At 71.4% G+C, this 41,988-nt stretch carries 41 protein-coding genes and 1 pseudogene (1 of these 42 cut by a window edge); 21 read left to right on the top strand and 21 right to left on the bottom strand.

What is annotated here, in order from left to right:
- Nucleotides 1-1,414, bottom strand: a 1,414-nt coding sequence (locus tag ACZ4NT_RS07330; RefSeq protein ID WP_467724070.1) for an MFS transporter, incomplete at its 3' end; no start/stop codon positions are given.
- Between the two features lie 156 nt (nucleotides 1,415-1,570).
- Between ACZ4NT_RS07330 and ACZ4NT_RS07325 the strand changes: the two genes are divergently transcribed.
- From ACZ4NT_RS07325 to ACZ4NT_RS07315, 3 genes are all read left to right on the top strand, one after another.
- Nucleotides 1,571-2,560, top strand: a complete 990-nt coding sequence (locus ACZ4NT_RS07325) for a GlxA family transcriptional regulator (protein ID WP_467724069.1) — start codon at nucleotides 1,571-1,573, stop codon at nucleotides 2,558-2,560.
- Between the two features lie 256 nt (nucleotides 2,561-2,816).
- On the top strand, nucleotides 2,817-3,581 hold the full coding sequence (locus ACZ4NT_RS07320; protein ID WP_467724068.1) for an SDR family oxidoreductase: 765 nt from the start codon (nucleotides 2,817-2,819) through the stop codon (nucleotides 3,579-3,581).
- Nucleotides 3,582-3,607: 26 nt separating this feature from the next.
- Nucleotides 3,608-4,438, top strand: coding sequence for an enoyl-CoA hydratase/isomerase family protein (locus ACZ4NT_RS07315; RefSeq protein WP_467724066.1), 831 nt, complete (start codon nucleotides 3,608-3,610; stop codon nucleotides 4,436-4,438).
- Nucleotides 4,439-4,508: 70 nt separating this feature from the next.
- Here the strand turns inward: ACZ4NT_RS07315 and ACZ4NT_RS07310 are convergent, their stop codons facing one another.
- Both ACZ4NT_RS07310 and ACZ4NT_RS07305 read right to left on the bottom strand, forming a co-directional pair.
- Nucleotides 4,509-5,750: a serine hydrolase domain-containing protein gene (locus ACZ4NT_RS07310; RefSeq protein WP_467724064.1), complete on the bottom strand. Its 1,242-nt coding sequence runs from the start codon at nucleotides 5,748-5,750 to the stop codon at nucleotides 4,509-4,511.
- 234 nt (nucleotides 5,751-5,984) lie between these two features.
- Nucleotides 5,985-6,863 carry a class I SAM-dependent methyltransferase gene (locus ACZ4NT_RS07305; RefSeq protein WP_467724062.1) on the bottom strand — a complete coding sequence of 293 codons (879 nt, stop codon included), beginning with the start codon at nucleotides 6,861-6,863 and terminating at the stop codon, nucleotides 5,985-5,987.
- A gap of 559 nt (nucleotides 6,864-7,422) precedes the next feature.
- Here ACZ4NT_RS07305 and ACZ4NT_RS07300 point away from each other — a divergent pair.
- Nucleotides 7,423-8,067, top strand: coding sequence for an MBL fold metallo-hydrolase (locus ACZ4NT_RS07300; protein ID WP_467724060.1), 645 nt, complete (start codon nucleotides 7,423-7,425; stop codon nucleotides 8,065-8,067).
- Nucleotides 8,068-8,093: 26 nt separating this feature from the next.
- Here ACZ4NT_RS07300 and ACZ4NT_RS07295 read toward each other — a convergent pair whose 3' ends face one another.
- Nucleotides 8,094-8,627: a hypothetical protein gene (locus ACZ4NT_RS07295; protein ID WP_467724058.1), complete on the bottom strand. Its 534-nt coding sequence runs from the start codon at nucleotides 8,625-8,627 to the stop codon at nucleotides 8,094-8,096.
- Nucleotides 8,628-8,729: 102 nt separating this feature from the next.
- On the opposite strand from ACZ4NT_RS07295, the gene ACZ4NT_RS07290 reads away from it, so the two are divergent.
- Nucleotides 8,730-9,422: a response regulator transcription factor gene (locus ACZ4NT_RS07290; RefSeq protein ID WP_467724056.1), complete on the top strand. Its 693-nt coding sequence runs from the start codon at nucleotides 8,730-8,732 to the stop codon at nucleotides 9,420-9,422.
- A complete protein-coding gene (locus ACZ4NT_RS07285; RefSeq protein WP_467724053.1) occupies nucleotides 9,419-10,711 on the top strand; it encodes a HAMP domain-containing sensor histidine kinase in 1,293 nt (430 codons plus the stop codon). Before ACZ4NT_RS07290 ends, ACZ4NT_RS07285 begins: the two co-directional genes overlap by 4 nt.
- Before the next feature lie 80 nt (nucleotides 10,712-10,791).
- Here ACZ4NT_RS07285 and ACZ4NT_RS07280 read toward each other — a convergent pair whose 3' ends face one another.
- Nucleotides 10,792-11,568 (bottom strand): alpha/beta fold hydrolase, encoded by a 777-nt coding sequence (locus ACZ4NT_RS07280; RefSeq protein WP_121407903.1) that lies wholly within the window; start codon nucleotides 11,566-11,568, stop codon nucleotides 10,792-10,794.
- Nucleotides 11,569-11,660: 92 nt separating this feature from the next.
- Here ACZ4NT_RS07280 and ACZ4NT_RS07275 point away from each other — a divergent pair, with 92 nt between their 5' ends.
- Both ACZ4NT_RS07275 and ACZ4NT_RS07270 read left to right on the top strand, forming a co-directional pair.
- The gene (locus ACZ4NT_RS07275; RefSeq protein ID WP_467724181.1) at nucleotides 11,661-12,506 is read left to right on the top strand and encodes a helix-turn-helix domain-containing protein; all 846 of its coding nucleotides are present in this window, start codon (nucleotides 11,661-11,663) and stop codon (nucleotides 12,504-12,506) included.
- 290 nt (nucleotides 12,507-12,796) lie between these two features.
- Nucleotides 12,797-13,408, top strand: a complete 612-nt coding sequence (locus ACZ4NT_RS07270) for a PepSY domain-containing protein (protein ID WP_467724051.1) — start codon at nucleotides 12,797-12,799, stop codon at nucleotides 13,406-13,408.
- Nucleotides 13,409-13,498: 90 nt separating this feature from the next.
- Here the strand turns inward: ACZ4NT_RS07270 and ACZ4NT_RS07265 are convergent, their stop codons facing one another.
- The 3 genes from ACZ4NT_RS07265 to ACZ4NT_RS07255 all read right to left on the bottom strand — a co-directional run bounded on the left by ACZ4NT_RS07265 (nucleotide 13,499) and on the right by ACZ4NT_RS07255 (nucleotide 15,867).
- The gene (locus ACZ4NT_RS07265; protein WP_467724049.1) at nucleotides 13,499-13,924 is read right to left on the bottom strand and encodes a MarR family winged helix-turn-helix transcriptional regulator; all 426 of its coding nucleotides are present in this window, start codon (nucleotides 13,922-13,924) and stop codon (nucleotides 13,499-13,501) included.
- Between the two features lie 74 nt (nucleotides 13,925-13,998).
- On the bottom strand, nucleotides 13,999-14,634 hold the full coding sequence (locus ACZ4NT_RS07260; protein ID WP_121407906.1) for a response regulator transcription factor: 636 nt from the start codon (nucleotides 14,632-14,634) through the stop codon (nucleotides 13,999-14,001).
- 15 nt (nucleotides 14,635-14,649) lie between these two features.
- Nucleotides 14,650-15,867: a sensor histidine kinase gene (locus tag ACZ4NT_RS07255; RefSeq protein ID WP_467724046.1), complete on the bottom strand. Its 1,218-nt coding sequence runs from the start codon at nucleotides 15,865-15,867 to the stop codon at nucleotides 14,650-14,652.
- Between the two features lie 208 nt (nucleotides 15,868-16,075).
- Here ACZ4NT_RS07255 and ACZ4NT_RS07250 point away from each other — a divergent pair, with 208 nt between their 5' ends.
- The 3 genes from ACZ4NT_RS07250 to ACZ4NT_RS07240 all read left to right on the top strand — a co-directional run bounded on the left by ACZ4NT_RS07250 (nucleotide 16,076) and on the right by ACZ4NT_RS07240 (nucleotide 18,501).
- Nucleotides 16,076-17,158: an ABC transporter permease gene (locus tag ACZ4NT_RS07250; RefSeq protein WP_467724180.1), complete on the top strand. Its 1,083-nt coding sequence runs from the start codon at nucleotides 16,076-16,078 to the stop codon at nucleotides 17,156-17,158.
- Nucleotides 17,155-17,826: an ABC transporter ATP-binding protein gene (locus ACZ4NT_RS07245; protein ID WP_467724044.1), complete on the top strand. Its 672-nt coding sequence runs from the start codon at nucleotides 17,155-17,157 to the stop codon at nucleotides 17,824-17,826. Before ACZ4NT_RS07250 ends, ACZ4NT_RS07245 begins: the two co-directional genes overlap by 4 nt.
- Nucleotides 17,827-17,931: 105 nt before the next feature.
- A complete protein-coding gene (locus tag ACZ4NT_RS07240; RefSeq protein WP_467724042.1) occupies nucleotides 17,932-18,501 on the top strand; it encodes an SMI1/KNR4 family protein in 570 nt (189 codons plus the stop codon).
- A 182-nt stretch (nucleotides 18,502-18,683) separates the two neighbouring features.
- Here the strand turns inward: ACZ4NT_RS07240 and ACZ4NT_RS07235 are convergent, their stop codons facing one another.
- A complete protein-coding gene (locus tag ACZ4NT_RS07235; protein WP_121407909.1) occupies nucleotides 18,684-18,863 on the bottom strand; it encodes a hypothetical protein in 180 nt (59 codons plus the stop codon).
- Between the two features lie 608 nt (nucleotides 18,864-19,471).
- Here ACZ4NT_RS07235 and ACZ4NT_RS07230 point away from each other — a divergent pair.
- Nucleotides 19,472-22,234, top strand: coding sequence for a hypothetical protein (locus ACZ4NT_RS07230; protein WP_467724040.1), 2,763 nt, complete (start codon nucleotides 19,472-19,474; stop codon nucleotides 22,232-22,234).
- Between the two features lie 230 nt (nucleotides 22,235-22,464).
- Nucleotides 22,465-23,067 carry a DUF998 domain-containing protein gene (locus tag ACZ4NT_RS07225; protein WP_467724038.1) on the top strand — a complete coding sequence of 201 codons (603 nt, stop codon included), beginning with the start codon at nucleotides 22,465-22,467 and terminating at the stop codon, nucleotides 23,065-23,067.
- Nucleotides 23,068-23,189: 122 nt separating this feature from the next.
- Here the strand turns inward: ACZ4NT_RS07225 and ACZ4NT_RS07220 are convergent, their stop codons facing one another.
- A complete protein-coding gene (locus ACZ4NT_RS07220) occupies nucleotides 23,190-23,681 on the bottom strand; it encodes a DUF5949 family protein (protein WP_121407912.1) in 492 nt (163 codons plus the stop codon).
- A gap of 858 nt (nucleotides 23,682-24,539) precedes the next feature.
- Here ACZ4NT_RS07220 and ACZ4NT_RS07215 point away from each other — a divergent pair.
- The 4 genes from ACZ4NT_RS07215 to ACZ4NT_RS07200 all read left to right on the top strand — a co-directional run bounded on the left by ACZ4NT_RS07215 (nucleotide 24,540) and on the right by ACZ4NT_RS07200 (nucleotide 26,818).
- Nucleotides 24,540-25,175 carry a DUF1345 domain-containing protein gene (locus ACZ4NT_RS07215; RefSeq protein WP_121407913.1) on the top strand — a complete coding sequence of 212 codons (636 nt, stop codon included), beginning with the start codon at nucleotides 24,540-24,542 and terminating at the stop codon, nucleotides 25,173-25,175.
- Nucleotides 25,176-25,634: 459 nt separating this feature from the next.
- On the top strand, nucleotides 25,635-25,913 hold the full coding sequence (locus ACZ4NT_RS07210; protein ID WP_121407914.1) for a hypothetical protein: 279 nt from the start codon (nucleotides 25,635-25,637) through the stop codon (nucleotides 25,911-25,913).
- A gap of 191 nt (nucleotides 25,914-26,104) precedes the next feature.
- On the top strand, nucleotides 26,105-26,182 hold the full coding sequence (locus ACZ4NT_RS07205; RefSeq protein ID WP_373287922.1) for a 50S ribosomal protein bL37: 78 nt from the start codon (nucleotides 26,105-26,107) through the stop codon (nucleotides 26,180-26,182).
- Between the two features lie 117 nt (nucleotides 26,183-26,299).
- Nucleotides 26,300-26,818 (top strand): GNAT family N-acetyltransferase, encoded by a 519-nt coding sequence (locus ACZ4NT_RS07200; RefSeq protein ID WP_467724035.1) that lies wholly within the window; start codon nucleotides 26,300-26,302, stop codon nucleotides 26,816-26,818.
- Between the two features lie 52 nt (nucleotides 26,819-26,870).
- Here ACZ4NT_RS07200 and ACZ4NT_RS07195 read toward each other — a convergent pair whose 3' ends face one another.
- The 6 genes from ACZ4NT_RS07195 to ACZ4NT_RS07170 all read right to left on the bottom strand — a co-directional run bounded on the left by ACZ4NT_RS07195 (nucleotide 26,871) and on the right by ACZ4NT_RS07170 (nucleotide 31,769).
- The gene (locus ACZ4NT_RS07195) at nucleotides 26,871-27,599 is read right to left on the bottom strand and encodes an HdeD family acid-resistance protein (RefSeq protein ID WP_467724033.1); all 729 of its coding nucleotides are present in this window, start codon (nucleotides 27,597-27,599) and stop codon (nucleotides 26,871-26,873) included.
- A 458-nt stretch (nucleotides 27,600-28,057) separates the two neighbouring features.
- Nucleotides 28,058-28,498: a GNAT family N-acetyltransferase gene (locus tag ACZ4NT_RS07190; RefSeq protein WP_467724032.1), complete on the bottom strand. Its 441-nt coding sequence runs from the start codon at nucleotides 28,496-28,498 to the stop codon at nucleotides 28,058-28,060.
- A gap of 241 nt (nucleotides 28,499-28,739) precedes the next feature.
- The gene (locus ACZ4NT_RS07185) at nucleotides 28,740-29,759 is read right to left on the bottom strand and encodes a hypothetical protein (protein WP_467724030.1); all 1,020 of its coding nucleotides are present in this window, start codon (nucleotides 29,757-29,759) and stop codon (nucleotides 28,740-28,742) included.
- A complete protein-coding gene (locus ACZ4NT_RS07180; protein ID WP_467724028.1) occupies nucleotides 29,756-30,337 on the bottom strand; it encodes an RNA polymerase sigma factor in 582 nt (193 codons plus the stop codon). The genes ACZ4NT_RS07185 and ACZ4NT_RS07180 overlap by 4 nt, the downstream gene beginning before the upstream one ends.
- A 147-nt stretch (nucleotides 30,338-30,484) precedes the next feature.
- Nucleotides 30,485-30,859 carry a VOC family protein gene (locus tag ACZ4NT_RS07175; RefSeq protein WP_121408640.1) on the bottom strand — a complete coding sequence of 125 codons (375 nt, stop codon included), beginning with the start codon at nucleotides 30,857-30,859 and terminating at the stop codon, nucleotides 30,485-30,487.
- 430 nt (nucleotides 30,860-31,289) lie between these two features.
- Nucleotides 31,290-31,769 (bottom strand): MarR family winged helix-turn-helix transcriptional regulator, encoded by a 480-nt coding sequence (locus ACZ4NT_RS07170; protein ID WP_467724026.1) that lies wholly within the window; start codon nucleotides 31,767-31,769, stop codon nucleotides 31,290-31,292.
- A 145-nt stretch (nucleotides 31,770-31,914) separates the two neighbouring features.
- Here ACZ4NT_RS07170 and ACZ4NT_RS07165 point away from each other — a divergent pair, with 145 nt between their 5' ends.
- Nucleotides 31,915-33,108, top strand: a complete 1,194-nt coding sequence (locus tag ACZ4NT_RS07165; protein WP_467724024.1) for a PP2C family protein-serine/threonine phosphatase — start codon at nucleotides 31,915-31,917, stop codon at nucleotides 33,106-33,108.
- 265 nt (nucleotides 33,109-33,373) lie between these two features.
- Nucleotides 33,374-33,805 (top strand): ATP-binding protein, encoded by a 432-nt coding sequence (locus ACZ4NT_RS07160; RefSeq protein WP_121407921.1) that lies wholly within the window; start codon nucleotides 33,374-33,376, stop codon nucleotides 33,803-33,805.
- 188 nt (nucleotides 33,806-33,993) lie between these two features.
- Here ACZ4NT_RS07160 and ACZ4NT_RS07155 read toward each other — a convergent pair whose 3' ends face one another.
- Both ACZ4NT_RS07155 and ACZ4NT_RS07150 read right to left on the bottom strand, forming a co-directional pair.
- The gene (locus ACZ4NT_RS07155) at nucleotides 33,994-34,467 is read right to left on the bottom strand and encodes an ATP-binding protein (protein ID WP_121407922.1); all 474 of its coding nucleotides are present in this window, start codon (nucleotides 34,465-34,467) and stop codon (nucleotides 33,994-33,996) included.
- Between the two features lie 483 nt (nucleotides 34,468-34,950).
- Nucleotides 34,951-35,995, bottom strand: a pseudogene (locus ACZ4NT_RS07150) (saccharopine dehydrogenase family protein).
- Nucleotides 35,996-36,123: 128 nt separating this feature from the next.
- On the opposite strand from ACZ4NT_RS07150, the gene ACZ4NT_RS07145 reads away from it, so the two are divergent.
- Together ACZ4NT_RS07145 and ACZ4NT_RS07140 are read left to right on the top strand one after the other, a co-directional pair.
- The gene (locus ACZ4NT_RS07145; RefSeq protein ID WP_467724022.1) at nucleotides 36,124-37,059 is read left to right on the top strand and encodes a helix-turn-helix domain-containing protein; all 936 of its coding nucleotides are present in this window, start codon (nucleotides 36,124-36,126) and stop codon (nucleotides 37,057-37,059) included.
- Between the two features lie 139 nt (nucleotides 37,060-37,198).
- The gene (locus ACZ4NT_RS07140; protein WP_121407925.1) at nucleotides 37,199-37,618 is read left to right on the top strand and encodes an FKBP-type peptidyl-prolyl cis-trans isomerase; all 420 of its coding nucleotides are present in this window, start codon (nucleotides 37,199-37,201) and stop codon (nucleotides 37,616-37,618) included.
- Between the two features lie 100 nt (nucleotides 37,619-37,718).
- On the opposite strand, the gene ACZ4NT_RS07135 is transcribed toward ACZ4NT_RS07140, so the two are convergent.
- The 3 genes from ACZ4NT_RS07135 to ACZ4NT_RS07125 all read right to left on the bottom strand — a co-directional run.
- Nucleotides 37,719-38,117 (bottom strand): hypothetical protein, encoded by a 399-nt coding sequence (locus ACZ4NT_RS07135; RefSeq protein WP_467724020.1) that lies wholly within the window; start codon nucleotides 38,115-38,117, stop codon nucleotides 37,719-37,721.
- Nucleotides 38,118-38,721: 604 nt separating this feature from the next.
- A complete protein-coding gene (locus tag ACZ4NT_RS07130) occupies nucleotides 38,722-40,893 on the bottom strand; it encodes a TerD family protein (RefSeq protein WP_467724018.1) in 2,172 nt (723 codons plus the stop codon).
- A 174-nt stretch (nucleotides 40,894-41,067) separates the two neighbouring features.
- Nucleotides 41,068-41,988: the 3' portion of an acyl-CoA carboxylase subunit beta gene (locus ACZ4NT_RS07125; protein WP_467724177.1), read on the bottom strand. It continues 633 nt past the right edge of the window; the window shows 921 of its 1,554 coding nt (coding positions 634-1,554); its start codon lies off the right edge, out of view; the stop codon is at nucleotides 41,068-41,070.

Below are 41,988 nucleotides of genomic sequence, written 5' to 3'. Positions count from 1 at the left end.
TCTGGGTGAGCTTGCCGTCGACGAACTCCATCTCGACGAGGTGCAGCCACCCCACCCCACCCCCCCCCCCTCCCTCCCCCCCCCCCCTCTCCCCCCCCCCTCCCCCCCCCCCCCCCCCCCCCCCCCCCCCCCCCCCCCCCAGGCCGCGGATCGCCGGCGTGGCGAACAGCGCCACGCACCCGGCCAGGCAGACGCCCGTCGAGACCAGCAGCAGTCGGGCCGGTGACGCCAGCGCGGTGGCCGGCCCGGCCAGTATCTGACCGAGCGCGATCCCGGAGACCGAGCCGGCCAGCTCGTACGCGGTGACCCGGTTGAGCACGGCGGGCGGGGTGTGGGTCTGCACGCTCGTCGCCCACATCACCGACCAGAACGCCCAGGCACCGCCGCCCAGGACGTGACCCGCGAGCAGCACGGGCAGGCCGGCGCCCAGTGCAACGCAGAGGGGCAGTGCGGCGAACAGCGCCATCGCCATCGCACCGGCGGCCAGCGGCCTGGCGGGACGCAGCCGAAGTGCCAGCAGGCCGCCGAGCACGGTCCCGACACCGAGGAAGGACACCGCCACGCCGTAGGCGTTCGGGCCGAGCCGGGCGCCGATGAGCGCCGAACTCAGCGGCACCAGCGGCCCGAAGAGCAGCACCCCGTAGCCGACCCAGATCAGGATCACCGCCCACATCCAGGTGCGTGCACGGAACTCCTGCCAGCCCTGGCGCAGGTCGTGCCGGAGCGAACGTCCCTGGTGCGCCGCGGAGTCGGGGCCGGTGGCGTGGTCCGTCTGGGCGGAGGGCGGGTCCAGCCTGATGAGCGCCAGGCACAGGGCGCTGAGCAGGAACGTGCCGCCGTCGATGGCGTACACGGTTCCGGCACCCGTCAGCGCGATCAGGAGCCCCGCCAGGGCCGGACCGAGCAACTGGGCCAGCGCATCGGCCACTTTGAGGGTCGCGTTGGCCCGCTGGGGCTCGCGAGCGACCAGCGGCACCATCCCGTTGACGCCCGGCTGGAACATCGCGGTGGCCGAACCCGCCAGCGCCGCCATGGTCACCAGCAGCCAGAGGGGCGGCGGCCCGGCGAAGAACGCCACGGCGAGCACGCCCTGCGTGACGACCCGGGCGACATCCGCGCCGACCATCATGCGCCGCGCACCGATCCGGTCGGCGAAGACCCCGCCGAAGAGGACCAGGAGAACGAAGGTCCCCGTCCAGACGCCCAGAACGAAGCCCACCCCGGAGATCCCGTACAGGGCGCCGACCGCGAGCGCGGCGGCTACCGGCATCATCGCGTCGCCGACCAGCGAAACGGCGCGGGCGATGAAGTAGAGCGTGAAGCGCCGGTCCCACAACGGGGTTCGGGCGGGCGGCCGGACAGTCGCCGGACCGGGCCGGGCGATCTGTCCGGGACGGGTCCGCCGCAGGGGCACGGGCCGCTCCCGATTCCGGGGAGACGCCGAGGTCTGCGCCTGTGTATGAGTCTGTGTCTGCGTACGGGTTCGCGGGGTGGTCACAGGCCCCATATTGGACTGGACCAATCGGTCGAACCCAGTGTCCTGAACGACATGATGAGGTACTTTCGCGCCATGCCGCCCAACTCGCTGCCGAAGTCCCGGGCGCTGCACCGGGTCGTGGCCCTGCTGCAACCCCCGCAGTCGACCTTCCCCCTGGCCTGCGCGACCGAGGTCTTCGGCGACCACGGCCCGGCGATCCCCGCCCGCTACGCGTTCGAGGTGTGCACCGAGCATCCCGGGCCGGTACGCACTCAGGTCGGCTACGACGTGCTGGTCCCTACGGGACTGGAGGCGTTGGAGCGCGCGGACACCGTGCTGGTCCCCGGCTGGCAGCAGCCGGCCGGCACCGAGGTGCCGTCAGCGGTGGTCACCGCGGTCCGTCGGGCCCACCGGCGCGGCGCGCGGATCGTCGGTCTGTGCTCGGGCGCCTTCGTGCTCGCCTCCGCCGGCCTGCTGGACGGCCGCCGGGCCGCCACCCACTGGACCCAGGCGGCCGAGCTGGCCTCCCGGTTCCCGGACGTCCGGGTCGACCCGGCGGTGCTGTACGTCGACCACGGCGACGTCGCCACCAGCGCCGGGTCGGCGGCCGGGGTGGACCTCTGTCTCCACCTCGTCAGGGCCGACCAGGGCGCCGCGTACGCGATGCGGATCGCCCGGCAGCTGGTGATGCCGCCGCACCGTGAGGGCTGCCAGCTGCAGTACGCCGAACTGCCCACGTCCGGGCCGGTCACCGATTCTTTGGCGCCCCTGCTGGAGTGGCTGGGCGGTCGGCTCGACCGGCCGGTCAGCGTCGCCGAGATGGCGGCCCACTCGCAGGTCTCCGCGCGCACGCTGACCCGGCGCTTCACCGAGCAGCTGGGCATCAGCCCCGGACGCTGGCTGCTGGACCGGCGGATCGCCGCCACCCGTGCCCTGCTGGAGGACACCGACCTGCCCGTCGAGACGATCGCGCGCCGGGTCGGTCTGTCCTCGGCGGTCAACCTGCGCCGGCGCTTCCACGAGGCCCTGCGCACCACGCCCGCCGCGTACCGGCGTGCCTTCCGGGCGGACACGGCCGGGTAGGCAAGCGCCGCAAGGACGGTGCCGGGTGCCTTGCGCCGGGGCGCTTCAGTCGGCGCCCGCGTGGCTGTCGATCCGGTCCCCCGGACGGCACACCTCCGGTCGTGGCGCTGCGGCAAAACGTGGGACATGGTGCGTACGGTCTCTCCTGACGTGCTCAGGGAGGCCCGGTGAACACGACAGTCGTCCGAAGTGAGTGCCCGTACGTCAGCACGGGCTCCGGCACCACCGCGAGGCCGGCCGAGGCGGAGGTCCCGGCATGACCGCCGACCCCCGCGCCTCCGCCGGCTCCCACTCGCGCCCACCCGAGCTGCCCGGCCAGACCGTCGTCGTGATCGGCGGCAGTGCGGGAATCGGCTTCGAGACGGCCAGACGCGCCCAGGCCGAAGGTGCCGAGGTCGTGCTCGTCGGCCGCAATCAGGGGCGGCTGGACGAAGCGGCGGCCGAACTCGGGGTGCAGCGCACCGCCGCCTTCGACGCGACCGATCCCGCGGCCCTGGCGGAGTTCTTCCGGAACCTGGCGACGCCGATCGACCATGTGATGGTGACGGCGGGCCGCCCGAGCTACGGACCGCTGCTCGAGATGACCTCCGCCGAGGTGCGTGACGCGATCAGTGACCACGCGGTGCTGGAACTCGAGGTCGCGCGCAACTCCGTCGGCCGCGTGAGGCCCGGTGGCAGTCTGGTGTTCATGGGCGGCACCGGCGCCCGGCGCGTCACTCGCGGTCTCGGGGTCGTCTCGGCCGCCACCAACGCACTGCCTCCCTTCACCGCCGCCCTCGCGCTCGAACTCGCGCCCGTGCGGGTCAATCTGATCGCGGCGGGCTTCGTCGACACCCCGCTGTCGGCCTCGCTGCTGGGCGAGCGGCTGGAGGAACGCCGTGCGGAACTGCGCGCGAAGCTGCCGATCGGCCGCGTCGTGGGGCCCGCGGACGTCGCGGCGCTGGCCGTGCATCTGATGGTCAACACGGCACTGACCGGGGCGACGTACGACATCGACGGCGGGCAGCAGTTCGTCTCCTGACCCACACGTGAGCATCGGAGGGCGACATGTCCGCGGAGCAGTTCCACGTCACCGAAGTCACGCCGTCCTACTGGCGGGTGATCTTCGACAACGGCCCCGTCAATCTGCTGGACCCGGACACTCTCGAACAGCTCGGTGCGCTGGTCGCGCGGATCGAGTCGGATCCGCACCTCACCGTCGTCGTGTTCGGCAGCGACACCCCCGGCTACTTCATGGCCCACTGGGACTTCGCGGCCGACAACTCCCGTGTCGCGAGCATGCGTCCGGGACCGACCGGGCTGCACCCGTACCTGGACAATTTCGTACGGCTCAGCAAGGTGCCGGCCGCGACGATCTCGGAGATCCGGGGCCGTACCCGCGGCGCGGGGAGCGAGTTCGTGCTGGCCACGGATATCCGCTTCGCATCCGAGAAGGCGGTCCTCGGCCAGTTCGAGGTCGGTGTCGGCGCCATCCCCGGCGGAGGACCCATGGCACGGCTCGGACGTCTCGTCGGCCGCGGGCGCGCCCTGGAGATCCTGCTCGGTGGCGACGACATCCCCGGCGAGCTGGCCGCCCGGTACGGCTACGTCAACCGCTGCGTCCCCGACGCCGAGATCGGGGACTTCACGGACGCGTTCGCGCGCCGCATCGCGGCCTTCGACAAGGTGGCCGTCAGCGGTATCAAGAAGCTGGTCGACGTGGCCACCCTGCCGGAGGATGCCGAGTTCGCACCGGGACTCCAGGGGTACTTCGCCACTGCAGGCCGCCCGGAACACCGGCCCTTCGTGCAACGCCTGCTGGAGAAGGGTCTTCAGCAACCCGACGGCATCGAGAACGACCTCGGTACCGCGATCGGCCGGTTGCGCCAGGAACCGTGACCCTGGTTCGACCATCTGGCAACCGGCTTCGGTGCCCGCGGCCGTCCACCGGCCTGCCGTCATCGCCGCCTCAGCGGACTTCACCGCACAGGGCGCGGTCCACGAGCCCCCGTACGGCTCGTTCGGCCGCGAGCAACTGCGCTTGTCCGCCCGTGCCGTTGGCGACGACGACAACCGACCGATGCCCGTCCCCGGTGAAGGCGGCGCGCACGGTGAAGCCCTCCAAATCCCCTCCGTGGCCCCAGGTGTCACCGCCGCAGGTCAACGGCTGCCTCATCAGCCCCAAGCCGTATCGCAGGCCGGGGAACCCCGCCTCGAATGCCTCGCCGACGGCCACGGTCCGGCGCATTTCGGCCAGTTGGGCGGGCGGGAGCAGACGTCCGCCGAAAAGGGCGGCGAAGAAGCGGTCGATGTCGCGTTCGGTACCGACGAGGGAAGCCGCGGCGCCTGCCCAGGAGACGTTCCTGACCGTGGTGTCCGTCAAGGAGCCGGAACCGGGAAACAGGTGATAGGTGTGCGCGTACGGCGACTTGAGGTAGGGATCGTCGCCCGGGGCATAGGTGCCGGTCAGGCCGAGCGGGCGGATGATGCGCTCGCGCACCTCGTCTGCCCACGGCCGCCCGGTCGCCCTCTCGATGATCATCCCGGCGAGTACGTAGTTGGGGTTCGAGTAGTTCCAGTCGGGCGCGGGGGCATCCGCCGGAGCGGGCGGGAAGTCCGGCCGGTGGCGCACCGCGCCGGCGACCACCCGCTCGGCGTCGACGTGATCGAACCTCGTCCGCTCGAAATCGGCCGCGGTGCTCCCGGTGTCCTCCTCGGGACCGTAGTTGTACACGCCGCTGGTGTGCTGGAGGAGGTTTCGCAGGGTGATGCGGCGGCCGTCGTTGCCGTTCTCCGCGACCGCGCCGGGCAGCCAGTGCTCGACGGTGTCGTCCAGGGACAGGCGGCCCTCGGCGACGAGTTGCAGCGCCACGGTGGCGAGGAACGTCTTGGTGACGCTGCCCATTCTGAACTCCGCCCCGCGCGGCAGCGGACGGCCGGTGTGCAACTCGGCCTCGCCCGCCCGGGACCGGACGACGTGGGCGCCGTCGCGCACCTGCACCGAGATGCCGACGAACCCGCCCTCCGCCAGGACGCGTGCCGTCTCGCGTTGGAGGTGCCGGGGCGTGAGCCGGCCGTCCGCGGAGGCCGAAGCCGTGGAAGCCGGGTGGGGTGCGGCCGCAGCGCCGGGCACGAAGGCCGTGGACGCGACGGCGGCGGCGAGGGCGGCGGCGGCGAGCCGGTTCCGCGAGGTCATCGTTGTTGCCTTCATGCGCCCACACTCTGCCGTGACGGACGAGAGGTGCCCATGACGGCAGCCTCCGGACCGAGCCTGGGGGCAGCTCCACCGCCGGGGTGGGGCCGACCGGCCGGTCGGGGGCGCAGGGACAGCGGGGCGTGACGCGTACGTGTGCGCGCAACCGGGCACGGAATCGGTGACCGGGTACCCGAACCGCTCCGACCACCAGAGTGGCCGCGAGTCGTCGCCGCACTCGGGCCCCGCCGCTCACTCGTGCGCTCCCTCCCCCGGCGCACCCGGGGCGGACCCCCGGGCGCGGATCATCCAGCACGCGGCGGTGAAGCGTACGTCGGGACCGTGCACGAAGGGATCGAAGGCGGCGCGGACCGTGTCGACGACCCGTGCGCGTGTCTCCTCGTCCGTCTCGCGCAGCTTCAGGCCGACCGGACCCAGCCGGGTGAAGTAGCCGACCAGCTCACGTTCGGGCAGGACGCAGGTCACGTCGACCGGTCTGATGTCGACGTCGGCCCACCCGCTCTCCCGCAGGACACGGCCCACCCGGTCGGGATCGGCGAAGGCGAACTGGCCCGGCTCGCCCGGCCGGCGAACCGGGAGATCCGGCATGAGCGGTGCCGCCGCCCGCTCGGCCGTCGTCATGAACGGGTTGTCCTCGGGACCCCGCCATACGATGCAGCGGAGAACGCCGTCGTCCCGGGCGGCCCGTCGCAGATTCGTGAAAGCCCGTACGGGGTCCGGGAAGAACATGACTCCGAAGCGGGACACCACCGCGTCGAAGGCGCCCGGCTCGAACGCGTGCTCCTGCGCGTCGTCGTGGACGAAGGCGACCGCAGACTGCTCCCGCTCGGCGCGCTCGCGGGCAGCCAGGACGACCGGCTCGGAGATGTCGATGCCGACGCAGCGACTGTGGCGACCGAGCCCCCGCGCGATGGCCAGCGTCGTGCCCCCCGTGCCGCAGCCGACGTCGAGTACACGCCCCCCGGGGGCCGCGGCCACCTCGTCGACAAGCAGGTCCTCGAAGGGCCGGAACATGCCGTCGAGTACTTCCTGCGCGGCGACCCAGGCGTTGCCGACCGCTCCGTTCCAGCGAGCCGCCTGGTCCGATTCGTTGCGGCGCGGGTCTCCCACGGTCGTCTCCTCAGCGCTCGTCCGTCGCAGCGAAGTGGCGCCGTGCCGCTTCGAGTCGACTTGAGATACAGCCCATGATGGACCCGGACGTCAGCACGGTGGAGCGCCGCGCCGTCTCCCCGGGTCCCGGTGCGAGCGGTTCAGTGGCTCGGCCGACCTCAAGAGCCCGTGGTGAGGCGGACGATGACGAGGCGGGCGGGGGTCGGCCCGCCTCTGACAGAGCCCACGCCCGCTGCGCCGACCTGGCCGGGGGCGAGTGTGCCAATGAGGGGCAGGAAGCCGCCCGGTACCGACTTCGCGACAGGCCTCAGGAGAAAGCCGTCCGAGGCGGGAATCTCCAGGACGGGCTGCAGAACGATCACTCAGGGAGTCCGCGTCGGTCGCAGCCGGGCCGCACGCCAGTTGATGCGCGACATCCTCCTCACCCCCGCGTCGAGCCTGTCTCGGGGGTGCTGCCGGAATGTCGTAGGGACTCCCCGCTCCCATGGCCGACATATCTACAGCCTAGGTGTACAGTTTAGCTGTAGATAATGTTCCGTCCCGGCTGGAAGGCCTAGCCATGAAGCTCACGAAGCATGCCCACGCCTGCGTCACACTGGAGAAGGACGGCACGCGTGTGGTCATCGACCCAGGAACCTTCACCCCGGACGCCACGGCGGCCGTCGGCGGCGCCCATGCCGTCCTCATCACTCATGAACACTTCGACCACTTCGACGAAGAACTCGTCACGGCGGCTCTGGGAGCGCAGCCCGAGCTGCTGGTCTACGGCACGGCTGCCGTCGCAGCAGCGCTCGGCGACCACGGGGGCCGCGTACGCGTCGTCGCCGCCGGCGACGCCTTCACCGTCGGCTCCTTCACCGTCTCGGTGCACGGCCACCTGCACGCACAGATCCACGCCGACATCCCCTGCCCCGACAACGTCGGCTACCTCATCGACGACGGCGCGCTCTACCACCCCGGAGACGCCTACTTCGCGCCCGACGCCTCCGTTCAGACCCTCCTGCTGCCGATCAGCGGTCCGTGGACCAAACTCGGTGAAGCCGCCGACTACGTCCGCACGGTGAAGCCCGAGCGCGTCATCCAGATCCACGAGCTCATGCTCAGCGACCTCGGCAGGCAGTCGGCCGCCAACCTCCTCGGCGAGAACGGCCTCACCGGCATCCCCCTCACCGGACTGGCGCCCGGCAGCACCGTCCAGGTGTAGCGCCCGCCCTCCCCGAACCAGTTTCCCTAGTCGTCCTGCTTCCACGAGCCGACCGGCCTGCCGTCCACGCAGCGCACACGGAGTTCCACCTTTCCCGCGGTGCCCTCGAACCTCACCTCGGCATGTTCGTCGTCGGGACCCGGGTCGGCACTCTTCACTCCGAACCCCTGGGCCGGCGCCCACGACAACAGCCGTACCGTCGCCGCATCGCAAGCGGCGATGGCAGTCCCGCCAGGAGTGCTGAGTGTCCTTCTCGCGGCGGCCTCCGCGGCCGTGGAAGCAGACGAAGGAGTGGGCGTGGCCGTGGGGCCGGGAGTGGGCGTACCGGTGTCCGCGCTCACGCTCGGCGTCGGGGTGCTCGTCCCCCGTTCGCGAGTGGCCGCCGCCGAGGCCTCGGCGGCGTCGAGCTGCCGCCCGACCTGTTCCGAGGTGAGCGCCGTGCCGTCGGGGGTGTCGGTGATCCCGGCGCCGATGAGATCGACGGCGCCCAACCCGGTGAGCGTGGCGGCCGCGGCGGCGGCCGTCCAGCCGGCCAGGGCGAGGAACGTACGGGAAGGCATGCGTACGACTATGCCCTTGCTGTCGCTAAGGACAGCACCGGGGAACGCTAAAGGACGGTTAACCCAGCCGACCGGCCGGACCGCTCGGATAGCGTGCCTGCTGTGGTGCACCTGCTGATAGTCGAAGACGACCCCACCATACGCACGCCGCTCATCCGTGCCCTGCGCGAGCGCGGCCACGCCGTCGCCGCCGCGCACACCGCGATGAGCGGGTTGCAGACCGCCCTGGACGAACGCCCGGATCTCGTGGTCCTCGACCTCGGGCTGCCCGACCTCGACGGTCTCGAACTGCTGCGCATGCTGCGGGCGGTCAGTACGGTACCGGTGATCATCGCCACCGCACGGGACGACGAGCCGGACATCGTCCGGGGCCTCGACGCCGGCGCGGACGACTACGTGGTCAAACCGTTCACCGCCGCCCAACTGGAGGCACGGGTCAGGGCGGTGCTGCGGCGCGGCGCCAACGCCCCCGACCGGGCGGCGGCCACGGTCGTCGGCGACCTGCGCATCGACCCGGGCACCCGCGAGGCGAGTCTCGCCGGTGCCGCCCTCGACCTCACACCCCGCGAGTTCGACCTCCTGCACCACCTCGCGAGTCGGGCGGGACAGGTCGTCACCAAACGGGAACTGCTCACCGAGGTGTGGCGGGTGCCCTACGGAAGTGCCGACAAGACCGTGGACGTGCATCTCTCCTGGTTGCGCCGCAAGCTCGGCGAGAGCGCGCAGGAACCCCGCTATCTGCACACCGTGCGGGGCGTCGGCGTCCGGCTCAGCGCTCCCGCGGACCGCGCGTGAGGCGCCGTCTGACCCTGCTCGTCGCGGCCACCATGTGCCTGGCTCTCCTGGCCTTCGTGGTGCCGCTGGCGCTGTTGCTGCGCACCGTGGCGGAGGACCGTGCCGTCGCGACCGCCGGAGCCGACGCGCAGAGCCTTGTCTCCCTGGTGGGCACCGCGGACGCGGACACGCTGCGGTTCAGCGTCGAGCACATGGCCGCCGGGGCTCGGGGACCGCTCACCGTCTACCTCGCCGACGGGGCGGTCCTGGGCACACCGGCACCGCGTACCGAGGCCGTACGGCTCGCGGCCCTGGCGGGAGTCAGCCGGACGGTGGAGCGGCGCGACGGACGCGAGATCGTGGTGGCCGTGCAGGGGCGGACGGAAGGCACCGCCGTCATCCGTGCCTTCGTACCCGCAGCCGAACTGACACGCGGGGTCACTCGGGCCTGGCTCGTCCTCGCCGGCCTCGGTGCCGCGCTCCTGCTGCTGGGCCTGTTGGTCGCCGACCGCCTCAGCCGTGCGCTGGTGAGCCCCATCGCGAGCCTGTCCGCCGTATCGCACCGGCTCGCACGAGCCGACCTCACGGCGCGCGCCCGTCCGGAGGGGCCGCCGGAACTGCGCGAGGTCGCCGGTGCCCTCAACCACCTCGCGGACCGGATCCGGGAACTGCTGCGCGAGGAGCGCGAGCAGGTCGCGGACCTGTCCCACCGGCTGCGGGCGCCGCTGACCTCCCTCCGGCTGGAAGCCGAGTCGCTCTCCGGCACCGACGCCACCCGGATCTCCGCGCGCGTGGACGCGATGGAGCGGGCGGTCACCGGCCTGATCACGCAGGCCCGCCATCGCGGGGAGGCGGACACGTACGCGGAGTGCGAGGCGGCCTCCGCGGTCCGCGAACGGGTCGCGTTCTGGGCGGTGCTGGCCGAGGACACCGGCCGGACCGTCACCCTGGACGTCACGGCGGGCCCCCTGCCGGTCGGCGTCCCCGCGGACGAACTCGCCGCTGCCGTCGACGCGTTGCTGGGCAATGTGTTCGCCCACACCCCCGACGGAACCGCCTTCTCGATCACTCTGACGTCCCGCACCGGCGGCGGAGCCGTGCTGACGGTGGCGGACGAGGGCCCCGGCCTGTCGACGGACCTGATCCGTCGGGGCGTCAGCCTCGGCGGGTCGACCGGGCTCGGGCTGGACATCGCCCGCCGGGTCGCCCTGGCCGGCGGAGGCCGCATCGACCTGTCGAGCGGCCCGGCGGGTGGCGCCCGCGTGACGCTGGAGCTGGGACCTCCCGACTCCGCGCCCAGCGAGTCGTGAGCGCCCGGAGGTTCTGCCAGAAACCGTTGATCACGAGGCTGTCGGCCTGGTTGCCCGACGGGCGTGCGGTGATGTACGGGTCAGTCAACTGGTGCGAAGGCGGTGATCGCGTCGACGAGGTCGGCCGGGGACTCCAGCGGGATCAGGTGACCGGTGTTCGGGATCACCATGAAGTCGGCTTCGGAGAGGTAGGGCACCAGGTTGTCGCGGAGCACGCCGACGGGCTCGACGTGGTCGTTCTCTCCGGCGACGACGAGTGCGGGGACGCTGATCATGCGGGTGTGCCAGGTGATGTCCTCCGCGATGCCGCGCAGCGGCCATTCCGTGCGGGCGGCATCGGCACTGGAACGCGAGTCGGTCACGATCTGCGACTTGACCGGTTCGGGCAGCTCGATGGCGGTGAGGACGATGTCCCGCGCGTCGGCGGCGGACTCATCGGAGTCGTAGGCGTGGGAGAGGGCTTCCCGGTACTCGGGAGTGATCTCCGCGGGAGGCTTCGCCGGGCCGGAACCGACAAGGACGATCCGTCGAAGGCCGCTGGGCCGGGTCGCTGCGATCAGCTGCGCGACCTTGCCCCCCATGGAGTGACCGACGAGGACGTAGTCGGTGACGCCCGCGTCGGCGATCACGGCGAGCGTGTCGTCCGCGAGCCGGCGGAGCGTGTAGGGGCCGGACAGGCTGCTTGAGCGGCTCCACCCGCGAAAGTCGAACGTGAGGACGTCGCGCCCCGCCAGGCGGTCGACGACGAGGTCCCAGGTGCGGGCGGAACCACCCCAGTAGTGCAGGAAGACCAGGGTCGGCCCCGCTCCCGACCGATGGTCGTAAGTGGGCAGTAGCGGTTGTTGTGCCGGGCTCATCGCAAGTCCTCGATCAGTGGTCTGAGACGGATGTTCTGCATTCATTGGATCTCGGCACCCCCTTGCGCAGCATCGGCGCGACTGGTCGCCCGATGGTGGAAACTGGACACGTGACCGCGATCCGGCAGATGACCTACCAGCCCGTCGGGCGCGGCGCCGCCGCTGTCGAGACGATGACGTTCGGCCGCCTTCGCGAGCTGAACGACGGCGGCACGCAACGCGCCGACTTCCACGTCCTCGCCGTCGTCGATGCCGGGCCCGGATCCATGACCGTGGACTTCTCGGCACACCCGCTCCGGGAGCGGTCTGCGGTGTGGATTGCTCCTGGCGCGGTGCACCGGTGGGACGACATCGCCGACGTGTCAGGCCACGTCGTGCTGTTCGTCTCGACCGCGCCGGTCACCCACGCCACCCGAGCGCTCGTCGCGTCCCCGGACGTGGTCGCGCAATGGAACATCCCCGGCGCCGACTGGCCGTACGTCGACGCCGCGCGCCACCACCTGCTGCTCGAAGCATCCGCACCGCCCGAAGACACATCGCCGGGGTTGCCCGAGATCCTGGTTTCCGCGCTCATCGCCCGGCTCCGCCCGCCGCACGGCGAAGCGTGGCCGACGAATCCGGTGTTTCGACGGTTCAGGGCCAGCGTCGAAGCGCACTTCCGGCAACATCACGACGCCGGCTACTACGCCCGGGCTCTGGGATACGCGCCCCGCACCCTCTCACGAGCGGTGCAGCAGGCCACCGGCCGCACCGCGAAGGCGTACATCGTCGATCGGGTCGTCCTGGAAGCCAAACGCCTCCTCGCGCACGAGCGCCTCACTGCGGCCGGCTGTGCCGGCAGGCTCGGCTTTCCCGACGCGTCGAACTTCTCGGTGTTTTTCCGAAGGGCGACAGGCATGCGGCCGGGCGCGTGGCAGACAACGGTGTCCGAAGAGTGAGGTCGCATACGCCGATCACCGTGCCGGAACGATGGCGTCGGACGTGGCGGTGTGTGTGCGAGCAGACGGCGAGTCCGGGGTGTGCTTCATGGTCCCTTGCGGTGGTGGGCCGGCGGTCGCCGTGCCTGACGTTTCGCCACGACCGAACCCGACGAGCAGGCACGCCAACGGCCAGATGATCAAAGGCTCTTGTCTGAACACTTAGCCCGCTCTTAGCACCGCCGCAGCGCGGCCCTATCCCCCGACGCGCGAGCCTCGGTCCATCACCGGACACCAACAGGAGGTTCACCATGAAGCGCACATCGGTCGTGCTGCTCACCTCGGGAGCACTCGTCGCCGCGATCACCGGCACCGCGCTCGCGGGCGGGAGCGACGACCCCTCCCCCACGCGCAGCGCGTCGCCGAGCTCGGCCTCGTCCACCGCGACACCCGGCCCCGGAACCAAGTCCCCGGTGGAGACGCCGTCCGACGCGCCGACGACGGCCCCGACAGCCGACGACACCGCCCTGGCCGCGACCGCTCCCGGGCAGGGGTCGGTGAGCTCCCGGCGAGCCGCGGAGATCGCGCTCTCCCACGTGGGCGGCGGGACCGTCACCGAGGTCGAGTCCGAGTGGGAGCACGGCCGCACGGTCTGGAGCGTGAAGATCGTCAAGAACGGCGGGCGTTACGAGGTGCACGTGGACCGGGCCGACGGCGAGATCACTCGGTCGCGGGTGAAGGCGGACGACGGCCGCGCTGACGACCGAGGCGACGGCCGGGACGACGTGTCCGGCGGGGACGACCACGGCGGGGAGCACGACGACGATACGACCGACGACCACCACCGGGGCGGCCGTGGGGACGACAGTGGCCGCCGCGGCGGCGACGAGGACGGCGGGCACGGCGGCCGGCACCACGACTGAACCGACGCGCGGGGAACGCGACCGGGCGGCGTGGGGGTCGCGGTCGTCGACATCGGCCGCCGCCTGCGGGAGAGGGCGGCTCCGCGACCGCTACCCGCCCCGCAGGCGCTCGGTCAGCCGGGCCAACAAGCCGACGGCGTCGTGCAGTTGCCGCCGTTCCTCGGCACTGAGCGCCTCACTGATGGCGGCGTTGAGCCGGCCCGATCGCAGGCCCCGTTCGGCATTCAGGCGGGTCCGTCCGGCGTCGGTGATGTGGATGAGGAGTTTGCGCTTGTCGGTGGGGTGGGGCTCGGCGCGGACGAGGCCGTTGGCCAGAAGCTCCTTGACCGCCTTGGCGACGGATTGGTGCGTCACTCCGCGCCGGTGCGCCAGCTCGGCAGTGGTCTGGGGACCGCTCCGGTCGAGGTGCCCCAGGGCGGCGGCCTCTCCGGACGGCATGGTGTCCACCGTGCGTACGACTCGGACCAGTTCCCCGATCGTGTGGCGCAGCTCCTCGGCCAGGGCTTCGTCGTCCATGACCGCACTCTACCTACAGAACCGAACTGTACAGTCCGGCTGCGCAGTGCGGCCGTGCGCCGCGGCGTTTGCCGTCACCGCCGGATGTAGCCGAGTTCGGCCGCCGTGGCCACGGCGGCGGTGCGGGAGTCCACTCCGAGTTTGACGTACACGCGGGCCAGGTGGGACTTCACCGTTCCCTCGGTGAGGTGAAGTCGCTTGCCGATCGCCTGGTTGGACAGCCCCTCGGCCACCAGCACGAGGACCTCCGTCTCCCGCCTGGTCGGAGCGGTCCCGGGGGTCCGCAGCCGGTTCATCAGCCGGTCCGCGACCGCGGGCGCCAATGCGGTGCGGCCTGCTGCCGCGGTGCGGACGGCGGCCGCCAGGTCCTCCGGGGGCGCGTCCTTGAGGAGGTAGCCGGTGGCGCCGGCCTCGATGGCGCGAAGCGTGTCCGCGTCGGTGTCGTAGGTGGTGACGATCAGTACCCGCGGGGCTCGGGACCGGGCCGTGATGGCGGCGGTCGCGTCGGCGCCGTTCATCCCCCTGCCGAACTGGAGATCCATGAGGACGACGTCGATGTCGCCCCGCGCTGCGCGGGCGACGGCGTCCTCGGCGGTGGGCGCCTCGGCCACCACCTCGATACCGTCCTCGGTCTCCAGCACGGCACGCAGTCCTGCCCGTACGACGGGATGGTCGTCGGCGAGGAGCAGGCGGATCGGGGTGCGGGTCACGGGCGGGCCTCGGGTTCAGTCATGGCGGCGGGAAAGCGGGTCGGGGGTGGGGGGTCGGTCTCCACCGGGGAGGTCTGGGCCCTCGGCGGGAGCCAGGGGGAGCCGAGCGGTGAGCGCGGCGCCGTGGCCCGGCCTGGACTCGACGGTCAGGGTGCCGCCCAGGGCGTGGACACGGGCGCGCATCGCGGCCAGTCCGAACCCGCCTGCTTCGCCCTCGGGGTCGGGTGGACGGCGGGCCTCGAAGCCGCGCCCGTCGTCGACGATGCTGAGGACCACCTCGTCCTCCGGAAAGCCGAGGGCGACGTCGACCAGGGTCGCTTCGGAGTGGCGAACGGTGTTGGCGAGGGCGGACTGCGTGATGCGGAGCAGGGCGACCTCGTTCGCGGTCGGCAGCGGCCGCGTGTCGCCGGCCAGGTGGAAGCGCGCGGTGACCTCGTGGCGGGCGTCGGTGGTGGCGCAGAGACGCTCCAGGGCATCGGCCAGGGTGGTGCCTTCCAGCGCCGGCGGTGACAGCGCCACGACGAAGCGCCGGGCCTCGGCGAGGTTGTCCACGGCAGCCTGGCGGGCCTGGCCGATGTGGCGGACGGCGCTGTCCGGGGTGCCCGGCAGGGCACGCTCGGCGGCACGCAGCAGCAGCTGGATGCTGGACAGCCCCTGCGCGAGGGTGTCGTGGATCTCGCGGGCGAGGCGTGCGCGCTCGCCCAGTACGCCTGCGGTGTGCTGCGCGGCGGCCAGATCGGCGCGCGTCGCGGTCAGCTCCTCGATGAGACGGCGTCGCTGTTCGCTCTCCAGGTACAGGGCTTGATACCCCCACACCACGGCCACCGCCACGGCCGCGCCGAGCGCCGGGCCGATCACCATGGCCGCGCCGAAGGTGCCCTGATGTGCGGCGAAGCCCGCGACGGCGGCCAGCGCGGTGACGGTGACCGCACCCAGCGCGGTGTGGCGGCCCAGCAGGTGCAGTTCGAGGAAGTACAACGGGAAGGCCACCCACACCCCGTCCGCGGACACGGTCAGCAGAGCCGCCCAGACGACGCCGACGGCGGAGAGCCACAAGGCGGCCGCCCGCCGCGACCGGCTCACGCGGGGCAGCAGCGGGCCGGCCGCGTAGACCAGGCCGCAGGCCCCGGCCACGGCGACCACCCACCCGGCCTCCGGGCGGCCGGCGGCAACGGCACGGACGGCGGCCAGCACGAGCAGCCCGGCGACCAACAGGTGCAGGGACCAGGCCATGGCTCTGGTGGTGGGGGTCAAGGCGGGCGCGGCGTTCACAGTCCTTCCAGCCTAAGGAGGATTCCGAGGCGCGGCCTCCATCGAAAGTTACAAGCGGCCCGCCGCCTTTCGATCCGACACCTGCTGTCCTGCGCCCGATGCCTGCGCAGTGGACCGGCGGCCAGAGTGGGCGTACCCGCCTCCCCTCATGAAAGTGCAGGCCGAAGACGTGTTCGTCGCCTGGAGAGACCTGAGATTCGCCAGAGGGCGCTTCGCCCTGATGGCCGTCGTCATCGTGCTGATCACCTTGCTGGTGGGTCTGCTGTCCGGTCTGACCGCCGGTCTGAGCCGGCAGAACACCTCCGCAATCACGTCGCTGCCCGCCGACCGGATCGCCTTCGGCGCGCAGGGCGAGGATGTGTCGTTCGCCGACTCGACCGTCACCGAGAGGCAGTGGCAGCGGTGGGCCGAGGCGCCCGGCGTCGTCCACAGCGAACCACTCGGCATCACGACCACGAAGGCGACCTCCGGGGACCGGAGCGCAGGCGTCGCCGCCTTCGGTGTGCAGTCCGGCTCCACGCTCGCCCCCTCCGGCGACAGGATCGACGCCCACGCGGTGGTTCTCTCCACCGGCGCCGCCGACGACCTGGGCGTCACGGCGGGCGGCACCATCACACTGGCGGGGCAGGAGCTGACCGTCGCCGCGGTGAGCGGTGACGCCTCCTTCAGCCACACCCCCGTCGTGTGGACCAGCCTCGGAACCTGGCAGAGGACCGCACCCCGCGGGGACCGACCGCACGGGCCCGGCGCCACCGTCATCGTCGTGGCGGCCGACTCCGGAGCCGACCTCGCCTCGGTCGACGCGGCGGCGGGTACCAGGACGGTGTCCAAGGACGACTCCCTGTCCGCGATCGGCTCCCATGCCTCCGAGAACGGCTCGCTGCAGCTGATGCGAGCCTTTCTGTTCGTCATCTCCGCCCTGGTCGTCGGCGCCTTCTTCTCCGTCTGGACCATCCAGCGCAGCGGTGACGTCGCCGTCCTCAAGGCGCTGGGCGCCTCCACCACCCATCTGCTCAAGGACGCGCTCGGCCAGGCCGTCGTCCTGTTGGCCGGCGGCACTCTGATCGGCACCGCGCTCGCCGCCGGCGTGGGCGTCCTCGTCGCCGACGGCCGGGTGCCGTTCCTCCTCTCCCCCGTCACCAGCGCCGTGCCCGCCGTCGTGATCATCGTGCTCGGCGCACTCGGTGCGGGTCTGTCCGTCCGCCGCATCACCTCCGTCGACCCGCTGACCGCTCTGGGGAGCGTCCGATGAGCCTCGCCCTGACCGACGTCACGCTCACCTACCCCGACGGCGCATCCCGCCTGACCGCCCTGGACCGGGTCACCCTCCAGGTCCCCGAGGGCACTCTGACCGCCGTCGTCGGCCCGTCCGGCTCCGGCAAGTCCAGCCTCCTCGCCGTCGCCGCCACGCTCATCACCCCGGACACGGGCACCGTCACCATCGACGGCACGCCCACCACCGGGATGACCCGGCATGAACTCACCGACCTGCGCCGCCGCACGATCGGCATCGTCTTCCAACAGCCCAACCTGCTGCCCTCGCTCACGGCCGTCGAGCAACTCCTGGTCGTCGCGCACATCGACGGCCGCAAGCCGCGCACGGCCCGCGACCGCGCCATGGACCTGCTCGACGCCGTCGGCCTGGCCGATCAGCACGACCGGCGCCCCCATCAGCTCTCGGGCGGCCAGCGCCAGCGCGTCAACATCGCCCGGGCCCTGATGAACGCCCCCACCGTCCTCCTGGTCGACGAACCCACCAGTTCCCTCGACCACGAGCGCGGAGCCGCGGTGATCGACCTGCTCACCCGGCTCACCCACCGACGAGCCACCGCCACCGTCCTCGTCACACACGACCCCAGCCACCTCACCGCCGTCGACCAGGTCGCCGAAGTCCGTGACGGACGTCTTCGCGCTCGGTGAGCAGGGGCTGAAAGAGCTTCCGGCGACGGTGAAGCGGCTCGATAAGGTGCCCGCGTGCCGGGAGTTGAGGAGCGTCGGAACGCAGTGGCGCCGGAGGGTTGTCGTATGTGGGTGCAACGGGTGATCGAACTGGCCGGGTGGGAGCCGCTCGGGACAGCCGTCGACTGGCGGGTGGTCGAGGGCGAGTTGGGGGTCCCGCTGCCCGCGGACTACAAGGAGCTCTACGCAGCCTTCGGGGGCGGCGTCTTCAGCGATTCCGTCCACTTTCTGGCGAGCGACGAGGGCCTCGCGTTCGACTTCCTGACGCAGTGGCGGGTCGCCCTGTCGGTCGACCGGGAGAGCACGCCTGATGGCGTCTCCGCCGTCGAGCCCTACGCGGTCTACGCGCCGGGCGGCAGGGGGCTGGTGACGTGGGGCGGCACCGAATGGGCCGACGAGTACTGCTGGCTGATCGACGCCGAAAGGCCGGGCAAGTACCCCGTCCTCGCCAGATCCGACGACTGCGCATGGATCCAGTACGACATGTCCACCTCGGAGTTCCTCTACCGCGTCCTTGCCGATGACGACTTCCGGCCGTTCGGGATCGCCCGGTATGGACTCGGCGCAACGTTCAGTCCCGGTTCCCGCGATGACACGGGAGTCGACGAGCAGCCACGCCGGGCCACCCAGCTCTGACCTGTAGAGATCCGTCCCGTACGCGCCGCCGCACCCACCTCCCTCGTGGCGGGACAGAAACCGTCGGCAGGCGTGCCTCACCGTGGCGGTGAGTACGCACCGCTGTGCCACGCCCACAACCGTGGCGCCCGGCACGGGCCTTCGGCCGTCACTCGCCATCCGGCCGGCCCGTTCGTCCGGGGTCAGTCGTCGTCGCTCCCCCGGCGGCTGCTGCTCCCCGAGCTGCGCGCCAGCTCACCGGCCACGAGCGTCACCTTGGCCACGACGCGGGCCCATCGGGGCCCACCCCGCTCCGCCCAGACCACGCATGCGCATCCGCCCAGGACAACCACCAACACCCCGAGCATCACTACGACAGCCACCGGACCTGCCCTCCCCCACGCGCATGCAACGTCGTTCCTCAAGACCGACTCCGGTCGACGGCGGTTCCCACACGGCAGCCTTGATCAACGCGGCTGACGGGGCGATGTCTCGCTCTCCCGCAGCCGGCCTACGTCCGGACCCAGCGGTGTTGGCCTCTCCATCGGAGTCACCTTCCTTCCCAGTGCCTCACTGCGCTGAGCGACGTGTGGTGCCCCGAGGCCGACGCACACCACGGCGAGCAGTGAGGCCGTCCGGCGTGGCCATGGCGGAACCCCCGCGCCCACCCACATCACCTACGCCATCCGTCCCTCACGCACTCCCCCAGAGTGCGGGCGGGCGCCCACCCCCACCGGGGAATCGATGGGCCGCGGGCCGTCCCCGTAGTCCACATCGGGCCCCTGACCTACGTGTCACCGCGCCGTAGGGGGCCGGCAGACCGCTCGGACCATGTCGGGATAGTGCCCGCTGACCAGAACCCATGGCCTGACCGAGTCATGACAGATTCGGTCAGGTATCCCCTAGCCTCCCCCTGCACCACCTGACCCAGCGGTCGCCCGAGTGGACGTCCCGTCCGCGGGGGCCGTCGAGATTCTGGGGGGAACTCGCCATGTGGCGCTTCATACCCGGCCTTTTACGGCACAGACCTGCGCGCCGCGCGCACAGCGGCCGCCTGCTCGCCGTGATCGCGGCCCTGCTGTTGTCGGTCACCGCCTTCCAGTCGCCCGCCACCGCCGGTGTGCCGTCGGCGGACGGCACACCGGTCACATCCACCGCCGAGGGTGGCCCCACGGCCAAGTCGGGCCCCGCCGCCCGTTCCAAGCCGAAGCCCAAGTACCAGGTTCCCGAGTACGATCCGCAGCCGCTGACCAACAAGCAGCCGGGCGAGACACCCCCGGACCCGCCCGGCCCGGTCAGCTACGCAGGATTCGAACCAGGAATTCGCGCCCTCCTGGAGGACCTGCAGAGCGGCAGTCTCAACGAAGAGGCGTTCATCAACCACGCCTACGCGACGCTCGGTTACCGCGGTGGCATACCCGCGCGCTACCGCGACACCGCCAAGGTGCCCCAGGAGCAGCGCCAGATCCTGGCCATGGTGCTCGGCCGGGAGCTGGTCAGGCTGGGCCACCCGATCCGCAACTCGGTCAAGAACGAGCTGGACCGGGCCGACCTCCTCGCGCCCTTCATCAGCCGCGCGGCCCCGGAGCTCGCTCCGACGGCGACGGCGGAGTGCCAACAGCGCAGCCTGCCGGGCGACTTCCAGTGTCTGCACCAGACGGCCAACTTCTCGGTCTTCTACCGCACCACGGGTGTGCGCAACGTCGACACCTACGACGGCGCCGGCGACCCGGCACAGGGCGACGTGGCCGGCAACGACGTACCGAACTACGTCGAACGCCTCTCCCGCTCCCTGGAGGTGTCCTGGTCCACCTACACGTCGACGCTGGGCTACCACCCGCGGCAGGACAGTGACAGGAAGGTCGCCGTCTTCCTCGGCTCGCCGCACGTGGACAGCGGCGTCGGCTTCGTCCAGCCGTACGAGGTCGCCGACGAGAACGTCATCCATATCGGTACCGACTACGGCGCGGGGCACGAGGCCGACGAGTTCTACCTGCCGCGGCACGAGCTGTTCCACACCATGCAGTACGGCTACATCGGCATCGGACTCGTCTTCAACCCCTTCGATCTGAACGCCTGGATGGAGGGCAGTGCCGAGTGGGCCGCCCATCAGGCGATGCAGAACGACAGCACCGTGCCCGCCGCGAGCAACGCGAAGTACGCCAAGGCGCTGGACAACTACTTCGCACGACCGGGGCTCGACCTCACCCACCAGGACGAGTTCGGGTCGGGTCATCAGTACGGGACCTTCATTTTCGCCGAGTTCATCGAGGAGCGGCTCGGCCGCGACTCGATCCGGCGGACTTGGGAGCGGATCGACGACGCCTGGTTCCCGGACGCCAAGACCCAGATCCGCGACATGATCGAGGACGACTACCACAGCGACCCGCACACGCAGTTCAAGGACTACTGGATCGCCAACTACCAGCTGTGCGGCGGCGGCAGTGCGGCCGACTACGGAACCTACTGGCATTACGCCGACAAGGACGTGCCGGTCTGGTGCTCGCAGCTCCAGGGCACCGGCTCCGACTCCACCTTCGCCGTCCCCCGCCCGGCGCACGAGACCGTCCGGCTCCCCGCCGACACAGGCGTGGCGTCCGGCTCGTACACCGTGCACGGCGGCGGCGCGCACTTCGTGGACCTGGTGGGCCAGGCCGATCCCTCCAAGCTGTGGAACATGGCCGTACGGACCATGCAGGACGACGACCGGCGGCTCACCTTCACGGTGGTGGACTGGCAGCAGATCCCCAAGCGCTGCTACGCCGACGACGTCAGCGCCCGCGAGGAGGACAAGACGCTCGACACCCGGATCGGCGGCCGTGACTGCTTTCGAGTCACCCTGCTGCTGAGCCACGGCCTGCCCGACGAGGACGAGGAGGAGGGCCGCTGGGAGACGAAGTACACCAGTCTCTTCGGCGGCAGCATCGGCGGCGCCGCCACCGAGGTGGAGATCGGCGTCCAGCCGGGCGGCAACCTGATCACCCCGAGCGGGCGGCCCAGCGCCGGCAATGGCACCACCGACCTGGGACTGCGCCACAAGCCGACCAACTACGAGGGCGTCTCGGTCGCCGGCTGCTTCTGCGAGGGCTGGGGCATCGAGGTGACACCGCCCGGCGGCGTGGGCCAGTGGGCGGGCTGGTCGCACGGCGTCCAGGGGCTCTCCGGCAACGCGGAGATCGTGGAGTTCACGACCACGCCCACCACGGCGAAGTCCGTCGTACGGCTGGTGGGCACCGACTATCCGATCACGGTCACCCACGAGTACCGCCCGTCCGCCCGGCCCGAGTTGTACGACGTGAAGGTCACCATCGCCTCGGAGGCCCCTCCGGGTGACCAGCCGTCCGTGGTGTACCGGCGGGTCGTCGACTGGGACGTGGAGCCGACACCGCTGAACGAGTACGTCACGCTCAAGGCCGACCACGACCGCGTGGTGTTCGCCAGCGACGACGGGCTTGCCGGGCCCAACCCGCTGACCGGCCGCCCGTGGCTGCATCAGAGCGGCTCGTTCACGGACGCCGGCCCCTATGACCAGGGGACCCTGCTGGACGTCGACGTACCGGTCGACGCGGTGGCGGGTCAGCCGGGCACGTCGGGCAGCTTCGATCTGTACTACGGAGCCGCGGCCGACCAGCAGACCGCACTGGACGCGCTGGGCGCGGTGAACGCGCCGGTCTACTCGCTCGCCAAGCCCAGTACGGCGGGCAACCCGGCCAGCGGCAGCCCGGTCACCTTCGTCCTCGGCTACAAGCCCTGAACCGCCGGTGCCTCCGCACCCGCCTCGGCGGGTGCGGAGGCACCCTGCCGTTCCGGCGGCCGGGGTACGCACACTCACGCCCCCGGTGCTGTCCGAAGCGGCCTGCACCGGCGTCCGGAACGAGCCGGGCGCAGCGTCGCGGGGCCCGGACTCCGTGTGCGCACAGGACACACCCGACGAACTTCACGCCCTTCAGCCGGGCCTCCGTCTCGGACTTATACCGTGAGCAGGTGCACAACGTGTCAAAGTGGGCGCTCGCTTCGTCGGCGTGCGCCCCGCTCGTCTTCATCTCGGGCTGGGTGGTCGCCGCGCGGCTGGAAGGACCCGGCTACAACCCGGTCACGCAGACGATCAGCATCCTGGCGACCTACGGCGCGGCAGGCTTCTGGGTGATGACCACGGCCCTGCTGTCGCTGGGCGTCTGCCATCTCCTGACCGCCTGGGGACTCCGCTCGGTCGCGGCGGCGGGGCGGCTCGCGTTGGCGGGCGGCGGAGTCGCCGCGCTGCTGGTGGCCGTGGTCCCCGCCCCGAGCAGTGGAGGTTCCCTGCGCCACGGCACCGTGGCGGTCATCGGATTCACGCTTCTTGCGGTGTGGCCCGTCCTGGCCTCCGAAGGCCGCGCCAACGCCCCGTGGGCCCTGCGCCGCGCACCCTCGGTCACGGCGACCGGGGTCATGCTTCTCGGGGCGGCCTGGTTCCTCGTCGAAACACAGCGTCAGGGCGCCAGCGGAGTGGCCGAGCGCTTCGTGACAGCCATCCAGTCCTCGTGGCCCTTCGTGGTCGTCGCCTCGTGCATGTTCCAGGCCCTGCGGTCGAACGAGCCGCCGGCCTGACCGCGAGCGGACGCGGACGCCGGACGTCCACGTCGCTCAGGCGTGCGGGGAATGCGGTGCCGGGGTAGGGAGCCAAGGCCCTGTCGACCGCCGGGGATGCGGAGGCGCCGAAGGGGGCTGCGTCAGCGGTCGCGCAGCTTGCGGGCCGGCAGCACCACGCTGGCGGCCGCCTTCAAGGTCGCCTCGTCGTTGGCGAAGGCGGCCAGTGCGTCGTTGTCGGTCAGTTCACCGCCGGGCCAGGGGCGCGTGGTCAGGATGAGGCAGGCGCAGCCGCGCTCGGCGATCGCCGCCATCCACTCCCCCGACGGAACGATCTGCGCGTTGACCTGCGGCATGGTCAGGACCGTCGAACCCTCGACCACGAGCAGGCTGATCGGCAGGCTCGGCCGGGTGCCGGCGTCCACCAGTCCCTCGTCGACGGAGAGTCCGGCGTTGTGCAGCAATTGTTCGACGGCGGCCGAGGAGCCTTCGGGGCCGTTCTCGCCGTCGCCGAGGGAGAAGGCGAGAACGTAGGGGATGGAGCCCTTGGGGGTTTCCCGGCTCCAGGACATGGCAACGAAGGTGCCCAGTTCCGCGGAGCGTACGGGGCGCGTTTCTGTGGAGTTGGAGGTCACCGCGTGACCGTATCGGCGCCACGACGACACCCTCTGCCCCGTTCACCCGACCGGGCGACATCGCGGGAGTCCTCTACACGAACGAAGGACGACGGAGGACGGCCGCGGCCGGGCGTGCATGGCCGCGTCCGCCCGTCTGCGCAGCCCGGTCGAACCTCCGACCGACCAACGGCCACACGGCGAGCCGCTCACCGCCCTGCGGCCCCGGATCGACCGGGCGGAACGAGGAGCACGTCTTCCTACGAGAGGGGAAGGCTCATGACCATGACGGCGGATTCCCGGACGAGGGACGTCGACGATCTCGGTACGCATGGCTGAACGACCTCGTGTGCCTGGGGTCGGGCTACCCCGTCAAGGGCGGAGTCGGCTACCGGGTCTCGAAGGTCGAGTGACCTGCCACCGGCCCACAACAACTCGTCGACCGGCCCTGCGGGCACCGGATTTCGCCGGGCAGGCCCGACGACCTGGCCGACGCCGCGGCCACCAACATGCCCCGGACCGTGGGCGGTTCCGTCGGCCTGTCCTTGCCCCGGCAAGCGCCCGGGCACTCCGACGCCGGTGCCGGACAGCGGCTGGACGTCACCTACGACGACAAGAGCGGCGTGCTGCGCATACGGCAGATCGAAGCCGGCGGCAGCACGACCATCCATACCTGCACCCGAGTCCGAACGGCGCTTGCGCCGTCCGCGTCCACGGCATGATCAAGGACCTCGGTGCCGCCGTACGGCGAGGGCCCGAGTGCCCGTCCCGCTGACGGGGCAGCGGCGCCCCAAGGCCTCTGTGCGACGTGCGGAGGTCCGGGCCCCCCACCGCGTTGCGTCGGGCCGACCGGCCGGAACGAGGCTAACGTCGCCCTGCATGACGATGAAGCTCCCCCTGGACGCGGTGCCCCGCCTCACGGGCGCGGTGGTCCTCGGCGCCGTGGTCGGCGTGATCGTCGCGCTGACGGAGGACGTGCTGCTGGGCCTGCTGACCGGAATCGCCGCGACGGAGCTGGTCTTCGTCCTCGCGGGCTGGCTGGTGCTGTGGCCCATGGATGCGGCGGCCACCCGCCGCAACGCGCGGCGCGAGGATTTCCGGCCCGCGACCGACGAGATCGCGGTGGTCGCCGTGGCCCTGTGCGGGCTGTTCGCGATCGTGCTCCTGCTTCTGCGTGGCGGCAGGGCCGACGACGGTCACGCCGCGGCGGTCACCGCCCTGGGCGGCGTCTTCATGGCCTGGTCCGCGCTGCACCTGATGTACGCCACCCGCTACGCATGCACGTATTACCAGGACAACGGCGGAATCGACTTCAATTCCAAGCACCCGCCCTCGTACCGCGACTTCTTCTATTTCAGCTACAACCTCGGAATGACCTACCAGGTGTCCGACACCGACGTCTCCAGTTCCGCGATCCGCTCGACGGTGCTCCGGCACTCCCTGCTGTCGTACGTGTTCGGCACCGGCATTCTCGCGACGGCCATCAACGTCGTCGTGGGCATCGTGAGCGACTGACACCCGGTCGCCCACCCCTCGGGGCGAAGCCCGGGAACTGCGGCTCGCGGACGATCTCCCGTCGATCAACGGGCTTCTGTCGACAGCGACTTCCCTCCCGGCCCGGCCGTGAGAAGCCGACGGCACGCCCGGCCCCTGCGGCGGGTTCCCGTTCCGGTTGCGCAGGCATGGGGGCCGCGAAAGGGTGGAGGGGACGCAACGCCACCGAAAGCATCCCTGCCCGCCGTCCGGCGTGTGCCGATCGGGCGCCTCCTCACCGGGTCCTCGCCGGCACCGCTGACCCTGCGGGCAGGACGGAGCCGGCCAGGACCGTCGCCGAGCTGCTCTGCGGCGACGAGAACCGCATGACGTGCATGGACATGGGGGTGCAGTAGGACGAGGGCGACCCGGCCCGGAACGAGCAGCACCGCGGGAAGCCCGGGCACGTGACGCCCGGGCGGTCATTCGAGGAGACGGCCCATGACGCACCACAAGTCCAACCGCGCTGTCGAAGGCGATCCGGACACCGGCCACAGCAGGGGCATGCCGCGGCGGGCGGACGACGAGGAACTCCAGAGGCGCACGCAGCGCGACCGGCAGGAGGCCGGTCTGCCGGGCGGCCCGGCCGATGACCCCGACGCCGCGTACCTGGAGGCACGCGAGGAGGTGGCCCGGCAGGTCCGCATCGGTGAGATGCCTTCGGGCATGACCACTCGGCGGTCCCGGGCCCCGTTCCCTCCCTCTGCCTACGAGGGCTGAGCCTGAGCCCTCCTGCGCCTGGACAGAGTGATCGGTGCCGGTCACGACTGCGTCTCGCGGGGGGAACGTGGACCCGCGCCTCGATGCGGAACGCTCGCCATCGAGCCGAATCGCGGCGATATGTCAATTGTGTCAGTGTGGATCGCGGTTTCTGCAGGATTTCTGATGTCCCGCGAGTGAGGGAGGTTGCCATGTCCTCGAAGCGACGCCGGAAGAAGAAGAGCAGGCGCAAGCACGCCGCGAACCACGGCAAGCGGCCTCAGTCCTAGGCTCGGCCGGCGACCGTTGTCGGCAGGCCGGCGGGGCTCATGCCCCCCGGCCTTTTCCTTGCCCGTCCGGATAATGCGAGTGCGATGCGGTCGCCCTGCGTGATACTCCTCGCTGCCATGAGCGATCTTGTGACAGCGCGGCTCGTGCTTCATCCGATGACCCTCAGCGAGGCCGAGCGAGTGGTGGCGGGAGGGCCCGACGACGGAGGCCGATGGGCACCCGGTTACCCCGCCCAAGGGGATCTGTTCGCCGCCCGCCGCTTCCTCGGCACCTGCGCGGACACCGGTGATCCCCAGCCGTTCGGCAACTACGAGATCCGTCGCCTCGAGGACGGCCTGGCGATCGGCGGCCTCGGCTTCCACGGCCCCGCGGACGCGAGCGGCAGCGTCACGATCGGTTACGGCCTCGTCCCGGCTGCCAGAGGCCAGGGCTACGCCGCCGAGGCGCTCCGCGAGCTGCTGCTCTTCGCTCGGGCACGCGGCGTCACCCGCGTGCGAGGCGACGCCGACCACGACAACATCGCCTCGCACCACGTCATGACGGCCGCCGGCATGCGACCTGCGGGCCAGGACGAACGCGTCAGGCACTTCGAGATCGTCTGGACCGGCACGACGGCACACGCCGACGCCCCCTAGCGGGCCGCCGGACCTCAGGACACCGCTCGCGCGGTGCGGCGGGCGACCGGCGTCAGGCCGTGAGATCAGGGCCGCTTGGGCCCGTGAGGTGGCTCCTGCGGAGGGCAGCCCGCCAGGCGAGTGCGACCGCCGCCTCGGCCAGGCCGAGCAGGACCAGCCACAGGCCGAGCAGCCGGGTCAGAGCGCGAGCGGACTCGGTCGGCAGGGCGAGTACGACGATTCCCGCGACGATACCGAGCACACCGACCGCCAGGAGGACCCAGCGGTGCGGCAGGTCCTTGACCGCGAGGGCCGTGTAGAGGGTGAGGATGCCGGACACGAGCCACATCAGCCCGACGATCAGCGACAGCGCGGCGATGGTCTGCAACGGGTTCCGCAGGCACAGCACCCCGGCCAGGACGTACAGCACGGCCAGCAGCAGTCCCGGGATCCGTTCGCCGTGACCTTCCCCGGCGAAGACGGCCACGAAGCGGAACAGTCCGGTGACCAGCAGGTACAGGCCGATGAGGACGGCCAGGACGTGCAGGGTCTCGTCCGGCCAGACCAGAATCAGGATGCCCGGCACCAGGGTGGCGATCGCGGAGCCGAGGATCCAGGTCCAGGAGCGGCCGAGCCGCTTCAGTACGTCCGCGGGATCCCCGGCCGGGCCGGGACCGGCCTGGACGCCGGCGCCCCCGGGAGCCGGGCCGGGACCGGCCTGGACGCCTGCGCCACCGGGAGCCGGCGCGTCGGGTTCGTGTTCCGGTCCGGTGTGCGGTGCCGGACCTCGCGACATCGTCATGGCTCCTCCTCGCGCTGCCGAGCGTTGCGACCGGACCGTCGGCGAGGGCGGAGGGATGACACGAGGGGGTGGGCGACCGCTCCGCCGTCCCGCGTGCCGGGAACGACTCGCTCACCCGCGGCGGGTGAGTCGCCCGGAACTCCGGGGCGGCGGGATGGGCAGGGGCCACGCATCGTCCGCGAGGGGGCCGCACTTGACGGTGCGGCCCGCCTTGCATCGATCTCGTCGACGTCTGCCGCGGAGCTCACCACCACTGTCCGTCGATGCCGGGCCAGGAGCAGCGCTTCCTCCCTCAGCATCGCAGTGTTCTCGCACTCGCGCTCGGCACGCGCCGGGCCGGCCCGGCCCGGAACACGCAGCGGCACGGGGCCGGCGGGCCACTCCGTGGCGACGCCGCGATCCCGTGCCGGGCTGGATCGGGGCCGGTGCTCGAAGGCGCCCGCCGACCGCGGTCGTCCTCAGGCAAGCCGCAGGTCGATCCAGGGGATCGTGTCGCCCGGCAGAAGGTACCGTTCGGTCTCGACGAACCCGTGCTTCAGCGCGAAGCGCAGCCCGTCCTCATTGCTGGAGAGGACCACCGTCTCGATCACCTCGGCACCGAGTCTCCGGGCCTCGGTGAGCCCTCGTACGTAGAGTTCGGTACCGAATCCCCGTCCTCGGTGCGCCGGGAGCACGCGGGATATGACGGTGGAGGTGGCCGTTTCGTCCGTGGGCGGTCGTACCGTGCTGCACCCGACGAGCCGGCCGTCGAGGTAGGCGACTTCGATGTGATGACGCTCCGCGCGGTCCCGGACATCCGCCAGGGAGAGCGGGTGGGTGGGGATGATCGAGTTGTGGACGTGCTGCCAGTCCCTGAGGGCCGCGTCGTCACCGGGCTGCTGGATGTGTAGGTCGAACATCGACACAGGAAATCCCAGGTGCTCGTTCGACGGCAAGCGGATTGCGGTGCCTGCGCAAGCGGCCTTCACGACCTGCGCCGCCGCCGATCGGCCAGCGCCGCGCCGGCCTGCCGGGGACGGCGACGACGTCGGTCCGGCTCGGCAGGAACGGTGTCCCGCCGAGCCGGGGTTCGGCGCGCTCAGACGTACAGCGCCTGTGACCGAAGGAAGGCGCCGCTGGCTCCCTGGGGCCGGACGGTTCCTATTTGATGTGCCAGGCCGGCCCCACCTCCAGCCACGTCCAGTGCTCGGCGGGGAGTTCCTGGCCGCGGATCCGGTGGATCGTCTCCAGCAGGAGCCCCGTCCTGGGGTCGACGATGTAGCGGTCGTCGGTCAACTGCTGCACCGGCTTCTCCGTGTCCGCGGTGTACCCGGTGATCTTCCGAGTGGCCTCGACCGCGACGCCGCTGCGTCCCCTGCTGTCCTTCACCTCACCGAGGAGCTTGATGCCGGGGATGTCGGCGAGGATCCGGAAGAGCGTCGCGCGCAGGTGCGGGCCCGCCGGTGAGTCCTCCAGCATGAGCGTGACCTGGTCGAGCCGGGCCCGGGCGTTCTTCGGGAAACGGGCTTCGAGTGCCCGCTGCTCGGTGGGCAGTCTGCCGATCTGCGGCCAGGTCAGCCATGCGTCGCCCACCCGCCACCGCTTGACCTTGCCCGCCCCTCCGGCCGGGGGCCCCACGACGGTGCCGTCCGGCGCGAGCCACCAGACCTGGCCCTTGCGGTCGAACCAGCGCGTGTCCGTCCGCTTCCCGTCGTCCTGGTTCTCCGTCGCGACCCGCACCTTCCAGTACGGGGCCCGCGACACCGGGCCCTCGGCCGCGACTCGTGCCATCTCGTCCAGGAATTCGCCTGCCGACGCCGTCGCGGTCGCCTCGCCGCCCAGGTCGAGTACGGGGTACGCCACTGTTCCGGCGGCGATCGCGGCAACCGCCGCGGCGGCCACGAGCACCCTGCGGCGGCGCGGGAACGCCCCGGCGCGGGGGCCTGTGACCGTCGCCGCGGCCGCAGTCGTCCCGCTGCCCGCACGGAGACGCGCCTCGTCGTGTGCCGCCGCTGCCACCGCCGCCTGCGCGGCGGCGACCACGCCGGCCGTGGGTCCGGCCACGTCACCGGCCGCGATGAGTTCCGCGGCTCCGGGGAAGTCGAGAAGGCCGGTGGCGCCCGAGCCTTCGAGGCGCTCCTGGTGCTCGGCGCCGCCTGTGTGTTCCGTACGTTCACTCATGCCAGGTCTCCTGTCAGCTTCAGGGGAAGGCCGGCGCGCAGCCGGTTCCGAGCGCGGTGCAGACGCGAGCGGGCCGTGCCGGCGGGGATGCCGACCACCGAGGCCGCCTCCCCGGGCGTCAGCTGCTCCCACGCCACCAGCAGCAGCAGTTCCCGTTCGTCCGACGGCAGTTGTCCGAGCAGTCGGCGTAGCTGCGGCGCCACCGCCGCCGCGTCGAGTCGCGCGTCCACCGCCTCCCACGGATCGTCGCGGCCGCCGCTCTGCGGCCCCGAGCGCTGCCGCTCGATGCGCCGCCAGTGCGCTGACAGAACGTTCCTGGCCACGCCGAACAGCCAGGCCCGCGCGGCACCGCGGTCCGCGTCGAAGCCGTGGCGCGCGGTGTACGCCTGGAGCCAGGCCTCGGCCAGCAGATCGTCCGCGGCGCCTGGCGCGCGCCGGTTGAAGTAGCCGTGCAGGGCCGCCGAATGACGTCGCACCAGTGGCTCGAAGGCCGAGGCGTCGCGCCGGGCCCGGGTGAGCAGTTCCTCGTCCGTCACGGCGCCGCCGGTGCCGGGGCCGTCCCGTTCGTCCGGTGTCACGAGCCCTCCCTCTCCGACCGCCGGACGGCGGTCTCACCCCTACTTGGCGCCGGAGCCCCGAGCCGTTCGCGGCCGGCCGTCGATCCGGGCCTTCGAGGGGCCGTGGGCGGGCATCACGTTCCGACGCCCGCCCACGGACCGTCCCGGCTAGAGGTAGGGGCGTGTGATCAGCTCGAGCGCGTGGCCGGCCGGGTCCTTGAAGTAGACGCCTCGGCCGCCGTGTTCGTGGTTGATCTCACCGGGGCGCCGCATCTGCGGGTCGGCCCAGTGCTCGATGCCCCTGTCGCACAGTCGCTGGTACGCGCGGTCGAAGAGTTCGTCGTCGATCAGGAACGCATAGTGCTGCATCTGGATCTCGACCGGCGGCTCGGCGAACTGAAGGAGTACGCCGTCGTTGAGCTGGATGTTGGTGAACGGGCCCCAGGACGGTGCTTCCGGGAGTTCCAGCAGTTCTCGGAAGAACCGGGCCGACTCGTTGCGGTCCCTGGCGGCGATGATGGTGTGGTTGAACGTGACTGTCATACGGCTGACCTCGCTGCTGCTCGGCATGGTGGACGGACTCTCGGTGCCTGAGCAGGGGGAGGTCCTCGTGCCGAACCGTGGGGGCGCGCTCGGCGCACCCGCCGAGCGGTCAGTCCTCCACCGGATAGCCGATCCGTGTGTGGCGCAATGCCGTTCCGGTGTTCACGACCGGGGACCTTACTGGATCCGGAGGACGGCGACAACGCGTCGCCGGTGCCACGGTCCCTCCCCCGTCGGCAAATCCGATCCGCCGGAGAAGCTGTCCGAGCACCGCCCTATAGTTGTCGTTCGGCAATAATGACTGTTCGGCAACAACATGCGGACCGGATGCGGGGGGGGGGATCGGGATGTTCCGGTGGCGGGCGGGGTTCGCCGTCGACGTCGGCGGGCGTCGGTCCGCGGCGCGGCTGCGCGCCGTGCGTGCCGGTGTTCAGGCCGTCTTCAACCGGGCCGAGCCGTCGCCTTCGCGCAGTTGTGAGGCCGCGGCGCCGCAGAAGGCGTCGAGGCCGTCCAGCAGGGCGGCCCGCTGGTCGGCGGGCATCTGCGCGAGGACGGCTTGCAGTTGGGCCTGGCGGTCGGAGCGGAGCCCGGAGAGGAACGCCCGCCCGCGGGGGGTCGTGAACAGGCACAGTTCGCGACGGCTGGTGGCGCTGGGGGTGCGGTGGATGAATCCGACGGCCTGCAGTCGGTCGCACAGCCGACTCGTCGACGGCGGCGTGGATCCGAGGATCTCGGCGAGCGTCCTCAGATTGATGCCCTCGTGGTGTTCGAGAACGAACAGCACGCGCAGCTGCGAGGGCGAGACGGGGGCGGTGGAGGCCCGGCTCCACAGGACTTCCAGCAGCTCCGCCGCCTGCGAGGTCAGTCGCGCCACCTCGGCGGGCTGTCGGGGCGGTGAAGTCACGGTCACACTCTCGCAGGCTCGTCAGGTGCGGTCGGCCCGCCAGGGGCCGGCCGACTCCCGTCCACAGTAGACCCGGCCCGATCGGGCCGGGGACGGCTTCGCCGCGTTCGCGGCACGGCTGTCCGTAAAAGAATAGGCTTATCCCATCATCGTGAACAGATTTGTGAAAGCTGAGCGGGCCCTGCGCACGGCGGCGCCCCACCAGTTGCTGGACGCTGTGCGCGGCGTGCTCACCGAGCAGTACGCGGCCCGTTCCGTCGAGCTCTTCCTGGCGGACTACGGCCTGACGGTGCTGCAGCCGGTGTCGGTGCTGCCGCACACCCTGGAGCCCATCTCGGTGCACAACAGTCCGGCGGGGCGGGCTTTCGGGGCGCAGTCCGCCTACGTGGAGGAGAGCGGCGGCGGCCTGGTGCGCGCCCACCTGCCGGTCACCGTCCGCGGCGACCGGCTCGGCGTCCTGTCGATCACCCTCCCCGGCGGTGAGCACTGCGAGCAGTGCCTCCCCGAACTGATCGAGATCGCCGAGATGCTCGCCCACCAGGTGGTCGTGGCATCACGGGACACCGACGTGTATCTGCAGGCGCGACGCAAGGACCGGCTGACACTGGCGGCCGAGATGCAGTGGCAGTTGCTGCCCGGCCGTTCGTGCGCCCAGCCCGAGTACGAACTCGGCGCCCAGTTGGAGCCCGCGTACGCGATCTACGGGGACAACTTCGACTGGTCGGCCACCGCCGAGCACCTGATGCTGTACGTGACCAACGGCATGGGTGAGGGCATCGAGGCATCCCTGCTGACGAACCTCGCAATCAACGCGCTGCGCAACGCGCGCCGCGCCGGCATCGGACTGGCCGACCAAGCGGCCCTCGCGGACCAGGCGGTCTACGGCCACTACCGCGGCGACTGCCACCTCTCCGTCCTCATGCTCGACTTCGAACTGGCCACCGGCCGGGTCAGTGTCGTCGACGCCGGCTCCCCGCAGATGCTGCGGCTTCGCGACGGGGTGGTCGAGCGGGTAGCCCTGGAGGCGCAGCTTCCGTTGGGGATGTTCGAGGAGACCGACTACGCGACCCAGGAGTTCCAGGTGGAACCGGGCGACCGGCTGATCTTCGTCAGTGACGGGGTGTACTCGGTGGCCTCACCGCTCGGCGAGCAGTACGGGGAGAAGGCCCTGGCCCGGGCCATCCTGTCCACCCGTCTGCTGCCGGCCGCCGAGGTGCCGCGCGCGGTGCTGCGCGAGCTGACCGGCCACCGGGGCGAGTCCCTGCCGGACGACGACGCACTCGTGGTCTGTCTCGACTGGCGCGGGCAACGGACAGATGCGGAGGCGGCGGCGACCGGCCGTTAGAACGGTCCCCCGGCGTTCCGCAGGGCTCCGTCGAACGTGAGTCCAAACGGCAGGCCACACTCTTGCCATGCAGGCTTGCCGCCGTTTTGGTGTTCACGGCCGCTTCTCGTGACTAAAGTTTGTTATACGACAAGAAACAGCGAGTCACGACGGCGTGCTGAACCCGGCGACGACGCCCGTGGATGCGGCGTGGTCCAGACGGCATCTCTGCGCGCATCAGTTCCTCGCCGAGCCCGACGCCCCGCCGTCGCCGGGAAGGTCCCTGATGCAGGCCTCCAGCAGCGTCATCTCAGCTCTTCCGATCGAAACGAACAGCGATCTGGCGTGGGTACGGCGGCAGGTCCGCCGCGCCGCCACCGACCTGGGACTGGGGCTGGTGCAGCAGACCAGACTGGTCACAGCGGCGAGCGAACTGGCTCGCAACGCCCTGGTCCACGGTGGCGGCGGCGAGGTGGAGATCGCCCACGTGGCCACCGGCGGCGGGCGCGGGCTGCGCCTCGTCTTCACCGACCGCGGGCCGGGCATCCCCGACCTCGATCAGGTCCTCACCGGCGGCCCCACCACCGGCGGCGGCTTGGGCATGGGACTCGGCGGCACCAAGCGACTGGTTCACGAGTTCGCCATCGAGAGCGGCCCCGGCGTGGGCACCACCATCCAGATCATCGTGTGGGCGTCCGGACTGCCGTCTCCTCGGTGAAGGCCGTGGGTGGCCGGACCCGTCCAGGTCGAATAGGCGGCCGCCACCGCAGGAAAGGCGTGCGATGAACGCCGGCAGCGGAACCGCGGTTGTCGATGGCCGCCGAAGACCGCGCGTACGTCGATGACGGAGCCGGCCGCGGCAGGCGCGTCGCCACGGCCGAACCGGTCCACCGCCGCCGCTCGCGATCAGGGCCGACGGCCGGCGGCATCTCCGCCCGGGTCGTCCGCGAGCATCACCGCGGCCACCGTGCGCTTGCCCACGGGCTCCCGGTGCACTTCGAAGCTCTGGCTGACCGCCATGACGATCTCCAGCCCGTGCTGCCCGACCCGGCCGGGATCGGCGGCCCGGGCCACCGGGAGCACCGGAGCGCTGTCCCAGACCGTGATCTCGATGCGGCCCTCCGACAGTTCCAGATCCAGCAGATTCGGACCGGGGGCGTACTTGCAGGCATTGGTCAGCAGCTCGCTCACCACCAGTTGCACGAGGTCCATCGCACGGCTGGAGACCGGATACCCGTGCACGGCCTGCACCCGAGTGAGGAACTCACGGGCGACGTCGCGCCCCCGGGCTATGTCGCCCGAGACGCCCTCGTACGCCGCGGACACCCTGACGCACTCGCCGTCCCGCGACCGCTCCCCCTGCTGGGCAGCCTCATCCATGCGATCCGCCCGCTTCCTGAGCCGTGACCGTTACGCAGCATCTACCCCCAGGGCCGAACGGCATCCGACTGGGCGGGCAGCGCCTTCCGGACGGACCGGCCTGCTGCCCTCCCGGGACGGCCACGGCATCCGAAGCCGGAGCGGTGCACAGCCGGACCCATGGGGATAGCCGCACCCTATGCGATCACCCGTAGTCATGCGAGACCGACCGGAACGTCATGGTGACCGCCGAGGCGAACCGGCGCGCCCCGTCCACCGCAGCACCGTTCCCCACCCGAGGTCCCTGTACGTGGAGCCCGGCTCCCCGGACGTTCCGGGGGGTCGGCGGGTCTTCGTGGACGCGACGCTCAACCTCCGCCTCTTCGACAGCCGTTCGCGTGCCACCGACCGCACCGCGTCGGCACTGAGAGCGAGCGCTCTCCCAGACATCGGGCGCTCCGCTCCAGGAGTCGAGCTCGAACAGGTGCCCGGCGAACGAGTCGGTCAGCCGATCCGAATCCGCGGGTTCAGGTCGAGTGCGACGTGCGGAGCGAGTGCGTGCAGGAAGTCCGCGGCGTCGAACATCTCGCCGGCGGAGGCGACGCCGATGGTCTTGGTGCGGCCGGTCAGGACGCGTTCAAGAGCCTCGGCGACGAGGGGCGCGGTGACAGCGTAGATGTCCTGGCCGGCGGCCACGGCACGGCGTTCGGTTCCGTCCGAGCGCACGACGGCGTCGACGAGGAAGGTCTGGTCCGAGCGCCCGGTCTCGTCGGCGGCGGTCGGGGCCGGTGTATGGGGGGGCGGCTATGTCACGGACCGCCTCGGCGGTCATGTAGGTCGTCACATCAGGGATGGACAGGTGCTGAGGGACCGTGACGACGTCCGCCATCGTGAACTCCCCGATCACCTGCCGGGGTCCCACCGGATCCGGGAAGGTCCACTCCAGGGTGGGCGCCTCGTCGCTGCGGCGCTCCCACCGTCCGCCGCTGTAGCGCAGGCGGTGTTCACCGCGCCGTTCCCGCGAGACCGCGCCCGACAGCCGGGTACCGGCGGTGGGGTGCCAGCTGCTGAGCGCGTAGGCGATGTGGGCCTCGTCGGCCTCGGTCCAGTCGCCCATCGCCGCGGTGGCCAGCAGGTCGCCGAGACCGCCGAAGAAGGCCATGGCCGGGACGATCACCGCTTTCGCGTCCCGGGCCCGCTCGCGGTAGTGGGCGAAGGTGTCGAGATTGGCCTCCAGCTCGGCGGCCACGTCCAGGTACGGAATCCCGGCGCGGAGCGCGGCCTCGATGACGGGGCCGGTGGTCGAGGCGAAGGGGCCGGCGCAGTTGATGACCGCCGCCGTTCCCGCCAGAGCCCGGTCCAGCGATTCCGGGTCCTCGACCGACGCCGACCGGGCCTCCAGTCCGCGCTCGCCGGCCAGCTCCTCCAGAGCCTGCGCGTTGCGACCGGACGGCACCGGGACGAACCCACGCGTGGCCAGTTCCGCGACCACGAACCGTCCCGTGTGACCGTATGCGCCGAACACCGCAACCAGCCGGCCTGACCCCATGGAAGTGCTCCCGTGTGCTCGAACGTCCGCAGCGATCTCGGTCCGCCGCGGCCTGACATCCCCATCCTGTCCTCGCGCCGGCACCTCGCACGAGCGTCGGAAACGACATGCCACGTACAGTTTCGGACATGCCCACCGTCGCACTGGCCGTCACCGATGGCATGCTCCCCTACGAACTGGCCGTGGCCGTCGAGGTCTTCGGGTCCGATCTGACCCACCTCGTGGACCCCTGGTACGACTTCTCCCTCTGCGGGAACGGCCCGGTACGCATCGGCCGCTTCCGCCTTGAACCCGACCACGGGCTCGACCACCTCACGCAGGCGGACACGGTGATCGTCCCCGGCTGGGCGGACACGGATCGCGAACCGCCCGGTGAACTGGTCGATGCGGTGCGGGCCGCTCACACGGCCGGCGCCCGCGTGGCCTCGCTGTGCACAGGCGCCTTCGTCCTGGGCGCGGCAGGACTGCTCGACGGCAGGCGCGCCACCACCCACTGGGCTCATACGCGGGAACTGGCCCGGCGCCACCCAGCGGCCACCGTCGATCCGGACGTCCTCTACGTCGACAACGGCGACGTCCTCACGTCCGCGGGCAAGGCCGCCGCCATGGACCTGTGCCTGCACCTGATCCGCCTCGACCACGGCTCGGCCGACGCCAACAAGATCGCCCGACGCCTGGTCGTCCCACCCCACCGCGACGGCGGCCAGGCCCAGTTCATCGCCTCCCCCCTCCCCGCCCCGGACAACCACCCCCTGAGCGAACTCTTCCCCTGGGCGTTGGAGCGACTGGACCAACCCCTGACCGTGGAGGACCTGGCCCGCCGGGCCCGCATGAGCTCACGCCACCTCGGCCGGCACTTCAAACACCTCACCGGCACCACGCCGCTGAAGTGGCTCCACACCCAGCGCATCCGCCGCGCCCAGGAGCTGCTGGAGACCACCGACGCCACCGTGGACACCATCGCCGTGGCCACCGGTATGGGCACCGCCACCACGCTGCGCCGCCACTTCCACCGCAGCGTAGGGGTCCCGCCCGACACCTATCGCCGCACCTTCCGCCCCTGAGTGGTGGTCCGATCGGCACGGCCTGTGCCGAGACGAGTCTCCGGTTGGATCTCCGCTAGCGTGATCGCCTGCCGTATGCCATGTCCACGTATCCGGCGGCCCGTGCGAGGGATGTCCGATGGCGAGCGATGGGACCGTGATGAGCGAACTGACGAAGCCCCGAATCGAGGTTCCGGAGGGTGACGCACCGACCGAGCTGACGATCCAGGACCTCGTCGTCGGAGACGGGCCCGAGGCACTGCCGGGCAGGGTCGTCCAGGTTCACTACGTGGGGGTCACGTTCGCGTCCGGCAAGGAATTCGACTCCTCCTGGGAGCAGGGCCGGCCGTTCAAGTTCGCCGTGGGCGGTGGGAAAGTCATCAAGGGCTGGGACCGGGGAGTGCGAGGCATGAAGGTCGGCGGCCGGCGCCGGATCATCGTTCCTCCGCGTCTGGGCTACGGCAAGCAATCGCCCTCCGCGTCGATCCCGGCGGGCTCGACGCTGATCTTCGTCGTGGATCTGCTCACAGTCGTGGGTGGTCCCCCTGGCGCGAGGCCCCTGTCGACCGGCTCGGCCTGAACCGGGCGCACCCGACGGGCGGGGAGAATCTGTCGCCCCTCACCCGAGGGGTGCCCCGCCGACAGGCCCGCAAGCGGAAGGCGAGCGCCCCGACGCCCGATCAGACGGAGGCGAAAACCTCCTCGGGCACCTCGTCGAGGACGAACCCGTTGTCGAGCCGGACGCGGACCGTGACACGGGACATCTGCCGCTGGTAGGCGGCCCACTGCTCTTCCAACGCCGCCACCTGTTCCTCCAGTTGTGTCCTGCTCGCCGACGGCATCTGGTGACCGAAGTCGTCGAGGAGCGACTTGAGACGCAGATACTCACTCACCTCGTGGCTCTGCTGCCGGTGATGCTCGTGCACACGCTCGACGGTGCCCTCGACGCCTGCTGCCAGAGCCAGAGACGCGGCAGCGAAGGCACCCGTCTCCTCCGGGGGCTCCCCGGCGGGGGCCACCGCCCCGGCCAGTCGGACATCCGTGGCCAGCCGCACCCGTTGGCCCACATTCAGCGTCATCGATCCTTCGTCCTCCTCGTCGGTCACCGGCGACCCGGTCTTCGCGGAGCGTCAGGGGTTCACACCGCCCCACCAGCGCGGGCCTTCGCGGTCGCACACTAGCGTCAGCAAGCGTCCGGCTCCTCATCGGCGATGTCCTCCGTCAGGTGCCGCGGCTCTCACGTCCCTGGGCTCGCCGGCAGTAGCCGCGCCCATGCCCTGGGAAACCAGCAGGCACCCCGCGGTCGGCCCCCACACTCCGGCCGCCACGAACAGTGACCATGGCACCGTCACCGTGTTGTGCGGGGACCCTTGCTACCAGTAGGCCGGTGCACACCTCACCAGAGACCCACTAGCGGCAGGGCGAGACGGCCCTGCCGTCTCGCCCTCGTTCGATGCCGGCGGGCCCCGGAATGCCGCCGCACCGGACCGGCTGTGGTGGTCGCGACCGGCACGGGGCCCCGGGGGTCCGTCGGCGTCGTCGATGACAAAGGCCTCCGGCCCTCCGCACGTACGGCGGGAGGGCCGAAGGCCTCAAGTCGGTGGCGAGGAAAGCGAAGAGGCTAGATTCAAGGAGTTTTGAGAAGGAAGCCCCTTCATGGCCTCGCCACGGCCACGTTAACAGTCAGGCGGGGATCAAGTCGCGCAGATTTTCCGGCGTGACGATCCGCGATTCCGGGTGCAGCCCCTCGGGCCGTTCCAGGCCGATGTAGGTGACGGGACCCGCCGGGACCGTGTTTCCGTCCCACATCGTGAGCGTCGTCGAGTCCTCGGTCATCAGGTCGGTGAGGTAGCGGACCGTGAGCTGCTCGCGCTCGACGACGGCGCGCAGCAGCGTCGCGACGGTGACCCGGTTGCCCTCGACGCGGTTGGCCGCGGGGGTCCCTTTCAGGTACAGGTGCAGCCACTTGGCGCGCCACCGGCCGTCGGTCCCGCGCAGGAACGCGAGCGGCAGCGCAACGCGGCCCGGACCGCGCAGCTCCGACTTCAGACGCACCGTGCGCGGCTCGAACGGCCGTCCCTTCTGCTCGCTCTCACGCAGCATGAACCCGAAGAAGGACTCCTCGACCTCCTCGAAGCCCTCGCCGGAGAAGATGTTGACCTGCGGGACGATGCAGGTGCCCCGCACGGCGCCCAGACGCAGGTTGATGAACTCCGAGGCTCCGTCCGGCGCGTCCGTGATGTCGCCGGAGTGCTCGCCCTCGGCGGCACGGAGGTTGGTGTACGACAGCCAGGACAGGGTCGCGTAGTCGGCGCCCAGCAGCAGCGCCGACAGGTCGTAGTCCGTGGTCTCCTCGCTCTGCTTCCAGTGGACGAAGAAGCGCAGCAGGTCCCCTTCGACCGGGGACACCGAACCGCGCGGGAGCACCCCGAGCCCGGCCCCGGTGTCGCGTCCGCTGAGCGGCAGCGCCACATCCAGGACGTCGGGGTCGATGAGGAGATGGTCCGCGGCGGGCAGCCGGCGGCGCAGCTCCGCATCCAGGACGTCGACCAGTCGCCGGCGCTCGGGCGCGGGCACCGGCGCGCGAGTGTCGTCGGTGGCCCAGGCCCGGCCCAGGCGGTTGATGAAGACCCGTCGCATGCCGGTCTCCGCCGCCCGGTTGTGCAGGTGCTGGCGCAGCGACAGCACGACCCGGCCGGACACGTCGCGGACGACCTCCTCGGCGGCGGCCACGACGGTCTCCCGCTCGTCCTGCGTGCCGGCCGCGCGCAGCAGTCGGTCCAGGGCGCGGAACAGCTTGCCCGGTGCGGTCTTCAGCAGCCCCACGGCACCGGTGATGTCGCCCAGGGCGAGCAGGTCCTCCACGCGGCCGTCCAGGGAGCGCGCCGTCTTCTCGCCGCGGGCGACGGCGAACACGTCGGCGGCGTGCGGCCACTGCGGGTACTCGTGCGGGTGCAGCCGCTCGCCGAGGCGCTTCCACATCTCGCGGTGTGCGTGCACGTCCGCGAGCTTGGCCGGCGCCGAGGCGACGACCGTGTCCAGTCCCGCGAGCAGTGCCCGGCGTACGCCGCGCGGCAGCGCCCGGATCCGCGTCGGCTCCTGCAGGGTGACGTCACCGCCGGTCAGCGCGCAGGCCACCCGGAGCACGTCGGTGACCGTGTCCAGCAGCAGCCGGGCACCGACCCTCAGCCGTGCCTGGTTGACCACGGCCCGGTTCTCCCGTACCGGGATCTCCGCGGGCTGCGGTCCGTCCGCGCAGTGGCCCGCCAGCTCCTGGAGATCCCGCAGTCCGTCCTCGCCGAGGGGCGTGCTGCTGCCCGCCAACGCCAGGTACAGGGAACCGAGTTCGGCGTCCAGCGCGCCGCCCAGGTGCAGGACCGTCATCCGGTCGCCCGCCGCGGCGATCAGCTCGTCGTGGTGGGCCAGCATCTCGTCGTACGTGTGCCGGTAATGTCCGTAGGACGGCAGGGTCAGCAGATTCACCACACCGGCACTCAGCTGTTCGAGCGTGTTCGCGCGCGTCCGTCCGTCGGCGAGCGCGTCGGCTGTGCACCGCATCCAGAAGTCGAGGGTGTCCGGGACGTTGGCCGGGAAGTCGACGAAGTACACGTTGTGCCGGACGTGGTCGCCGACCATCTCGCGGACGGTGCCCAGCGTCCGCACGGCGGTGTCGACGACCGCCTCCTCGGACAGCCTCGACAGCCGCTCGAGCAGCTCCGCCGAGAGCTTGAAGCCCACGGACATCAACGCGGCGTCGAACCGGCGCGCCGCGACGGAGCCGTCCCCGGCGGGTCCCGTGGGGCCGGGGACGCGGTGGGTGTGGCGGATGACGAGGGCATCGAGTCGGTGGGCCATTCCGGCATGATCCCCGGGCCGCGCGGGCGGCCGCACCCGGTTTTCGCCCGGTGCGGCCCGCCGCGGGCCCGCTCGTGCCGCCGGTACCGCCAGGACACCTGCCCGCTCGGGCAGCTCAGGGCCCACCCGGCCGACACGAAGCCGGCAGTACGGCTGGGCCTCCCAACGCCGGTGCTACTGGGGCGGGTTGCCGTGCTTGCGGGCCGGCACCTCGGCCTGCTTGTTGCGCAGCATCTCCAGCGAGCGGATCAACACCTGCCGTGTCTCGGCCGGGTCGATGACATCGTCGACCAGTCCCCGCTCCGCAGCGTAGTAGGGGTGCATCAGCTCCGAGCGGTACTCCTTGACGAGGCGGGCGCGCGTCGCTTCCGGGTCGTCGGCCGCGGCGATCTCACGGCGGAAGATGACGTTCGCCGCCCCCTCCGCACCCATGACGGCGATCTCGTTGCCCGGCCACGCGAACGTCAGGTCCGCCCCGATGGACTGCGAGTCCATCACGATGTAGGCACCGCCGTACGCCTTGCGCACCACCAGCGAGATCCGCGGCACCGTGGCACTGCAGTACGCGTACAGCAGCTTCGCCCCACGCCGGATGATCCCGCCGTGTTCCTGGTCGACCCCGGGCAGGAAGCCCGGCACGTCCAGCAGCGTCACCAGCGGAATATTGAACGCGTCGCACATCTGCACGAACCGCGCCGCCTTCTCCGACGCCGCGCTGTCCAGGACTCCGGCCAGTGCCATGGGCTGGTTGGCGATGATCCCCACCACCTGGCCGCCCATGCGGGCCAACGCGCAGATGACGTTGCGGGCGAATCCCTCCTGGACCTGCAGCACCTCCCCGTCGTCCACCAGCTCCTCGACGACCCGCGCCATGTCGTAGGGCCGGCTGCCGTCCTGCGGTACCAGTTCGCGCAGCAGCGGCGTCTGCCGCTCCACCGGATCCCCGTACGACACCTTCGGCGCGAAGCCGCGGTTGTTGTCCGGCAGCAGCGACAGCAGATACCGCACCTCGGCGAGGCACGTCGCCTCGTCGTCGTAGGCGAAGTGGCACACCCCGGACGTCTCCGCGTGCACGTCCGCGCCGCCCAGACCGTT

This window comes from Streptomyces sp. NPDC026417 (assembly GCF_055567695.1).
This window is presented reverse-complemented; position numbering and strand designations above follow the sequence as displayed.

What these genes read in the sequence shown, in the direction of transcription:
- ACZ4NT_RS07270 (WP_467724051.1), top strand. Translation starts at nt 12,797, where the DNA reads ATGAAGCGCACATCGGTCGTGCTGCTCACCTCGGGAGCACTCGTCGCC.
- ACZ4NT_RS07280 (WP_121407903.1), bottom strand. Translation starts at nt 11,568, where the DNA reads ATGAGCCCGGCACAACAACCGCTACTGCCCACTTACGACCATCGGTCG.
- ACZ4NT_RS07300 (WP_467724060.1), top strand. Translation starts at nt 7,423, where the DNA reads ATGAAGCTCACGAAGCATGCCCACGCCTGCGTCACACTGGAGAAGGAC.
- ACZ4NT_RS07205 (WP_373287922.1), top strand. Translation starts at nt 26,105, where the DNA reads ATGTCCTCGAAGCGACGCCGGAAGAAGAAGAGCAGGCGCAAGCACGCC.
- ACZ4NT_RS07245 (WP_467724044.1), top strand. Translation starts at nt 17,155, where the DNA reads ATGAGCCTCGCCCTGACCGACGTCACGCTCACCTACCCCGACGGCGCA.
- ACZ4NT_RS07230 (WP_467724040.1), top strand. Translation starts at nt 19,472, where the DNA reads ATGTGGCGCTTCATACCCGGCCTTTTACGGCACAGACCTGCGCGCCGC.
- ACZ4NT_RS07240 (WP_467724042.1), top strand. Translation starts at nt 17,932, where the DNA reads ATGTGGGTGCAACGGGTGATCGAACTGGCCGGGTGGGAGCCGCTCGGG.
- ACZ4NT_RS07195 (WP_467724033.1), bottom strand. Translation starts at nt 27,599, where the DNA reads ATGACGATGTCGCGAGGTCCGGCACCGCACACCGGACCGGAACACGAA.
- ACZ4NT_RS07265 (WP_467724049.1), bottom strand. Translation starts at nt 13,924, where the DNA reads ATGGACGACGAAGCCCTGGCCGAGGAGCTGCGCCACACGATCGGGGAA.
- ACZ4NT_RS07320 (WP_467724068.1), top strand. Translation starts at nt 2,817, where the DNA reads ATGACCGCCGACCCCCGCGCCTCCGCCGGCTCCCACTCGCGCCCACCC.
- ACZ4NT_RS07135 (WP_467724020.1), bottom strand. Translation starts at nt 38,117, where the DNA reads ATGACGCTGAATGTGGGCCAACGGGTGCGGCTGGCCACGGATGTCCGA.
- ACZ4NT_RS07275 (WP_467724181.1), top strand. Translation starts at nt 11,661, where the DNA reads ATGGTGGAAACTGGACACGTGACCGCGATCCGGCAGATGACCTACCAG.
- ACZ4NT_RS07175 (WP_121408640.1), bottom strand. Translation starts at nt 30,859, where the DNA reads ATGACAGTCACGTTCAACCACACCATCATCGCCGCCAGGGACCGCAAC.
- ACZ4NT_RS07190 (WP_467724032.1), bottom strand. Translation starts at nt 28,498, where the DNA reads ATGTTCGACCTACACATCCAGCAGCCCGGTGACGACGCGGCCCTCAGG.
- ACZ4NT_RS07295 (WP_467724058.1), bottom strand. Translation starts at nt 8,627, where the DNA reads ATGCCTTCCCGTACGTTCCTCGCCCTGGCCGGCTGGACGGCCGCCGCC.
- ACZ4NT_RS07185 (WP_467724030.1), bottom strand. Translation starts at nt 29,759, where the DNA reads ATGAGTGAACGTACGGAACACACAGGCGGCGCCGAGCACCAGGAGCGC.
- ACZ4NT_RS07140 (WP_121407925.1), top strand. Translation starts at nt 37,199, where the DNA reads ATGAGCGAACTGACGAAGCCCCGAATCGAGGTTCCGGAGGGTGACGCA.
- ACZ4NT_RS07160 (WP_121407921.1), top strand. Translation starts at nt 33,374, where the DNA reads ATGCAGGCCTCCAGCAGCGTCATCTCAGCTCTTCCGATCGAAACGAAC.
- ACZ4NT_RS07310 (WP_467724064.1), bottom strand. Translation starts at nt 5,750, where the DNA reads ATGAAGGCAACAACGATGACCTCGCGGAACCGGCTCGCCGCCGCCGCC.
- ACZ4NT_RS07315 (WP_467724066.1), top strand. Translation starts at nt 3,608, where the DNA reads ATGTCCGCGGAGCAGTTCCACGTCACCGAAGTCACGCCGTCCTACTGG.
- ACZ4NT_RS07200 (WP_467724035.1), top strand. Translation starts at nt 26,300, where the DNA reads ATGAGCGATCTTGTGACAGCGCGGCTCGTGCTTCATCCGATGACCCTC.
- ACZ4NT_RS07210 (WP_121407914.1), top strand. Translation starts at nt 25,635, where the DNA reads ATGACGCACCACAAGTCCAACCGCGCTGTCGAAGGCGATCCGGACACC.
- ACZ4NT_RS07325 (WP_467724069.1), top strand. Translation starts at nt 1,571, where the DNA reads ATGCCGCCCAACTCGCTGCCGAAGTCCCGGGCGCTGCACCGGGTCGTG.
- ACZ4NT_RS07155 (WP_121407922.1), bottom strand. Translation starts at nt 34,467, where the DNA reads ATGGATGAGGCTGCCCAGCAGGGGGAGCGGTCGCGGGACGGCGAGTGC.
- ACZ4NT_RS07255 (WP_467724046.1), bottom strand. Translation starts at nt 15,867, where the DNA reads ATGGCCTGGTCCCTGCACCTGTTGGTCGCCGGGCTGCTCGTGCTGGCC.
- ACZ4NT_RS07130 (WP_467724018.1), bottom strand. Translation starts at nt 40,893, where the DNA reads ATGGCCCACCGACTCGATGCCCTCGTCATCCGCCACACCCACCGCGTC.
- ACZ4NT_RS07215 (WP_121407913.1), top strand. Translation starts at nt 24,540, where the DNA reads ATGACGATGAAGCTCCCCCTGGACGCGGTGCCCCGCCTCACGGGCGCG.
- ACZ4NT_RS07145 (WP_467724022.1), top strand. Translation starts at nt 36,124, where the DNA reads ATGCCCACCGTCGCACTGGCCGTCACCGATGGCATGCTCCCCTACGAA.